Genomic DNA, 57,671 nt, shown 5'->3' with positions numbered 1-57,671 from the left:
CATTATGATGCAAGTTATAAAATAAGTTCAGAACAAATAAGTTCATTAGTTGAAAGTGCAAGCAAGTCACCTAATGGAAATAATATCCAAGCAACACGATACTTAATTATTGATAATCCAGACTTAAGAAATTTAATACTACCTATAGCATTTCATCAGCAACAAGTAATAGAAGCTTCAACTTTAATTGTCATGTTGGGTGATTATCAGGCATTTGACAAAAAGAATATTATCGACATACATGAGGAAGGCTTCCAAGCGGGGTATTACGATGAATCACTAAGGGATTATCTAGCGGATGCTGCAATCAATTATTACAAACACCAATCCAAGGAAGATTTAAAGCTTGAATTAACTAGAGATGTAAGTCTTGCGTCCATGTCATTTATTTTATTAGCAAACGAAGCGGGTTTTGACACGATTACTATGTCAGGCTATGATTCTAAAAAATTAAAAGACATCTTGCATATTTCTGACAGGTATTTAGATGTAATGCTCATAGCTGTTGGGAAAGGTACGAAAGCCGGTCATAAAACAGTAAGACACGATGTAAATAAGATCATTTATAGAAACGAAATCAGTTAATGTTTTGATAGTCTCTGATTAACAAAAGGCAAAACAATATGTTTTTCATGGAAAAAAGCTCAGGCTCAAAATTAATTGAGTACCTGAGCTTTTACATGGTTCTTGTTTACAACCTCTATTGATAAATCAGAATTACTTCGTATCGTCCATCTTCAGCACAGTCATAAATGCTTCCTATAGAAACGTTGTATTCAGGATGTATCTATTCGTATCCTTTTCCAACCGATAAACCTTTGCTGTAAAAGGGTTTGTCGGTTTTTTTTCTTCGCTTATTTATTATCATTGGTGGGGATATGATGGGGGAAATAACAAAATGACCACCCATCACAGAGTGTTCTTTTATGGATTATTCAGCTAAGCACAAGACATCGATAATCAGCCTATTCGCATGTCCACAACCATAAAAAATAGCCCCCTTATCAAATAAAATAAGAGGGCTTTATATAATTCTTAATCTATCACTTATCTCCAACTGGCTTTAATAAATTCGCTGGAAGCCATGAACTTTTTGAGTCGGATTCACTAAATACTTCTAGATAACCATTAACTTCAGTACCTTGCGATTGAAAAACACTACCCTTATCATACATTGTTTCAGATTTAGCTTCATCCAATGGTGTTCTTTTCCCACCTGCATCTTTTGTTAACTCAAAACGCTCTCCGGATTTACTATGTATAGTCTCAGCGATTTTAAGGTCTGTACCAGGATACTGATAACACGCCATCCAACTACCATCATCGCTTTGGCAATACTCCAGCAATTGTCCACTATTTGTATCCAAGAAAGAAATACCCCATCTACTTCTGAAATTAAATCCGTATGATCCGACCCTATAAATACCATCACGATTAATAATAATATAAGTTGGTTCGTTATAAAAAGAGGAACGAATTTTTATTGGTACTTCTTTGAAAACTACCAAATCCGTTGCTTGTACGCGGTATTGCCCCATTTGATAGAATATTTTGTTATCATATTTTTCAATATCATACGTTCTAAAGAAGTTATTTCGCTTTACCACTAAAGATTCAAACGTACCCTCTGAATTTTTCTTGTATACCTTAATGTCTTTTTTAAAGGTCATTTTCCCTGTTTGCCCTTTTACAACTTCCGCTCCATCATGCATCACTTTCGCTTCTGATTTCGTTGGATTTACTACTGCAAATACGAATGCTGTTAGTAACACAATAAATAATTTTTTCATTATTCTCCTCCTACTCAGTTATAAAAACATAATTTCTTAGTATTATATACCAGTAACTTAATATTCTATCAACGGTTGTTAAAAACCCTACAAAAGTATAGTATTTTTCCAAAACATTATTTCTCCCATCTACCATTCTACCCAGTTCACTTTTATATCCATAGCTATTTTGAATAGCTAGCTTTAATGAAGTCAGGTGCACTTTGAAGCTGTGTAATGGCTGCTAAAGACTTTGAACATCACGTAATTAGCTGAAAAAATGGGAACTTTACAATCAAATTTGTCAAAAATAAAAACGTGATAATTTCAGTGAAAAAGAATTATAAGAAGTAGCTGATATTTTAGGGATTAAGTTTGAAGCTCATTTTGTGTTAGAAGAAGGTACGAAGATATAAATAATCTGCGAAGGGCTAACATGTTTAAAAGTTGATTAGCAAAAAGAAGCGACAATTAAAGAAGCAAGCTAAAAAGTCAGTATATGAAGCAACTGGAATTGAGCCTATTAAGATGAAAAAGCCATTGATTAAGAAAAAGCGTAAACCATCTTTAAAACGAACAATTAATAAATTATTCTAAATAGATAACTAAATACGGCTATCTGTTTTTTTCATCTGTACTTTTTATAATTATTTTCCTAAAATGGAAATATAGAAGGAGTAATTTACAAATGAAAAAAATAGTATTTAGTGCAGCAGCAGGCTGTGGAGAGACAACTACAAAGGACGAATCAGCAAAAGAGGAAAAATCGGTTGCTGAAACATCGAATGATTCTAAACATGAAACAGTAGCACCCGTTTCTAAAGATGATGGAAAATTAACTGAGGAAAAGTTCAAACAAATTAAAGATGGCATGCCATATGAAGAAGTAGTTAAAATTATTGGTAGTGAAGGTAAAATTATGTCTGAAACCGATTCAGCTGGTGAACCTTATCATACTGTTATGTATGAATTTGAGACGGATGGTGCCCTAGCTGCTTCTAAAATGATTTTCCAAGGTGGCAAACTAATTAATAAGGCTCAATTTGGTGTTGAATCATCTGACATTGAAATCACTATTGACCAATTCAATAAATTAGAGAATGGCATGACAAAAGAACAAGTATTTGAGATCCTTGGTGGTGAAGGTGCAGTTATTTCTGAATCTGGCGATGTAGTGATGTACAGTTATAATGGTAAGACTTTAGGGGCAAATGCTTCTTTAATGTTCCAAGGTGGTAAATTGATGAACAAGACTCAATTAGGGTTAGAATAATACAAAAAGGTAAATAACGGAAAAACTAGGTACTCAATTAAAATGAGCGCCTGGTTCTTTTTAAAATATTACGCAATGGCTCTTAAAAAATATGCCCAAGCTACATACTCGTCACCTGGTATAGGTGTAACTACTAGAGCTACTACAATTGCTGAGATAGCTAAAGTTTTTATAAATGGTATATTATCTGACCATTTTTGCGCATCAGGGCTATAGACCTTTATGTACTTTCTTTTTATAACTATGTATATGATATGGTTTACCAGTTGACGAATTCTGTTTATCAATTCTGAAACAGTAATTACTTCCTAAATCATATTCACAACTTTGAGAGTTAACATTTGAAGCCAAAGGTGTTATCTCTATAGGAGAACTAGTATATTCTTCATTTTTTCTTTTTCAATTAGCTCTAAATATAACTCATATTCTTTTCACCGCTCAAGATTGATTGAATCTCTTCTGGTAAACTATTCAATACTTCTTGAGGAATATCCATTTTTTCTGTTTCAATTTCTGCTGCTTTTACTTTATTTGGAGATAAAGGAAGCATAGATATTGTAAGTACCAAAATCATTAATGTGGCTATTATCTTTTTCAAAATAATCGCTCCTTTTTTGCATTAGTCTTGATTTAAATGTAATAATTTTTGTAAAGGAATTTTGTCAAAGTCTAAGTTATATTTCTTCTGTAATAACGTCTTAAAAATATTTTCAACAATACCTGTATAAAATGTAACTACTACATCACAGTGTGCTAATGCAACATGGTCTGTAAGTTGTTTAGAAAATTGATCGATTGGTTCTATATGTTCTTTTTTGACAGGATGCTTAGAATAAACACTAACGGTAATCAAATTCCCCCTTAAATCATCTTCAAAAAAAATATCATTAGGAGATAGGTTTAAATCTTTTATTTCAGACGCTCGATTTTCATCAACTATAAATAATCGATAAACATCTTTACCAAACTTAACATCCCATACTTCCATGTCTTTAAATCTTAGTATTCTTTCAAAATAATCAATCATTTCCACACTCCTAATTTATTAAAAATTATTCGAATATTTTACATTAATGATTATAAGAGTTAATTACTCCGAGGTATATTAATACCTATCATTATTATATATTAATTTTCAATCAGAACTTCACGCCACTTTTTTGATTGATGTATAGAGTGTGTCTATTTTTATCTGACACCTTCCTTTTTGTATAATAAAAGCCCTCCACAATATCTGTGGAAGGCTCATTTTAATGACGGTGGCAAATCGGTGGCATCCTCCACCCAAAGGATATAAAATTACTAATAAACAACCTCTATAAACGTTGTTATTTCAACGTTACTTCGTATCATCCATTTTCAATACAGCCATAAATGCTTCTTGTGGCACTTCGACTGAACCGACTTGTTTCATACGCTTTTTACCTTCTTTTTGTTTATCAAGAAGTTTACGTTTACGAGAAATATCCCCACCGTAACATTTTGCTAATACGTTTTTACGCATCGCTTTAATTGTCGAACGTGCGACAATTTTTTGACCAATTGCAGCTTGAATTGGTACTTCAAATTGTTGACGAGGAATTAATTCTTTAAGTTTTTCTACGATTACTTTTCCACGCTCGTAAGCAAAGTCACGGTGCACGATAAAGCTTAGTGCATCGACTTGCTCGGCATTTAATAGGATATCCATCTTCACTAGTTTTGACGGCTGATAACCGATTAGCTCATAATCAAATGATGCATAGCCTTTGGTATTTGATTTTAAATAATCGAAGAAGTCGTAGACAATTTCAGATAATGGCATTTCATAAATAATGCTGACACGTGACGTATCAATGTAATCCATCGTCATGAAATTACCACGTTTCAATTGGCAAAGCTCCATTACCGCACCAACATAATCATTCGGTACCATAATTGTCGCTTTCACATATGGTTCTTCAACACGGTCAATTTTTTGTGGGTCTGGCATAAAGGATGGATTGTCGACTTTAATGGACGTACCATCTGTCATATAAACATCGTAAATTACCGATGGTGCTGTTGTAATTAAATCAATGTTAAATTCACGTTCAATACGTTCTTGTATAATTTCCATATGAAGAAGCCCTAAGAAACCGCAACGGAAACCAAAACCAAGCGCTTGTGATGTTTCAGGTTCATATTGTAATGCAGAGTCATTTAACTCTAATTTTTCTAATGCATCACGTAAATCGTTATACTTAGCTGTATCGATTGGATATAATCCACAGTATACCATTGGATTTAAACGGCGATAACCTGCTAATGCCTCTGCTGCTGGACGATTAGCAAATGTAACAGTATCCCCCACTCGCGTATCACCAACATTTTTAATAGATGCTGTTAAGTAACCAACATCTCCAACCGTTAATTCACTTTGTGGCACACTTTTCGGAGTATGTACGCCAACTTCAATAACATCAAATTCTGCACCTGTCGCCATCATACGAATTTTATCGCCAGGTTTAACCGTACCATTCATAATTCGAATGGAAATAATAACACCTTTATAGGCATCATATACAGAGTCAAAAATAAGTGCTTGTAATGGTGCATCTGGATCGCCTGTTGGTGCAGGAACCTTTTCAACAATTTGTTCTAAAATATCTTCAATACCGATACCAGCCTTTGCGGAAGCTAATACCGCTTCTGAAGCATCTAAACCGATAACGTCTTCAACTTCTTGACGCACACGTTCTGGATCTGCTGCTGGTAAGTCGATTTTATTGATAACTGGCAAAATTTCTAAATCGTTATCAAGTGCTAAGTAAACGTTAGCCAATGTTTGTGCTTCGATGCCTTGTGCTGCATCCACAACTAAAATAGCGCCCTCACAAGCAGCTAAACTACGTGATACCTCATATGTGAAATCGACGTGTCCTGGTGTGTCGATTAAATGGAACGTATACACTTCGCCATCTTTGGCTTCATATTTTAATTGGACTGCATTTAACTTAATTGTAATGCCTCGCTCACGCTCTAAATCCATTGAGTCGAGTAGCTGTGCTTTCATTTCACGGGATGTCAGTGATTTCGTTTGCTCTAAAATACGGTCAGCAAGCGTTGATTTCCCGTGGTCAATATGTGCAATAATAGAGAAATTTCGTATGTTCTCTTGTCTTTTTAATCGTGCTTCTCGGTTCATCTCTTCCACTCCTAATTAAACTATAATGAATTATACTATGAACCACATACAAACCACAACATTAGAACGGGATAAATGCTGTTAAATCAATGGTTACTCTTATTTATGCTTGTTATTTTCTGCAATTCAATGCATCAAAAAGCACCCAATTAAGGCAATCAGGCCCAAAAAGGTGCTTTTCAAAAAGTACATAAAATATGACAAGTGTGTGTACAGGAAGCACTAAATAATTCAATAACTAACTATATAGTTAAAAAAGCACCTGCATGTTGGCAGGCGCTTTTTTAATTCTATTATTTGCTACTCAATTAAAGTAAAATTATCTTTCGCAAGCCCATCCATCTTTGTCTCGATCATGTTTAGGTGCATAAGCAGGGTGGTCAGCTCCTACACCATTTGGGTGATCTTTACGAAGCTCCGTACAATTTTTATAGGTTTTACTGCTATTTGAATTACTAGCATTTGAAGAGCCACTTGGTTTACTCGTTGTCGCGGCAGCTGGATTTTTTGAGCTTAAGTAAGTATCTACTACATAGCCCTCGTAATCATCAGTTGTTACGAACGACCAGCCAGCAATTGTAGAATGAACGGCTACTTCTTCATTTTTAGCTAGCTCCCCTACTTGAACACCTGAAGGGCTTGCAATATTTCTAACAATAAGACTGCTTGCTAGCACATATTTAGTCGTTGGCTGTGAATTGCTCATAAAATTAGTAGCAGCATAGCCAATAACATTACCATACTGGACAAAGGACCAACCATCACCAACTGATCCGAAATCTTTGACAACCATTTTATTTTGTAATGTTGCAATCGTTTTACCTTTTAAAGATGGCGTTTCTTTTACAACCAACCCACTTTTCGAACTCGCAATTTTAATTGTGTATGGCGCATCATCAAGTGCATCTTCCATAATATAACCATCAATCATTTTATTTTCGTTATTTAAATACATTATACGAGAAAAATCATTATGTTCACTAATTGAAATAACAAATTTCCCCTTTTCCACAGTTCCAATTACTTTTGAATTAGTATCAGTTTTTTCATATACCTTTGATGAAGAGTCTGTTACTTTTACTTCTTTAAAAGTGCTAGCGTTTGCAATGTTGACATGGAATGCAATTGCTAACATTAGTGTCATTACTAATACAAGTGTTTTACTTTTCATTTTTTGAGTCTCCCTTTTTGTCATTTGCTATAAATAACCTTTTTATGTAATCCTTGAAAGTTCTTATCATAGGTGTCAATATTCTTGTACCGCTTTGGTAACTAGTGGATTCACTGTATCCATCAATCCCTCCTCCCAATAAATATTATACATAATTGGATTATAATTGGTATAAATATATTAAATTAGAATCACATTATTTTTTCTGCATAAGAAAAAATCCCTGTTCTTTCATATAAAAAGACGAGTCACTCCATTAAGTGACTCGTCTCAGGGAGACTATCTAGCGACAGCAGGATGCTTATTAAACTTCATTCATACGAGCATCAATTGCTTGCTGAATTAGACTCGATAAAGCTTCTACCCCTTTTGGCTCCAAATGTACCCCGTCAGGTGCAAAATATTCGGGATGGTTTAAGGCTGTAGAATGCCAATCAATTAGCGTAATATTCTCACGTTCTTGCGCTTTATTCGCTAAAGCATTGTTTACTTTTGCTTCCCACGGACGTGGTACACGTGTGTTCACTAAGTATATTTCTGCTTGAGAAAAAGCACCAAGAAGCGTGTCAATTTGGTCATTTGTAAAGTAACCGTTTGTGCCAAGTTGAATAATGATAGCTTTATCAGGTTGATTAAAGCGGGCGTAACTAGGGATCAGTTTGACTGCTTGCGAAACTTGTCTCCCGATTTTTCCATCTATTGTAATGTTAGGGTAAAGCGTATGTAAACTTGTAGCAATATCAATCATAACAGAATCCCCGATAGCTAGTAGTTCTTTATACGGTCCTTTCTTCGCAATGTCACTTACATCATCTTTCTCCGTTTTTGACGTTGCTTCGTTATTATCAACAGGTGATTCTACTTGTTCATCTGTGGAATCTTGCTCTACTGTATCCTGATCTTTTGCAGAAGCATGTTGCCCACCATTTATTTTAATGTTTGTTGGGTAAGACTCCTTTGTGTCCTGTGGTGCTTCTCCTACTACCCCTGTTATACCAGTAAAAAACACGAGTAAGAAAAGTGGGATAACAGCAGTTGCAATTTTTCTTGCAATTGAAAAATCACGCCATTTGTTCGGATGGATGATTAAATATTGTCGGAAATATAATCGGAATCCTTTTTTACGAATAGGCATTTCAATAAAGCGATAAGATAATTCAGCGAGCAGTAATATGAGCAATAACTGTATAGTAACACGCCAATAGACAGGGTTTCCGATTTCATGAACAGGAGTACCTAACACAATAATAGGGTAATGCCAAAGATAGATTCCGTACGATCTAGAACCAATCCAGCGAAGTGGCTTCCATGCAAGTAGTTTGCCTAAAAAACTAGCTGGATGACAAACACAGGCTATTAATAGCGCTGCATTTAGACAAAGTAAGAACATACCACCTCTATATAAAAATGCTTGGTATTCATCTACGAATAAAATACTGACAATAAAAATACTAAAGGTAATGACACCTATGCTGTTAAGTTCATAAACATGCTTAGTAGAAAGCTTTTTCGTAGAAAGTCTTTTCATCGGCCAAACGAATGCTAACCAACAGCCTATTAACAATTCGAAGGAACGTGTATCTGTCCCATAATAAATTCGGCTTGGGTCAGCTCCTGGCTGATACAGAATGGCCATAAGAATTGCTGAACAAATTGCGCCAATGAAAATAATTGTTGAAAATTTACTTTGTTTTTTAAATAGAGCTAAACCAATCATCAATACAATCGGCCAAATAACATAAAATTGTTCTTCAATCGCCAAAGACCATAAATTCTTCAATGGGGAAGGCGACCCGAAACTATCAAAATAGGAAAGTTTATGATAAATAAACCACCAATTACTAGAGTAGAAAAGGGAAGATAGCGCATCTCCACGCATAGTATTTAAAAGTTCTTTATGAAAAAACATGACCCACACAAAAGTGGTCATAATCATAACATAGGCAGCGGGCACTAGACGTCGAAAGCGACCAATCCAAAATCGTCGCAAACTGACTGTTAATTGATTCCCTTTCATCGGTAAAATGGTTGAAGTAATTAAATAACCTGATAAAACAAAAAAGATATCAACTCCGAGGAACCCTCCACTGGCCCATCGAAAGTTAAAATGGTAAGCAATGACTGCTAGTACTGCTAAAGCTCTTATCCCATCTAATCCTGGGATATAACGATGATTCAATGTCTTGCCTAACATACTGTTTCCTCCAATAAAATATAAAACGTCGTTCCCTTTATTAAGTTATTTATAAAATGTGAGTATATTGCCTAGCCTCTGCTCCTTTTCTACGCTTTATTCTTTACTTACTTATAATATTAAAGACGTATGAGCCACCTAAAAGGTTGATCATTTTCTTAAGCAAAAAAATTTTCCACGGTGGGATTTTGGTTATACCATGTTCATTCGTTTCTTAGCTACCATAGAGTATAAAAAAATACTATATTTCTTACAAATCATATGTATAAAACATCATTAAAGTCACTTTTATATTAAAAATTTGTAATGTTGCAACCAAACAACAAAAAAAGCATCTGCCCATAATGGAAGATGCTTTTGAAACGGCTTTTTTCATTGATGAACACAATCGAAAATCGCCCGATTCAATAAGGCGTATGAGCTGACTTGAAAAGTATAATGCAAGGTATCAACAATTGAAAGACCTAGTAAAAAATTTTTTTAGGTAATTCTCTCAATTGGCACCTTACATACCATTCATTACCCTTTATTGATGGCATCAAACTATTTTCTAAAGTGGACAGCGATGAAAAAATCGCTTGAACTTGAATAGGAAAAATTCAATATAGTTAATAACTGTTTAACTTTTAGATTCCGTTACAAAGGTTTTTGCAATTGCTTTTCCAATAACAGCAATTGTACGATTTAACTCATCTTCTGTATTATCGATGCCACCTAATTCAATTAAAATCATCTCTTTAGCTAAATCTTGATTGTAGCGACCATCTACATTATCACCACTTTTCGATATAACCCCTCTTGAAACCTTTGGCACAATGTCATTCATGGCAGCAGAAAGACTTTCTGCATAAGCCGTATTCCATCTGTAATTTTTATGTTCTGCGCCTACGACTATAGCAATACGTGCATATGATTGATTGTTGTGCATAGTAGTTGTCGCATTCCGTTTGGCCGAATCTCGATGCAAATCAATTATTAAATTATAGGATTGCTCTTGTAAACGATTAGATAAATAGGGACGTACTGTGTTATAAGCTTGTGGAAAAGTTTTGCCTTCCGATTTCATTACCTTCATCACATCAACATCTAATACATCCGTCTGGATACCGTTCATGCTAAAGTGCTTGGAAATAGCGCCTTGTAAGTTATAAATATTTGTTTTGTCATCATAAACGGCCACTTTTCCGCTAACTGCTTTTACTATCGGTTGATAGGCTTCTTGTGAATGTGTAAATAACAATAATACTTTAAATGGATCCTGCTCTTTTGTCGGCTCTGACGTTGATTTTGGTGTCGATTCTGGTGTCGATTCTTCCGTCTGCTCTTTTGTCTTTTCTAGTTCGCTTTCTTCTTCTAAATTAGTAGCGGCAAACACGACTTGTTTATCCTCTGGTTGTTTCATCGGAGTCGATGCTTGCTTGTTGAACGGAAGTTGCCCAGCAATGACTGGTAATACGAAAAAGAACAATAATAGACCAATTGACCATTGTAGTTTTTTTAGCAAAGTCACACCCTCCTCCCCTTATCGTATGGAGGGGATGTGTCTTTTAGAACGATGAATTTATAGGTCGTTTGCCCATTTTGTAAGCATAGTTGAAATGAGTGTTGCATAGCGATCTATCCAATAATCGGCTTCTTTCGGTGTGACCATTAACTGTGCATGTGAAGCAGCAAAAGTCTCTTCAAAAAGCTGTTGACGCTCCTCTTTTGACCATGTTGCCCATTCACCGAAAATGGGTGTAACGAGAGACATATCAAGTTCTTTATTAATATCTGGACGCCATGAAGATAATGATAATTTAGACGAAGGTTTTCCTCTCTCTGCAACTCGCGCTGCAATCGTGCGTAACATCACCTCTACTGCGTCAGCAATTAGCACGGGTGCATCAACAACTGTTGGAATCCCAATAGCCGTGACAGGGATACCAAGCATTTCTAAGGAAATTTCCTTGCGTTGATTGCCGACACCTGAACCTGGGTGAATGCCTGTATCGGTAAGTTGGATGGTTTTACATAAGCGGTCGCTTGCTCTTGTTGCGAGGGCATCTATGACGATGATGAGTTTTGGTTGTAGACGCTCAGCTAATGCTGCTACAAATTCACCTGTTTCATAGCCTGTTTGCCCTGTCACACCTGGTGCATACATGACAAATTTGTCATCGATTTTATCTAGACTATGCAAGTGATCGATAACATATGGTCCTATGGCATCCGGTGTTATCGTTCGATTGCCAAGCCCTATAATTAATATTTTGTCATCCTTCTGCCAAGAAATTGATTCATGTAACGTTTTAAAGTTTGCTAGCAAGGCTTTTTCAAGTTGTTCAAATCCATCCTCATCTTCTAATGTAAGCGTTGGTACAGAAAGGGTTATATATTTCCCTTCTTTTTTGCCTATTTGTTTCTTGCCTTCTGCGTTCACTTGGACATCGGTTATTTTCACGCGTCCTGCAGTGCGGTCTTCGATTTGAACCCCAGATGATTGTTCAAGTGTTTCTTTTTGTTCCTTCGTTTGATGTAAAACGACCTCTTCAGATTCATCAATTAAATCAGTCCGTTGCCAATTTAAATTTTGCATTCAGCTCACCTCAATTAGTAGTTTGTTCAAACTGTCAAGTAAATATTCTTTGCATTTATCTATTGCAATTTAGCCTAGCGTTTGTTAAAATGATTTTTGTTGTATTGACACAAGAAATCAATGAGAAGATATCATCTCGTACCTATTTTAGGAGGTGAAAGATATGCCAAACATTAAATCTGCGATTAAACGCGTAAAAGTTAACGAAAAAGCAAACGTTGCTAACTCTCAAGCTAAATCTGCAATGCGTACTACAGTGAAAAAAGCTGAAAACGCTGTTGCTGCTAACGCTGAAAACGCACAAGAACTTTTACAAGCAGCTTACAAATCTTTAGATAAAGCAGCTTCAAAAGGACTTATCCACAAAAACGCGGCGGCTCGTAAAAAGTCTCGCCTAGCTAAAAAAGCGTAAGTGTTTATAAAGGATCAGTTTACTCTTCTTGAGTAACTGGTCTTTTTTCGTTTTTCAACAATTATAGGATTGCCCAATAAAAAATCCGCTATGCTTCTTCAAAAAAACATGAGGCCCCTAAAGGTGCTCCATGTCTTCCCCTCGGAAAGGCACAGCGGATTTTCTTTATCAGGAAAACAATTCACACTTGCTATTATGTATGAATCTTCCTTAACTAAATCACTCTTTTTAGATATGGTATTTTCTGCATAATCCACACAACTATTGTGGAAAGCACTAAAATAATGAGTACTTGTAATGGAATAGCAAATAGCGGTTTGACAAAAAGCTCATTTTCATCAAAAAAGTACGGGCGGACTTTATCTAAGATCATTGCATGTACTAAGTACACACCAAAACTTGTTTGCCCAACTAACTTAACAATTCTACTTGTCTCATAGCTTCCACTTGCCACTTTACGATTGACCCAATATTTCACAAAAACAAAGAGAGCGATACTCATCGCAATAACATTTGGACTAGAATAGGAAAAAGCATAGCTTGTAAATTGTCCTTGCTGCTCTGTTAAAACATTTGTACGTAGAATTGTTTCAAGTGCTCCAACTATCCCTAGCATGTAAATGCCCACACGCCATTTTTTCGATAGTTCAAATGTCGCTAAATAGTAGCCCAATATAAAGAAACCGATATACTCACTTAAAGGGAAAAATAATGTAAATTCATTACTCACAATATATGAATAATAACGGAAACCCCCATAAAATAATATCCAGAGAACAACCACATAGCCTATCATTTGTTTCGAGGCATGATTAACGAAAATATTAAAGACGGGCGCTAGTAAATAAATACCGATAAGCGCATAAAAATACCACAAATGATAGTATATCTGATTATTAAAAAACATGATTAGAAACTCTTTCAAAGAATACCCAGGATTCCACATATACGTTGCCCACGCATAATAGATTATTGACCAAGCAATAAAAGGTAGTAAAATTTTATTCGCACGTTTTTTAAAAAAAGTACGCAGCGATTCTTCTTTCCGCCCAAGTAACAGTGCCCCACTAATCATTAAAAAAATGGGCACACACCAGCGCGATAATGCATTATAAACAATGCCTGTTTGCCAGTCAAATAAAGTAATTTTGTCATAAAGCACGACATAAGGAGTCGCAGCATGTAAAAGTAATACGCCTAGAATTGCAATGGCTCTAAGGCTGTCCATGTACTGAATTCGTGTATGCACGTTCAAAAACCCCCCACGACATTATACAACCATTCATGCCCAACTAGTTAATCTTTTTTACAGTTGGCGTAGTAAAAATAGTTCTAAATATCGCTCGCGGTTTCCTCCTGCTGTTTTTAACTGTAAATCGACTTCTGCCAACTGATATAAAGCTTTCAGTAAACTTTCTTCAGATGGACGGTTGCGTTGCTCAACCATTAACTTGACACGATATGGGTGAATTTTTAAGTTTTTTGCAATTTGCTGTGGATGATAGCCCTTTTTCAGCAAATAAAACACATTCGACATCGTCCGAACATTCGAAGCAAGAAGCCCGACAAGCATAATCGGCTCCTGCTTTTGGCGCAATAAATCATGGTAAATCGACAATGCCGCTACAGGGTCATGTCCAAAATATGCGTTTAACATTTTAAAGGCATCCTGTTCTAACGTTTTTGCTACTAAATCTTCTACGAGCATCGTTGTTATTTCTCCGCCCTCACCTACATAGAGCGATAGTTTTTCCATTTCCATCTGTAGCTGCAGCATATTCGGTCCAACCATTGATACAAGCTGCTCAATAGCACTTTGTGTAATCGTATTGCCCTGTGCTTTCACAAGTCCTTGAATCCATACTGCTAAATCTTGTTCTTTCGGCGTTTCGGCTTGGACAATGAGCGCATGCTCTTTCATCATTTTTGTCACTTTTTTACGTTCATCTAGCTTTTCGTATGGTGCAATAAAAACTGTTACAGAAAAATCTGAAGGATTTGCAAGCCATGCCTCCAAACGTTTCACATCATGCTCGATTTTTTCTTTTCCCTTTTCAGTTGCCTTTAAAAACGATGCGTTTTTAGCAATCACCAGTTTACGCTCTGAAAAAAATGGAATCGTATCCGCTTCATCCATTACGACATCTACCGGTAATTCCTCTAAGTCAAAAGCCGTCATTTCAATTTCTTCTTCTGTGCCGAGGGCTTCCTTTAAACGTTTCACTGTTTCATCTATAAAATAGCTTTCTTCACCAATTATTAAGTATACAGGTGCAAGCTGACCTTTTTTTATATTGTTCCAAACCGTTGATATCATATTTTTACCTCCATCTAGCAATACTATTAGTATACATGATTTAGTTTCGGTTGTGACTTTGGGCTAAATTGTGTCGATTCCTTGCCACATTGGTAATTCGTCTTTTCGATATAGCTTTTATGAAAATGATGTCTTATAATAAATAACAGAATTGGAGGGATGACAATGAATCCATTTGAAGGTAAAAATATACAATGCAAACGTAACGATGCTATTGATTCTGGCGTTGGTTTCGGCGTATCTTTTGGGGTTTTCACTATTATGTTTATCATCGCAGTAATAGTAGACTACGCAGCAATGTAAGATACCTTTTATACCAATGTAAAAGACCTTGTTCAGTTTTGGACAAGGTCTTTTTCAGTACGCACATCCCATCTATCTTTATGTGCTACCACTTCAATCGTCCCATCTGTACCCGTTATCATCGTTGCTAATTCACGCCGTCGAAAACGTTCGACTACTATTTCATGCGGATGATTGTAGCGATTATTACGTCCTGCACTAAAAATGGTTAATTTAGGCTGTAGAAGCTCTACAAATGGCTCAATGCTTGAAGTTTTACTACCATGATGCCCAGCCTTTAATAGCGTTATGTTTGCCAATTGTGGACCATATTGCTTTATTAACTGATGTTCACCAGCTTCCTCCAAATCGCCTGTTAACAATGCACGAAACGATTCCTGTTGTATAAATAACACAAGGGAATCATTATTGCCCTCATAATGTGTATCATCCGGTGATAAATAGTGAAAATTTGTCGACCCCACACGCCATGAAGTACCTTTCATTTTTTCTTTTACAGGAACTTTTTGTTTCGCCGCTTCCGCTAATAAGTCTTGCATTACTGGTGTATCGAGAGAGCTAGGTGTTACATGAATTTCACGCACCCTAATCTCCTCTAGCACTTCTTCTGCCCCCTCTACATGGTCAGCATCTGGGTGTGTCATAATCATTATATCCACCTGTCGAATACCTTTTCCTTTTAAAAACGGGACAATAACCTGCCTACCAACCTCATAGGGGCGCTTAGGAGCCTTCCAATCCTCTTCCTTGAATCGAAGTACACCTCCAGCATCTACCACGTATACGGCCCTTCTAAACGGTAATTCGATGACTGTACAATCACCCTGCCCTACATTTAAAAATGTCAGCCTCGTTTCGCTATATAATTTAGGTGCAAATTCAATACAAAGAACAGGTATTAAAAGCAATATGGCAACTTTACCATAGCGTCTCGCTTCTAAAAAATACAAGCTACTAAGCACGCTAACAAACGCTAGACACACAAGCCATAATGCAGGTTTCCCAGGCGTCCATAGTTGCATCGGCAAAGCTTGTAAATATATGATGGCTTCCGACAGCCAAGCACGCAAAGGCTCATAAAATTTGAAAAATAGCTTAGCTAAAGGCATCGAGATGAACGAGACAATGAGCAACGTCAGATTTGTCGGTAAAATAACAACCGAAAATAATGGCACAAAAACAATGTTTGCAATAAACGATGAGATTGATAGTTCATAAAAGTGATAAAGTAATAGCGGATACACAAGTAGTTGGCATACAAACGTGACTAACAAAGATTTGAACAACCAGTGCCTGCCCTGCAAGATTGCATTCGAGTATAAAAGGCTCATTGTTGCAAGGTAAGATAACTGAAAGCCCAGTTGAAATATTACCCCAGGCTCCAATAAAACAAAGCCAATAAAACTAATGGCTAGTGCGTCATCAACTGGTAACTGCCACCTCGCAAAGCGCATTAACATCACCAGTTCTACAACCGAAACAGCTCGAACTACAGAAGGTGCTCCACCGGCTAACACACCATACATAGGTAACACAACGAGCAGGACAATTGTCGCTATTTCTTTTCGTATACCCACTCGTAGTAATCCTTCATAAAACAACCATGAAACGAGTGCGACATGTAAGCCAGAGATAGCAAATAGATGCGTAATGCCTAGCTTCTGATATGCTCGCTGATGCTCTTCGTCTACATGATCCCGTAAACCAATAAGCAACGCCTGTGCCTCTGCTACAAGGGAGGCAGGAAAAGTAGTTTCAATATGCTTTTTTAGGTGGAATCTGTACTTTGCAAGCACTATGCCTAATGATTTTTCTTTTGATATCAACGACCAACCCTTGACTTCAAAAATGCCCCTTGCGCCTTTGCTCACTAAATATTTATCAAAGGACAAAGCGTAAGCATGTGCTGGTGGATTCGGTGCTACCAGTTCGCCCTGAACGACATAGGTAAAACCTGTAATCGATGTCGTTTCATAAAAATGTTTTTCTTGCTCTGAGGACAATGTATACATCACATAGAGTTTTTCACCTGTCTCTGTTTTTGCAAAACCACTAAGCCGTTGCCCATTAATTTTATAGTCGCTCGTCCATGTTAATTGAAAAGTTGACGGTAAGGGGGAAGGTTCCGTCAATCGAATGGTGGAAAAAAAGAAGAAAGAAAGCAGTCCAACACCTATCACAAGTGCTGGTATCATCATTGCCTCACCTTTTAAAATAAGCCATGATGCTAATAACAGAACACCAACAAGTAGCCAAGCTGACTTGTGTGCCGCAAGCGAAGCAACAAGTACAGCTAGTGCTACATAAATCCATTTATGCTTTATTGTATTTTGCCAAATAATGCACTCACCTTCTGTTCATAAGGGAGCAATTTTTCTGCTGGCATGCCGCTTTCACGTAATGCATGTAGCATATCTATGTACAAGGCTAATTTTTCATTTCTTAAAAAATCAATTTTGCGCTCATCAAAGGGTACATGTAATACTTCTACACCTGCTTTTTTAAATAACTCTTGAGCATATGGATTATTTTTATAATCTGTTGCATAATAGACACGTTCAATCCCTGCTTGAATAATGGACTTCGTACATGGTAAACAAGGGAAATGTGTCACATACAAATCTGCTCCTTTGGTCGGTGTACCGTACTTGGCGCATTGTAGAAGAGCATTCATCTCTGCATGCACCGTACGAACACAATGGTTATCAACAACATAGCAACCCTCTTCAATACAATGTTCATCACCTGTAATTGAGCCGTTATAGCCTCCTGCTATAATGCGTTTATCACGTACAACTGTTGCGCCTACTGCTAGTCTTGTACAAGTACTACGTAACGCGAGTAAATGGCTTTGTGCCATGAAAAATTGATCCCAAGTAATACGCTCCATATGACTACCTCCTAAATTTACTTACATTAATAACAAACTGCGCTTCCATGCCACAGTCACTTTTCTACTCTAGTGTAGCCCTTTTAGAAAAGGGTCGTCAACTTCACATTATTTGTAAAATTAGTTAACGGTAATGGCATCCTTAAACTTTTCAAATGTTTTTTCACCGATACCTGCCACCTTTTTTACATCTTCTATTGTTTGGAAACGTCCATGTTCCTCACGGTAGGCAATAATATTTTGTGCCTTAGAAGGACCTATCCCAACTAATGTTGCCAGCTCTGTATGATCTGCCTTATTGACATTGATTTTATTATTCGTTGTCAGGTTGCTTTCATTTGCTGTAGCAATGTTGAAACTGGACATTACGTCATCAAGTTTTTCTCCTTTTACAGGAATATAAATAACCATTTCATCCTGCACCTTTTGCGCATGATTAATGAACCGTGTATCAGCGTCCTCACTATAGCCGCCTGCAAGCTGTACTGCATCTATCATACGTTGATCTGGCTTAAGTGCATAGACACCTGGATGCAATACAGCACCCTTTATATCAATGAGCACCTGCTGTACGACCGCTTCTTCAACAGGTTCTTCTATTATTGCTAGCTGATCTGTCGGTTGGATTGTTTCGATGAGCTCTTCTTGGGGAGGTGAAGAGTCAAATTTCGAGAAAAAGAAGTAACAAAGTCCACTGATTACTAGTATGCTGGGGAGCAACACACTTTTCTTATACTTTTGCCATAAAGATTGGATCATGCAAACCATCCTTTCTATGCAAAGGTAATCATATGGAGTCTATTTTAATCATATACTATCGCTCTGATGGAGAAAAGTAGATAGATGCTTTCTATCCAAAACGAAATTGTTCAAGCCATATGTTATTAAAACCTTATATTTAATCAAAAAAAGTTCGGTATAATACCGAACTTTTCTAAGTATTGGCCCCCATCTTATCAAACTTTCCGGAGTACCTGTTGCAATTATCATTTCACCGCACGTATAAAAATGCGTTCACTTTCGTATTCTGGTGCTTCCTCTGTAAAATCTGCTGTTACTTCTATATCTGTAAAGCCAATCTCACGAAGCCATGTCATATAGTGTTCAACAGCAAATGTACGTTGGAAATGCTCCTCATCAAAACGTTCATACAAATCACTTCCAGCATCTCGAACATAAAACGTCATTTGATGGACAATCGAATGTTCATAGTCCCCAGGCTCTGTATGCCATACGTAACTAATATCTCCATCATCATACGTAAATGGTCCATCTAAAAAGATTTCATCCATTTTAAATAATGAATGGACATCAAAGAACAGTTGACCACCTGGTCGTAACGTATGAAAAATACGCTCTAGCGTCGAATAAACGTCTGCTTGTTCCACCACATAGTTAAGTGAATCAATGGCAATCGTGACAACATCCAGTGCCTCAAAGCCGTCCAATTCATGCATCGACATACAGAACAGCGGCACTTGTAAACCCGCCTCTGCAAAACGCTCTGCGGCTATAGTAAGCATATCTTCTGACAAATCAATACCACTTACCTGATAACCAGCCTTTGCTAGCATCAGGCCAAGCACACCAGTACCACAGCCAATATCTAAAAGCTTCGGGAATTGATTGCTCGGCGCATGTTGCTCTACCCACTTCACGTAACGATCATACGGAATATCCGTTTGGAGCTCATCGTATACATGGGCAAAACGTTCGTAGCTACTCACTTACGCCTCTGATACGTCTAATTGTGGTGCATCGCCCCATAGACGCTCTAAGTTATAGTAAGCACGCTCATCCTTATGGAATATATGTGCTACAACATCACCAAGGTCTACTAAAATCCAGCGTGCGCCATCGAAGCCTTCAACACGACGAATTTCGTGTCCCTCTTTCACTGCTACCTCTTGTAATTCACGCGCAATCGCTTGTACTTGGCGATCTGAATTCCCGTGTGCAATGATAAAATAATCTGCTAAAAGTGAAATACCTTGCATATTTAAAACGACAATATCCTCGCCATGTTTGTCGTCGATTGCTTTGTAAGCTGCTTGTAATAAAGTTGAAGTCATCCTTCACTGTCCTCTCTTTTCATCATATCGTTATAACATGCTATAGATAATGGATAGATAGCCTGTTTACTATCAATTAAAAACGCCAATGTATGACGTATGCAGGCACTCATAGCCTTATCCAAATTCTTTTGCGCTTTTTTTCGCAGACGTTCTACACCATCAAATTTTCGATTCGGTTCAATCATATCTGCAACAAAAATTATTTTTTCTAAATTACTCATCGCTACACGTCCTGTCGTATGAAAACGGATTGCATTTAATATCTCTTCATCCGTTATGCCGAATTCACTTTCAGCAATATACGCACCAACAGGCCCATGTAGTAGTTCACTGCCCCAGCCAATCAGTTGTTGATCTAACTGTTGTGTTTTAACGATTTCCTCCATCCATTCGATATCGGCATACTTTGCAATATCATGAAGAATAGCAGCTGTTTCTGCTTTGCTCTCGTTTTCACCATAGATTTTTGCTAACTGTATGGCTGTTCCCATTACACCAAGTGTATGGATATAGCGTTTCTCAGGCATGCGAGGTTTAATCGCTGCTAAATACTGTTCGCGTTCCATAAAGACCTTCCTCTCGTATAAACGTCTCTACCGCTTCTGGCAGTAAAAAGGTTACCGTTCTACCAGTAGCAAGGCGCTCACGAATCAGTGTCGACGATAAATCGATTTGCGGTACTTCCACCATTAATACAGGATACTCCGTAAGCGCCTCTGTCTTCGGACGCTTTACGCCGACAAATTGAACAAGTTCCACTAGCTCATCAATACAATACCACGTATGGAGTGAATCAATCATATCGCCACCAATGATAAAGTAAAACTTCACAGTAGGCTCCTTTTCACATAATGCAGCAAGTGTGTTATAGGAATAGGATACACCGCCCTTATCAACCTCATACGACTCAACACGAAAATGCGGATAAGGTTGAATGGCGCGCTTCACCATTTCTAGGCGTTTGTCATCACTCGCATCATGCGGAGCTTGTTTATGGGGTGGTAGAGCATTTGGCAAAAAACGTACCTCATCTAACTCCAATGCATGAAAAACTTCGTTTGCCATGATTAGATGTCCAATATGTGGTGGATTAAACGTACCTCCAAGTAAACCGACCTTCTTCATCGTTTCACCTTATTTCGCTGCTTTTGGTAACACAATTTTCTTGTTGTTACGTGATTCTTTATATAAAACAACTGTCAAGCCGATTAATTGAACAAGTTCAGCATGTGCACCTTTTGCAAGAGCCTCTGCCACTTCGTTTTTGTCATCTTCACAGTTATCTAAAATACGCACTTTAATTAATTCACGTACTTCTAATGCTTCACGAATTTGCTTTGTCATTTCTTCATTCACGCCGCCTTTTCCTACTTGGAAAATCGGTGTTAAATGATGTGCTTCTGCACGTAAAAAACGCTTTTGTTTACCTGTTAACATAAAAATTATTGTCCTCCTAATTGCGCCTTTAATCGCGCAATCATTGAATTTGTATTTGGATATTCATCGAGCCAGTAATGGAACGCAATCGCACCTTGATGTACGAACATTCCAAGACCAGTTACAACGGTCGCTCCTTTTTCCACAGCCGCTTGTAAAAAAGGCGTCATTAATGGATTATACACAATATCTGCAACAATTGCGCCTTTCGCTAGTCGATTCAATGAAAATGGCATCGAAAAGTCACCCGTTACAAGCCCAGCTGACGTCATTTGCACCAAAATGCCAAAATCAGCCAATGATTCCTCCGCTTGCGCTAAAGAAATTGCACGCCCTGTTCCGAGTTCATCGATAATTGCTTGTGCATTAGCAACTGTACGATTGGCGATTGTTAAATTCATATATCCTTGTTGTTGCATGGCAAATGCGATGCCACGAGCTGCCCCGCCCGCTCCAATTAGAAGCACAGGCTTATCTTTATGTGACTTGCCGACAGCTTCTTCTAATGAGCGTACAAAACCAAGCCCATCAGTATTGTATCCTTTTAACTTCCCCTCTTTTGTTCGTACAACGGTGTTCACCGCACCCATTTTTTCTGCTAACTCATCTAGCTCGTCTAAATAAGGAATGATTGCTGTCTTATGCGGTATGGTCACATTCCAACCACTAGCACCTAATGTTTTAAAACCAGCAATCGCTGCCTCTAACTGATGTGATGGTACGTGCACTGGAATATAGGCTGCATCGATTGCCATTTCTTCAAACCAAACATTATGCATGGCTGGTGATTTTGAATGCTCAATCGGATCACCAATTACTGCAAACCACTTCTTCATGTCCTAGTTCCTCTTCTCTTCTTTACTAATATTAAATGAGCGATGGACGAATTGATACTTGTACACCTTTTGGTGCATAAGCAGCAATGACCACATTCGCATGCTGTACCGTAATCCAGCCAAGTCCCGAAAAGACCACATCTGTTTTTGCTTCTTTGATTGAAAACTCATGACGGACTAACTCTGGAAGCTTGTCGATAAAATCTGCAGTCGGAGGTGCCAGTAATTCCCCCTTATGCTCAGCATATAGCGTATCTGCCTTTTCAAGCTTTGTACGGTGGATTGGCAAATCATTTGCCACGTGAATTGTAAATGCTGAACGTTCCCCTTGAATAAAGTCAAATCGCGCAAGTGCACCAATAAATAATGTTTGTCCTGCATTTTGCTGATACACTTTCGGCTTAATTTCTTTTTTGGGCATAATATACTTTAATTCGCTTGCATCAATATAATGTGCCATCTGATGGTGATTAATAATCCCAGGTGTGTCATATAATGCACTACCATCATCGAGTGGAATTTCAATCATGTCCAATGTAGTGCCAGGGAAATGCGAGGTAGTAATGACTTCTCCTTCACCCGTAGCCTGCTTAATAACGCGGTTAATAAACGTGGATTTCCCAACATTAGTACAACCTACTACGTACACGTTTTGGCCGTTGCGATACTGGTCTATAGCCTCCATCGCCTCAGCCATTCCTTGGCCCTTATGTGCACTAACTAACAGCACATCAATCGGTTGTAGACCAAGTGCCTTCGCTTCACGTTTGAGCCAGTTAATTACTTTTTTGGGCTTCACTGATTTTGGCAGTAAATCAGCTTTATTCGCTACTAATAGCACTGGATTTTTGCCAACGAAGCGATGAAGCCCTGGCAACCAGCTACCATTGAAGTCAAAAATATCAACGATTTTCACGATCAAGCCTTGCTGTGTTCCAAGGCCATTCAAAATACGCAGAAAATCGTCATCTGTTAATGACACAGGTTGTATTTCATTGTAATTTTTCAAACGGAAGCAACGTTGACAAATGACTACGTCTTTTTCTAATGATGATGGGGGTGCATACCCTACTGCTGTTTTATCTTCTGTTTGAATTGTCGTACCACAGCCAATACAATTTGGCATTTCGTTCATTCTTGTTCCTCCCAAGTAATTATTCCTTTACGTTTTAAATCATTGAACACACGACGCTCAACGAAACGATTAAATTTTGTTACGAGCCCATCTGATTGTGCAACTGGTTTTACTAACACAGTATGCAAGCCTAAACGTTTGGCGCCCATCACATCTGTAAGTAGCTGGTCTCCTACCATTACTACTTCATTAGGACGTAAGCCTAGTTGAATAACAGCACTATAAAAAGCATTACGAAGTGGCTTTCTTGCCTTATGAATATATGGAATGTTAAGTGGCTCAGCAAAATGCTTTACACGTGCTTCTTTATTATTTGAAGCGATAATGACACGAATGCCAGATTCCTTCATAATACGTAGCCAGATAATTAGCTCTTCCGTTGCATCTGCACGGTCCCATTCCACAAGCGTATTATCTAAATCTGTAATAATTCCTTTAATGCCTAGTTCTTGAAGCTTTTCTGGTGTTATTTCAAAAATGCTTGTCACAAATTCATCTGGTAATAAAAAATTATACAAAATAGCGACCCCTAATCTAAACGTATTATTCGACCATTATAGCATATTTGCAAAGGCTTCACCCATGCGAATTGGACTTCCTTGTACAACATTGTCCGTAAATGTAACGGTATCTTTCTCAAATAGCATGACCACTGTCGAACCAAATGAAAAATAGCCAACTTCTTCTCCCTTTTGCCACTGGGCTGTTGTATTTGTTAATACAATGGAATTGACAAAAGTAGCACCGACTTTAATAAATGCCACATGCTGGTCATTTGCCACTTTTAACTCCGTTACAAGACGATAGTTATGAGAAATTGGCTTTTTGCCGTAAGTGAGACCTAGCTGATTGACCGGGAAAGATGATTGTCCCAATGTGTATTGTCTTAACACTTCGCCATCAATCGGGCTATGGATTCGATGATAATCAGCAGGACTTAAATAAAATACGATAAAATGTCCATCGGCATATTGCGCAGCACGATCATTATTCCCTAGTAAGTCCTGTAAAGCATAAGGTTTGCCCTTTACAAGAAAAGTCATATCCCATTCAATGCGGCCAAAGGATTCCACTTTTGCATCCACTGGACTTGTAAAAACAGTAGGATTTTGGTCTACTGGTCGTGCATCTGTTAAAAGCTCTCTTGTAAAAAAATCATGCAAACTTGAAAATTGTTGTGGTTTTTTTGAAACTTCTTCAAGGTTAATATCGTATAATTTCATATAGCTTGGAATTATTCGCTTACTCCACTTCGCTTTAGCAATAGTTTGTAAAAGCTGGGAAGATTGTTTGCCATTCGTTAATTCTATTAAGCGTTGGTATAGTTTTTCTTTCATAAAGCAAAACCCCTATCCATTAAATTAGACTGTCAATTTTTTCTCATCCGAAGTATAATGGTACAATATCTTAAGTGCAAAGGAGTGATCCGCCTTGTTTTTTTATCACAAGTTGGTGGATACGACGGTTAAGAAAATGAAATCGCACGCAGCAAACTTCATCACAATTAGTAATATGTCCTTTGGTGGCGCGGCCATAATGGCCACTTTACATGAATATTATAGCTATAGTGTCTTGTTTATCTTTATTGCTGCTCTTCTCGATCGCTATGACGGGAAAGTGGCACGCGCGCTCGGACAAGTATCTGAGTTAGGTAAACAATTAGATTCTATGAGTGATATTATATCATTTGGTGTAGCACCTGCATTATTAATGTATGAAGTTGTCCTAGTTGATTTTGGTTTCGCGGGCATGATGATGACCGTTCTTTATATCGTCTGCGGTGCGATGCGATTAGCTCGCTTCAATATTAGTGAAGCAAACGGTTATTTTACTGGGCTCCCGATAACAGCTGCTGGTACGCTATTAACATTAACGTATTTTGCGTCGACTACGTTCCATCCAGCCTTTTATCTTTTCCTACTACCGATTTTAGCTTTACTAATGATTAGTACATTCACGTTAAGAAAAGTGTAACAGCGTAATTGCTGTTGCACTTTTTTTCATTGAACGACCTTTCTTAACATATACTGTCGAAAAATGGGGAAAGGATGAAATCATTCAATGAGCGGAATTTTTACTTCTATGTTGCAGTTATGGTTTGAAATCCCTGCGTTATTCGGTTATTTAAAAGGGCAAACATTCCATAAACCCTTTTCTAAAGAAGAGGAAGCTGCTTGTATTGAACGATTTTTAGGTGGTGATGAGCAAGCGCGTCTTGATTTAATTGAGCGCAATATGCGACTTGTTGCACATGTCGTAAAGAAATTCCACCCAAAACATGAACAACTCGATGATTATATTTCAATCGGAACAATCGGTCTAATGAAAGCTGTTGAAAGTTATACACCCGATAAAAAGACGCGCCTTGCAACGTACGCAGCACGCTGTATTGAAAATGAAATTTTAATGCATTTAAGGACCCAGAAAAAAGTACAAAAAGATGTATCCTTATTTGAACCAATTGGCACAGACAAAGATGGCAATGCATTACAAATTCGCGACCTGCTACAATGCGATGAAGAAAGTGCAACCGAAAAAATCGAACATAAAGAACATGTTGCCCAGTTGTACCATTATTTGCACATGCTCGATGAACGCGAGCTGGAAATTGTCACACTCCGTTATGGGCTAAATCAGCATGATGCACTGACACAAAAAGAAATTGCTGCCCGCTTAAATATTTCTCGTAGTTATGTATCTCGCATTGAAAAGCGAGCACTCATTAAACTCTATCAATTTTATAAAAGAGATCAAAAGTCTATTGAGTAATTTATTGTAATTTGTTATTGATAAAAATTCAATCTTGACATAGCAGTACTTGTTTTATTGATGCTCTTTGCATAACGATTTTCATTAGTTGCTAATACATTTTAGCGTGGCTGGTGTCCATTGAGGAGTCCGTTGGTTCCTCGAACAATAAAAAGCTCCTTTTTGACTTTAACAGCCACAAAGGAGCTTTCTATAAAGTATTAATGCGTTGCTTCTGTCAGATCTGCCGAAATAAGCGTGCCGATTAACATTGTAATTATTACGACACCTGCTGTTAAAAATAGCATAATGAATACCTCCCATCGAACTATGAAGAGAATATAATGCCATTGTAGCATTGAAGATTATTTACGACTGTGATTTTTCTCACTTTTTTCACTGCTCACTTTGTCTATTACATGTAGATTTATAGAGCCGTAATTGCTTTTAATACAATTTGTGTTGAATGTTTTGCAGCGACTGGTAAGAACTCATCAAAGCTGATGTTTGATTCTTTGCCAGCAATATCAGATAGTGCACGAATAACTACGAAAGGTGTACCGAATTGATAGCATACTTGTGCAACAGCTGCCGCTTCCATTTCAACAGCTTTCATTTGAGGAAAATGTTGACGCACTGCTTCCACACGTACCGGATCATTCATAAAGGCATCACCAGAGCAAATTAAGCCAATACCGTATTGATGTTCACCAACTGCTTTTACAGCTTCTTCGGCAACTTTTATTAATTTTTCATCTGATTGGAAAGCAGCAGGCATACCTGCCATTTGACCAATTTCATAACCGAAAATTGTAACATCTACATCATGATGACGGACTTCATCTGAAATAACAACGGCTCCAACTTCAAGGGCCTCATCATAACCCCCAGCAGAACCTGTATTAATGACTACATCTGGTTTGAATTCATGTAATAAAATTGTTGTTGACATTGCCGCATTGACTTTACCAATACCGCTTTTTAATAGCACTACTTCTTTTCCTTCATATGTCCCTGTTGTGTATTCACTACCAGCAATTGTTGTACTAGTAGCACCTTCTAAAGATGCGCGTAATAACTCTACTTCCTCTTCCATTGCACCGATAACTGCGATTTTCATGAATTCATTACTCCCCTTCTTTTATCCAACTCTATTAAACAACGATGTGTCGGCTTTGGCATCCGTATTGTAACAAGCACCCGCCGCAAACCCCAATATCCGTTGACGTGTTTCCATAACCTACGGATAATGGCTCTAGTCACCAAACATTGTACTATTGGGCTATGTTTTTACCCAATAGATTTAAAAATAATCAATACAGCAGTTTTCGTCAATAGGCACCTTCTAATGTATTCAACTGTTCTAGTTTTACAGGAAGCCAGCCTTCGTTATCAACCCATTCCATGCTGACACGATACTTTTCACTTTTATCTTTTGTCGAAACCGTTGCAATGGCTTTATTGGCACCACCATTATTTTGCAAGCGCCAAACAATCATATTGTCATTTGTAATGCCAGTAACGGCTGTCACTGTCGCAATTTTTTCTGCCCAATCTACAGATTGATCATCGTAGGATGACACATGCTCTCCAGTTTGCGTTGTTGGCGTCGGTTTCCAGCTTTTATCTGTCACCACACGGTCAACAATTGGATTGTCTGACGTCGTTTCCACTGCCGTATTTTGTTCTGGTTGCTGTTCTGCCTCTTTCGACTCGTCTGTATCTTTCGTCTGTTCTTCATCTTGTGACTGTTCGTCGTTACTCGCTATGTCTTCCTCTTTTGAAGGTTCCTTCTCACTGTCATCGTTCTTTTGCTCTTGAGCTGGTTCCTCTTTAACAGTTTCTTGTGCGTCATCTTGCCACTTAAACACATACGTTGCCACTATCACAATTAATATAATGACAATGCCAATTAAAATATTTAACATTTTATCTAGCTTTTTATTGTGAGATGGCTGCAAATGACGACTGCTTCGTGTTTGTCGTTCACCCATGAAGTCTCCCCCTCTCTAGCCAATATTTTATCAAGTTCCACACGACTTGCAAAATAAAAACAGTTAGCTCTTCTCTAGAAAGAAGAGCTAACTGCTTGTACATCTGTGATTATTTAATTGAAAGAATTTTCACTTTCATTTCACCACCAGGTGTTTGTACAACTACTTCTTCACCTTCAGCTTTTCCAAGTAAGCCTTTTGCAATTGGTGATTCATTTGAGATTCGGAATTCCATTGGATCAGCCTCAGCAGAACCAACAATCGTATAAGATTCTTCATCAGAAGATGGTTTACCGTTAATAATTTCTACGAATGTAACCGTTTTCCCAAGCGAAACTACACTGTTGTCCGTTTCATCTTCAGTAATAATTACTGCGTTACGAATCATTGATTTTAATGTAGAAATACGTCCTTCTAAAAAGGCTTGCTCTTCTTTTGCTGAGTCATACTCGGCATTTTCAGAAAGGTCTCCGAAGTCACGTGCAATTTTAATACGCTCTACAATTTCTTTACGCGTTTCTGTTTCTAATTTCACTAATTCTTCTTCTAATTTTCTTTTACCCTCTGCAGTCATTGGGTACTGTTTTTCGTTTGACAAAGTACTTCACTCCTTATTTCATCAATATAAAAACATAAAACTCGACCAAATGCTTTGAAAAATGCATTTAATCGAATTTTATTATTTTTAATCCATTTCAAAATACGCTTTGACCTAATAGTATGCATGCCTTACAAAAATATGCTTCATAAAGCATGTAAATATTGTCAATACCACTCTATCTTATTACAATACGTTGTCAGTTTCAAGAATAGTTTTAATTTTCGTTACCATCAAATCAATCGCTACGCCATTCTCTCCACCTTCAGGAATAATAATATCAGCATAACGTTTAGTCGGTTCAATAAACATATTATGCATCGGTCGTACTGCAGATAGGTACTGGTCAATTACAGAATCTGTTGTACGTCCACGCTCTTTAATATCACGTAAAATACGACGAATAATACGTAAATCTGGATCCGTATCAACAAATAATTTGATGTCCATTAAACCACGTAAGTCTGCATCCTCTAATACTAAAATTCCTTCTAGTATAATAACATCTACTGGCTCTACATGGATAACTTCCTTGGCACGCGTATGCTGTACATAGTCATAAACCGGCTTATCGATTGGCTGACGCTTTAATAATTTTTTTATATGCTCAATCAATAAATCATTATCAAACGCTAGTGGATGGTCATAATTCGTTCCTAGTCGTTCTTCAAATGTTAAATGACTTTGATCTTTATAGTAGTAATCTTGTTCAATTACTACGACAGAATGCTCACGGAAAACATCATAAATAGCACGGGTCACACTCGTTTTACCTGAGCATGAGCCACCAGCGATTCCGATGACAACTGGACGCTTGATTGCCATTAATTATTCTCCTTTCGCATCATGTTGTGCGGTTGAAGTGGTGTCTCACATTTAAACTTAACAATTTGCAATGGATGACGTGCCGCATCTAAGCTATTGCCATCCTCATCCCAAATTTCCCCCATTGTAATGCGGAAATTTTCGATTTCTGGCCCAAAAAATTCTACTTCATCACCTGGTTTAAAATAGTTACGTTGTTGCATCGTTACAATTTTTGTTTCAGGATCATGCTCTAAAATAAGCCCTGCAAATTCATAGGTTGTTTTACGACCATGAACGCCAAACATTTGCTCTTCATGACCTGGTGCATCATGGAAGAACGCCTCAGCAGTGTCACGATTTGCACATTTATCTAACTCTTCTAGCCATTCCCGTTTAATTTTAAAATTGTCAGGGTCTGCACAATACGCATCAATGACTTTACGATAGACAGAAACTACTGTTGCCACATAGTGAATCGATTTCATACGGCCTTCGACTTTTAATGAGTCAATGCCAAGCTCTATCATATGTGGAATCGCTTCAATTAACTTTAAATCTTTCGGACTCATCGCAAAAGGTGCATGATTGTCATCGAAGAGCGCTTTTTCCTCGCCGTCTTCCAGCTCATATAAATCATAATCCCAACGACAAGATTGGCAGCAGCCACCACGATTGGAGTCACGTGCTGTCATATGATTTGATAACACACAACGGCCTGAATAGGCGATACACATTGCGCCATGAACGAATGCTTCAATTTCGATATCGACTTTTTCTTTCATTAGCTTCATTTCTTCGCCGCCAACTTCACGTGCTAAAACAACGCGGTGTAAGCCTTCTTCTTTCCAATACTGTACTGCTTTCCAGTTTGATAAAGATTGTTGTGTAGAAAGATGGATTTCTAGCTTCGGCGCAGCACTACGACATGTTTCGATAATAAGTGGGTCCGCTACAATAATGCCAGTAACGCCTGCTGATTCAATATCCTTTAAATATTGCTCTAAACCATCCATATTTTCATTATGAGCGAAAATATTCGTTGTCACGTAAATTTTTGCTCCATATTTATTTGCAAACTCTACACCTTCACGCATATCTTCGATAGAAAAATTATCTGCGTTTGAGCGAAGACCGAATTCTCGACCTCCGATAAATACTGCGTCCGCACCATAATGGACAGCTACTTTTAGTTTTTCTAAGCTACCTGCAGGGGCAAGTAGTTCAGGTTTTTTTGTAATGACGCGTTTACCGTTTATCATTTCACGGATTTTGTCATTTTGTTCTAATGCCAATGCCATGTTCTTGCCACCTCCTAGTAAACTGTTTCCTTGAAGATAAAGCCCGTATCGAGTGGTCGAATAGCAGGTTGAATTTCTTCAATTTTAGCCAGTAAATCATCTTTAATATCGTCATATGCATCTTCTGATTCGTCAAAATATGTGTCAATTGCTCGACGATATGCTTCTGTAACTGTCACTACATATTCCGGCGTTTGTAAAACACCTTCAATTTTTAGCGCATCGATGCCTGCTTCAAATAACTCGCCTAGCTCATCAATAATGCACATATCATTTGGACTGAAAATATGTGTACCATTTGCATCCTCATAAATTGGATATTTGTTGTTACGCTCATCATCATGAAGGAACATATTACGGTTTTCTTGACGATTTTCAATTGTCATTACTTTATCTTGATATAAGAAATAATGACCTAGTAATGGACGCTTCGATTGGAACATACAAGTCATGCCGTGTACTTGTACTTCCACTTCTACTTCTGCGTTTTCTTTAATTTCTATTACTTCATCTAATGAAAGCTCACGCGCTAGCACAGCACGTGTTGCACCACGTTTACCCCAATAATTCGCAGTAAACCAGTTGGTAGCCGTCGTTTCCGGATTCCAGTGCAACGGAATGGTTACACCTTGCTCGCGACGCACTATAATAACCGCAGGGTCGCCGTAAATTAAACGATCTACACCTATGCGTTGCATTTCTTTTAAATAGTCACCTAATGCATCTAGTTTTTCGTTATGGAAAAGCGCATTCACTGCAACATACACCTTTTTGCCTGCTGCGTGTATTAGCTTCGTTGCTTCTTCTACTTCGCTCACTGAAAATTCACCTGCAAGACGAAGACCAAATTGTTGTTCCCCAATGACAAAAGCATCAGCTCCAGCTGTTAACAGTGCTTTTACATGGTCTACTGATTGCGGTGTAACAAGCAATTCAGGTTTTTTCATAGTCGTCACCTCTTCAAACATAATAATAAGCCATCCCCCACTGGTAAAAATGCACTTGTATAGTCAGGATGGTGCATAATCCAATCGGTAAAGTTTTTTAAATTCCGAATCATTGTGCGCTTGCGACGTGGTACGTCTTTTAAGTCCAAATCGGACAAGCCATGCATATACATATTATCGATATACAAGACGCCTCCCGAGTTGACAAGAGGGGCATATTTTTCGAAAAATCGTTGGTATTGTCCTTTTGCTGCATCTATAAAAACCGCATCAAAAGTTGTGTGGATTGCCTTATCGTCTACCTCTAAAGCATCTCCCTCAATAACCGTAATACGATTGGACACGGTCGATCTTGCAATATAAGCTTTTGCACGAGAAACACGTTCTTCATCACGTTCGATCGTAACAATCTGCACATTTGGCAAAGCCTCTGCCATCCGTATTGCTGAGTAACCAATTGCCGTGCCAATTTCTAAAATTTTTGCCGGATTTTGAATACGTAGCAACTGATTCAGTGCGTCTATTCCAGCTAACTGCATAATCGGTACATGATTTTCTTCCGCATATGCTTCCATTTCTAAAAGCAAGTCATTACGTGGTTGAATAAATGATTGTATATATGCATCCGATAATTCCATTGTAAAATTCACCCTCATTTAAAAGGAAACGAGCACTCCCGTTATCCAAACTTCATCATCACTTTGCTACAAAAAGAAAAAGACCAAACGTGATGTCTTGGTACTTTGCCATACAAAAATGAGCAATTGTTAGTCGATATGCACGAAACAATTGCCACCACGTATAATTGATTAAAAATCACAATTTATAATAGCACGAAAATAGAAGGAAAGCTATTTTTCTTTCCTTCTATCTATTTTATTGTGCTATTTATTTGCCTCAAATTACTGAGATTTACTTAATATATTGTTCTTTCTTTTGCAAATGCTCATCATATGTTTTTGAGAAGTGGTTAACTCCTTCTTTATCTGCTAAGAAATAAAGATAATCAGTTTTGCTCGGATTTAACGTTGCTTCAATCGAAGTTTTCCCAGCACCAGCAATTGGCCCTGGCGGTAATCCTTTATTTTTGTAAGTATTATAAGCGTTTTCTACTTCTAAATCTTCATACAATACGCGATCTTTATGTGAACCAAGGGCATATAAAACAGTTGGGTCTGTTTGTAGTGGCATGCCTTTCTCTATACGATTATAGAATACACTCGCTATCGTTTCACGATCTGTTTGTGCTGTTGCCTCTTCCTCTAATAACGATGCAAACGTTAAAAGTTGATGGACTGACATTTGTTTTTCAACTAACACTTCACTATAATTTTTCACTACATTATTCATCGCTGCAATCATTTCTTCAACAATTGACTCTAACGAAGGTTTTTCTTCAAAATAAGAATATGTTGCTGGGAATAAATACCCTTCTAAGTCATAGCGAATATTATCAGCTAAAACCGCATCTGTAATAAGTTCTGGATAGTTAGCCATCATTTTTTGAACAAATGCTTCACTTGTTACTAAATCCATAAACTCTTTTTGAGTATAAGGTGTTTTCTTTTCTACGATTTTACCTATCTGATCAAGTGTTAGACCTTCTGGAATCGTCATCGTAAAGATTGGCTCACGATACACCTTGCCTGTTTTTAAACTCTCAATCAGCTCGTCCAATGTCATCGCTTGGGTTAAATCATAATTTCCTGCTTGGAATTGAGATTCATTTTTAAACTTGGCGTAATATTTAAAGACTTTCGCATCTTTAATAATGCCCTTTTTCTCTAACAAAGCCGAAATCGAACTTAAACTAGAGCCAATTGGTACTTCAACAGCAATGGTTTTCGTCGCATCCGGATTCACCGGTTTAAGCGCACTTTTAACGTAGTTGTACCCAATTAAACCGATAATGCCAAATAATAATAAAAACGTAATGGCTATAATAGCTACGATTTTTCTCACGATTTTTACCTCAGATTTTTTTTCTTCCATTTTTGAAAACATTTCTTGTTTTTTAGAACCGTTATCCACGGGTTTCCCCCCTATCACTATCCAATATCATACTAGAAATCAACTTTTTCGACAAACAGAAATGACAATTCAGGAGAAATTGCACACATAAAAAAATCTGCTAATACATTCTTTAGCAGATTTGTACCTTTATAATTGCAACGCTCCTTGCTTTTTCTCTTCTACTAACAAACCTTGCGCTAGTTGAGCAATAACAACATCATCAGCTGGTGGATTAAAGCGGCTACACTGAACATCTCGAAAAAGTCGTTGCAATTTATTAGACTTCGACAAACTTCGGCCTCCAACAACTTGCATTGCTTTCGTCACAATGTCTATGGCATGTTGACAAATCACATATTTTGCAATACTAACATCCTGCGCTAAATCCTGTTTACCTGTCGGGTGCTGTTCTGCTTGTGCAGCAATACTGTAAAGCGTACGACGTGCTGTTTGATACAACACCTCCATTTCTCCAATCTTTTGTTGCACATGGCTAGCGTGTGCAATTGTATTTTCCAAGCTATAAGAATACGTATTTTTCGCAAACTCGACTACATAATCCCTCGCCGCACCTGCAATTCCTAAATAGACCGCGGGAATTTCTAAAGAATAGACACGTCCATCTGCTAAAAATCGATTCACTTCATTCGGACGGTGACGATATAATAATGCCTCATCTGGCACAAAAGTATCGTGGAAAATGATATCATGACTACCTGTTGCTCGCATGCCCATTGCATCCCACGTATTCACCACTTCAACCTGCTCATTTTTTGTCATAAGAAACTCGGCAGTTACATTTTCATCTTTTAAATATGCAATAATCGTGAATTGCTTTAAAATTGGTGCTAGTGAAGCAAAAGCTTTCTCGCCGGTAATGATATAACCACCTGGAACTTTTTTGGCAGTCGTGCCAGGCAAACTACCCCGTGAAATATTGCCCTTTCCTCGTTCACTATTAATAATATTTAACAGGGAACCTTCCTCCACAGCTTTACGACTTAGTTCTGCAAAAATATGCTGCGGCCACAACTTCGCTTCTCTTACATTTAAAAACGTTAATAAGTGCCAGCCAACCGCTAAAGCAGTTGACCCATCTCCTTTAGCAAGCTGCTCTTGCACTAATAGCATTTCATAGAGAGAGATTTCCTCGCCGCCGTATTTTTTCGGTACAGTCAATCGAAAATACCCTGCCTCCTCCAACAATTTAAAATGGTCAAAAGGAAACGCACCACTTTCATCATAAATAGCAGCTGTTTCTTCAATTTGCCCAGCAAGTTTACGAGCATATTGAACGAGCTGTTGTTCTCGCTCATTCCGGATAAAAACATCACGCATTAATCGATCACCTTACTTTTCGTAAATCGGTTTTGAGGTTTCTTTAGCCCTAAATGTTCACGCAATGTTGTCCCTGTATAATCTTCACGATAGATGCCACGCTCTTGTAATATTGGTACAACCTTCTCTACAAAGTTTTCTAAATCACGTGGTAACAACGGAAATTGCAGCATAAATCCATCAGCTGCCCCCTCCTTCAACCATCGTTCCATTTCGTCAGCAATTTGTACCGCTGTTCCAACAAAGGCATCACGTCTAGCAGGTCCAAACAGGCGGGCATACAACTCACCGACCTTTAAATTTTCTTTTTTAATAATCTCTAAATGCTCGTCAAAATGGCTTTGAATACTGTTGACAGCAGGAAACTCAACTTCAATAGCTGGCGTATCTAGCGAATACTTTGAAAAATCAACATTGCCCATATAACCTGAAACAAACTTCAAGCTCTCATATGGGTCTATCAATGATTGCAATTCATTGTATTGACGAATGGCTTCTTCCTCAGTATCACCTACTATGGGCGAGATTCCTTGTAAAACAAGCAACTCCTCCTCCGTTCGACCGAACGACGCTAGCTGTGCCTTTAAAGTGCGATAATGTGCTTTGGCTTTTTCGATATCATCCCAATGGACAAAAACAACTTCCGCTGTTCGTGCAGCCAATTTTTGCCCTGGCTTAGATGCTCCGGCCTCAACAATAACGGGTTGCCCTTGTATCGAACGCGCAATGTTTAGCGGACCTTTCACAGATAAATATTTACCTTTAAATGCTGTTTCATGTACTTTCTCTTGGTCATAAAAAATATTATTTTCACGATCATAGACAAAGGCATCATCTTCCCAAGAATCCCATAATGATTGCACGACATCAATAAATTCTTCTGCTCGTTCGTAGCGATGGTCATGCTCCCAATGCTGATCACGACTAAAGTTTAAAGCTGTTTGGCCGGTTGCATCTGCCGTTGTCACTAAATTCCATGCAACACGTCCATTGCTGATATGATCAATGGACATTAATTGTCTTGCTAATACATACGGTTCACTGTAAGTAGTCGAAGCTGTTGCACCAAGCCCTATTTTGGATGTCGCTGCAGCTAGCGCTGTAATTTGAATCAGTGGGTCAAAACGATTTAAAATATGTGGATGGGATTCGTGATTAATGGCTAAACTATCCGCCACAAAGGCCATGTCGAATTTACCTTTTTCGGCAAGTTGTGCTACTTTTTGTAATGCTTTTATATCAATGCTTGCATCGACCTGCGCTAAAGGATGCTTCCATGCCGCAACATGCATGCCTGCCCCGATTAAATATAAAGCTAACTTTAATTGTTTGTTCTCCGCCATTTTTCATTATCTCTCCTTTTAATATGAATAAAACGTCTTCCATGTTGCTAGTTCATCCAATGGCATGTTGACAGGAATATAGTTCCCCTTTGAAATGTTAGAGACAAAATCTGCTGTTTCTTTACGCTGATATATCTCCACAATTTTTTTCAATTTTGCGTTGTCCTTATCTTCAGGCTTTGCCACTATGACATTAATAAAAGGCTTCGCTGTTTCATTTTCATGAATAAGCGCATCCTTTAAAAGCAAGCCTGCTTCAACAGCTACTCCATTATTAATAACCGCAAAATCAGTATCCTCCATGACACGAGGTGTCGTCGCCCCATCTACGGGCACAATCGTTAAATTTTTAGGATTGTCTTGTATACGATCTTTGCCTCCATTGCCATCAAAATTATCGGTAACCGTTAACAGGTCATATTCTTGCAGCAGTAACAATGCTCGCCCCCAATTAGAAGGATCATTTGGCACTGCAATTTTGGCCCCATCCTTTATCTCTTCTATCCGTTTGTATTTGTTCGAATACAAGCCGATGGGCGCCATAATCGTTGTGCCAATCGCTTGTAAATCTGTGCCGTTATTCTTATTAAATAAATTTAAATATGCGACATGTTGGAAAGCATTTATATCGACTTCACCTTCTGCTAATGCTTGATTGGGATCATACTGTGCCGAAAATGTCACTAATTCTAAATGTATATGTTCCTTTGTTGCTTGTTCTTTTATATATTCCCACGTTTTGATTTCCGAGCTGCGAATGCCAACCTTCACAACATCGTTTTCCTCAGCTTTTGTACATGCTACAAGTAAAAATAATAATGACAAGAGTCCGATAATATACTGTATTTTCTTCATTGCTAGCTCTCCTTTTAAGCTACTCTTCGCAGCTTTCTTTCAATGGTATTGCCGATACTTTGAATAATTTGAACAACAACGACTAATAGTACAACTGTCACGAGAATGGTTACATTATCAAAGCGTTGGTAGCCATAAGTTATGGCAACATCCCCAAGACCTCCTCCACCAACTGCTCCTGCCATTGCTGTTGCCCCGATAAGTCCAATCGTTGCTGTTGTGACGCTTAAAATTAAAGATGGGAAGGCTTCAGGAAGTAAAAACTTATGAATAATTTGAAATGGAGAAGCTCCCATTGCTTTTGCCGCTTCAATGATGCCTTCATCTACCTCAAGCAGAGAATTTTCAATTAATCTTGAAATATACGGTCCAATATGCAAGACAAGTGGTACGATAGCAGCAGTTGTGCCAATCGCTGTCCCAACAAGTAGACGTGTAAATGGAATGATAGCTACTAATAAAATAATGAACGGAATAGATCGTAATGTATTGACAACTGGATTGACAATCGAGAAAATAATTTTATTTTCAAGTATGTGCCCTTTGCGCGTAACAACTAAAACGATGCCTAATATAAACCCTAAAATAGCGCCAAAAATTAATGAAATGCTAACCATGTACAGCGTATCCAACAGTGCGTCGATGATAATCTGTGTGCTCACCTTCATGTGCAACGACCTCCTCCATATGAATATTTTTACTTTGAATATATAAAAACGCCTTTTGAATCTCTGGAGCTGAACCCACTAGCTCTACAATTAAATGACCGAATGGAATGCCCTGTAGCTCCGTAATATTGCCAAATAGGACATTGACATCGACCGCGAATTTCTTGGCTACTTGTGATACAACAGGCTGACCGACATCCACCCCAATAAATTTCATATTGTAAATTCGTTTCGAACCATCGATGACATTCAATTGCTCATAAACAGATTGCGGTATTTCATTTCGAACAACTGATTGCACAAAGTTTTTCGTTGTGTCTTGCTTTGGTGCAGAAAAAATGTGTAGGACATTGTCTTCTTCTATTATTTGCCCGTTCTCCATTACCGCCACACGATTACATATATCTCGAATCACTTCCATTTCATGTGTAATCATCAAAATGGTAATGCCATATTCACTATTGACACGCTTGAGCAACGCTAAAATAGATTTTGTCGTTTGGGGATCCAGAGCAGATGTCGCTTCATCGCATAATAAAATTGTCGGCTTTGTAATTAATGCTCTTGCAATCCCTACACGTTGCTTTTGACCACCTGATAATTCATCAATAAAGCGATGCGCCTTATCTTGCAAGCCGACAAATGTTAAGACTTCTTGCACTTGAGCTGCTATTTTCGATTTGTTAGCACCACTTAACACTAAAGGCATTGCCACATTATCAAAAACCGTTTTAGAGTGGAGGAGATTAAAGTGTTGAAAAATCATTCCAATATTTTTCTTTTCCTCCCGCAATTGTTTTTTGCTTAGTTTGGTTAAATTTTTACCATTGACAAGCACTTCACCAGATGTTGGCTCTTCTAATAAATTCACTGTGCGAAGTAAAGTACTTTTCCCAGCACCGCTAAAGCCAATTACGCCAAATATATCGCCTTTCTGAATAGTTAAATTAATGTGATTTAACGCCTTCACAGTCGCTTGCCCAACATGAAATTCCTTCGTCGTATTTATAAATTCAATCATTCAGATTTCCCTCCTATGCACTTGAATCCGTATAATCTGTTCAACATGCTAAAATACTGGAACGACAGCCCCTTTATATTGATCTTCAAAAAATTTTCTCGCCTTTTCACTTGTCAGCCATTTCACTACTTTTTGAATGGCAGCATCTTGCTGTTTTTCTTTCGTCGTTGCAATAATATTGACATAAGGTGACTCCGGCCCTTCCATAATAAGTGCATCCTCAAGTGGATTATAACCTCCTTCTAATGCGTAATTCGTATTGATAGCAGACGCGTCTACATCATCTAATGAGCGCACTAATAACAATGGATCAACACCTATAAACTGAATGTTCTTTTCATTTTTTGTAATATCCTCAACTGTGAAATCACTGTCCTTTGCATCATCTAATTGGATAAGGTCATTATGTTCAAACAGTAGTAATGCGCGTGAAAAATTGACAATGTCATTTGGCACAGCTACTTTTGCATTTTGTGGTAAATCCTTTATATCGTGAATTGTTTTTGAATAGACTCCGAATGGCTCAATGTGAATACCTTTGACACTTACCAAATCTAGATTACTTTCTTTATTCGTCTGTTCTAAAAACGGAATGTGCTGAAAATAGTTGAAATCAAGTTCACCGTCCGCTGTTTGTTGATTGGTTTGAACAGCATCTTTTAATATGGAAATATTTAACTTCACACCATCTTGTGCAAGATCTTCCGCTAAATATTCTAATACTTCAGCATGAGGAACACTTGCAGCCCCTACATTTAATGTAACAACGTCGTCTTGTTTTACCTGCTTCGAATCTGTACAGCCAGCAACTACAATGATTAACACGCTAGCAAACCATAACCATAATTTTTTCATATTATATCCTCCTATTTTTATTAATTTACTTGGTTTAATTGCAAATAAATATAGAGCATTTCATGTACAGTTGAATAATTCTCTTAAAATAAACTATTTGAAATTTTCTATTTTTATTACAACAAATCTTATCCGTTTACTTGTAATTGGTCAATGCTATTTTTTCTTGTTTTTCCCATGTATCAATCTTTATGTAATCTTGCAGGGGAAGATTCCCTTGTTTTCTGTATGTTACACACGTTTTTCTCTCTACTAAACACCATATTCGTTGGACGATAGAATCCTTTTTAGCTTCAGATAGAAATTTTCTATTAGACATCGTAGCAAATTGTTTGAGTGACTGGCACTCATATATAAAAAAACATACTCAAAGTTATACTTTGAGTATGTTTTTTTATAAATCATTTAAGATATCTTCTACGAATTCCCATTCTGCATCTGTTTCAATCGGTAGTAAGTCCTCAATCGTTCCATCTGGTCCAGGTACATATTGGGCAGCGAAAATATCACGTTCCTCCATTGGTTCGTCTGAAACAGCAACATATAGTACATATGATTTGCCAAATTGTTCAGAAGCAAATGTATGAATAACCTCGCACACCTGATCTGTGCCATCTTCATTCGTCACGGTTATAAGCTGTGGTTCCTCCTGAAATTCATCTAACAATGTTAATACAACTTCATTAATCATTTCCCATTCAGCATCCGTTTCCACAGGTTGCAAATTAATCATTTCCCCACTGTTATCATCATAATCGAATGTCATGGCTGAAATATCACCAGGAATTTCTTGCCCCTTTTCATCTATCAGTGAGAACAATACATATGATTTTTCCTCGGCATCAAATGTAAATACAACTCGGCATGTTTGCTCTTGACCATTTTCTCCGATAATAATAAATTCTTGTGTTTCCTCGTTCATTTAACTTCCTCCTTACAAATGAGCTGATTGTTTTAGTTCTTGCCCTTGTACGTCCAAGTTGATTGGCGTAAAAAAAGAACAAGGACCGCTTTTGCCATCCTTGTTCTTTACACTTTAAAATGAAAACAATTATTCTTCGTCTTCGTCCTCTAAAGCGTTTAAAACGTCTTCTACCATGTCCCACTCTGCTTCTGTTTCAATCGGTGTTAATTCGCCATCTTCACCGTTTTCAGAAGGTACAAATGATGATACGAAGATTTCTACAGAGCCGTCTTCATCTTCTTCTGCTCCTACCATTGAGTAAAATACATAAGATTTACCGAATTCAGGAGACTCGTGTACGTGAATTACTTCGCAAAGTTGCTCGTTTCCGTTTTCGTCAATCACTGTAATGTGTTGTACGTGTAATTCTTCTTCATGGTTATGCTCGTGAGCCATGTTTGCCACCTCATTAATTAGTTTTTGCTATCTAAATAGCCTTGTAAAATCATCACAGCAGCCATTTTATCAATGACTTGCTTGCGTTTTTTGCGACTTACGTCCGCTTCGATTAGCATGCGCTCGGCAGCCATCGTCGTTAAACGCTCATCCCAAAGTTTAACCGGCAGTGAAAATGTCTCTTCTAATAACTTTTTATAGTTTTCAGAAGCTTCACCACGTGGTCCTACCGTATTATTCATGTTTTTCGGGAATCCTACAACAAATTCAGTGATAGTATATTCCTTCACTAGCTCAGCAATACGGTCGATGCCGAATTCGCCATTTGCTTCATCAATTTTTACGGTTTCAATACCTTGAGCCGTCCAGCCAAGTGCATCACTAATGGCAACACCGACTGTTTTCGACCCAACGTCTAATCCCATAATTCTCATTTCTAGCCCTCGTTATTCTTTTTAATATAAAATTTAACAAGCTCTTCTAGAATTTCGTCACGCTCTAGCTTGCGAATTAAATTACGAGCATCCTGATGGCGAGGAATATACGCCGGATCACCAGAAAGTAAGTAACCGACAATCTGATTGATAGGATTATATCCCTTTTCCTCTAATGAAGAATGTACTTTCAACATTACCTGCTTGACTTCCTGTTCCATTGATTCTTCTGGAAAATTAAATTTCATCGTTTGATCAAATGAACTCATGACCAGCACCTCGCTTTCAGAAATAAGGAGATGTGCAAAGAAGCTCATCTCCGATTTCTCTTTATTATAACCGATTTGACGTATTAATTAAATGGATTTAACGTAATCATACACAGAAAGTAGCGCTTCATCAAGTTTTGAAGCATCTTTAGCACCTGCCATCGCCATATCTGGACGACCGCCGCCTTTACCGCCACAAGCTTCTGCCACCATTTTCACAATATTTCCTGCATGGTAATTGCCACCCACTAAATCTTTCGTTACACCTGCGCATAACATGACTTTATCGCCATCAATAGCACCTAGGACAACAACAGCTTTTGTCATTTTACCTTTTAGGTCATCCATCATTTGACGCAGTTGGTTATTGTCTTTCGCTTCAACTTTCGTTGAAAGTACTGTCACATCACCAAATGTTTGGGCTGCATCTACAATAGCACCTGCTTGTGCATTGGCAATTTTTTGTGATAATCCTTCATTTTCACGTTGTAATTCTTTGTAGTCTGCTTGTAGCGCATGAACTTTAGTGACAATATCTTTCGGATTTGCTTTTAATAATGCTGCTGCATCATTTAATAGCGCCTCTTCTTCTTTAACCGCCTCATATGCCACTTTTCCAGTCACAGCCTCGATACGACGCGTTCCTGCGCCAATACCACCTTCTGATACAATTTTAAAGAAGCCAATTTCAGAAGAACGTTTTACATGGATACCACCACAAAGTTCGATTGAATAATCGCCAATGGAAACGACGCGCACAATATCACCGTATTTTTCGCCGAATAATGCCATTGCCCCCATTGCTCTCGCTTCATCAATCGCCTTTTCTTCAATCACGACTTCAATATCTTCCCACACTTTTTCATTTACAATACGTTCAATTTGTTGTAACTCTTCTTTAGTTACTTGACCGAAGTGAGAGAAGTCGAATCGTAATCGATCAGGACCAACATAAGAACCTGCTTGGTTAACATGGTCACCTAATACGTCTTTTAACGCACGTTGCATAATGTGCGTTGCTGTATGGTTTTTAATGATGAGATTACGTTCACTGCGATTAACTACCGCTTTTACTGCATCTTCAACATGCATTTCACCTGATTCAACAAGAACTGTGTGTAACGGTTGTCCATTTGGTGCTTTTTGAACATCCTTAACGATTGCTGTAAAGCCGTCATTGGAAATTACACCACTATCAGCAATCTGTCCACCCATTTCAGCGTAGAATGGTGTTTTTGCTAAGACAACTAAAGCTTCTTGACCTTCTGAAGCGACCTTCGCGACTTGTCCGTTGACAATCATTGCTGCAACTTCCGTTTCTACTGATAATGTATCATAGCCAACGAATTCACTTGCAATGGTTAAGTTTGCTAGCACTTCATTTTGTACTTGCATTGAATCCACATCTTGACGAGCTGCACGCGCACGTTCACGTTGTTCATTCATTGACACTTCGAATCCTTCATGATCCACTTTCATGCCTACTTCTTCTGCATATTCTTCTGTTAACTCGATTGGGAAGCCATATGTGTCGTAAAGACGGAATGCATCTGCTCCAGGAATATAATCATGACCCGCTGCTTTTTGTGCTTCTACAACTTCATTAAAAATAGCAAGACCACCATCTAATGTTTCATGGAAACGAATTTCCTCGTTTTTAATCACACGTTGGATAAATTCACATTTTTCCGTAACTTCTGGGTAGAAATCCACCATAATTTGTCCAACTGTTGGTACTAATTCAAACATAAATGGTTTTTCGATACCAATTTGTTTAGCGTAACGTACTGCACGACGTAGTAAACGACGCAATACATAACCACGACCTTCATTTGAAGGAAGAGCGCCATCACCGATAGCAAATGCCACAGTACGGATATGGTCTGCAATCACTTTGAATGGTGTATTAATGTCTTCTTCCGAACCGAAGATTTCACTTAACGCGACTTCACCAGGACGCTTGTATTTGCGATTGGCAAATTGTTCAATTTTTTCAATGATTGGCATAAATAAATCCGTATCAAAGTTTGTTGGAACATTTTGTACAACTGATACAATACGTTCTAGTCCCATCCCTGTATCAATGTTTTGCTTTGGTAATGGTGTATAAGTACCATCAGGATTATGGTTAAATTGAGAGAACACTAAGTTCCAAACTTCTAAATAACGTTCGTTTTCTCCGCCAGGATACATTTCTGGATCATTTTCATCTGCACCATATTCTTCTCCACGATCGTAGAAAATTTCAGAGTTTGGACCAGATGGACCTTCCCCGATATCCCAGAAATTCCCTTCTAATCGAATTAAACGTTCTTCTGGAATGCCAATTTCGTTATGCCATACGTCATATGCTTCTTGGTCTTCTGGGTGGATGGTAATCGATAAAAGTTCAGGATCAAAGCCCATCCACTTTTTATCCGTTAAAAATTCCCAAGCGTAATGAATTGCTTCTTTTTTGAAGTAATCACCAATAGAAAAGTTACCTAACATTTCAAAGAATGTATGGTGACGTGCTGTTTTCCCTACGTTTTCAATATCGTTCGTACGAATCGATTTTTGTGCATTCGTAATACGCGGATTATCAGGAATAATACGACCATCAAAATAAGGTTTTAATGTTGCTACACCCGAGTTAATCCAAAGTAATGAAGGGTCATTAATTGGCACAAGAGGTGCTGATGGTTCATGGTGATGTCCTTTTTCTTTAAAGAATTCTAAATACATACGGCGAATTTCTACTGCTTTCATGTGAAAAGTTCCTCCTCTAATAGTGTAAAATTACGATATGAAGCCGCTTATACGCATAAAAAAGCCCTCATCCCCAAAAAGGGACGAGGACTTTGTATATTGTCTCGCGGTACCACCCTAGTTGTAAGTATTGTGTATACTTACCTCTTTAGCACTTGTAACGTAAGTGAACGGCAGGTATTAGCTGCACTCTGGAGTAGCTTTCGGCACTTGTTGACGTGAGGATTTTTTCAGCCTAGAAATCCCTTTCTTCTACACGCACAAATACGTACTTGTTCCATCATCGTTTTTTCTATTTTCTAACGCACATTATAAAAAAATTATGACCTTCTGTCAATCATTGCATTTCTATTTGATATGAAATGATGGCAGTCAGCTAAAAAATATATTAGCTATCTAAGATTAACCAAAGTACAACATTTCGAATAGCGCTTAATCTTTATTTTTTAAGAAATTTTCTACTCTTTGTATAAATGGCTCCCGATTATACGATTGGTAGAGTAAGCTCGATAAACGTACTGGGTCTCCAAAGAAATATCGCTCATATAGCGTTTGTCTCGTGCCAAAACTACTCATCGTTAAATCCCATGCTAAACGGAATTTTTTGACACGCTCCTCTCCACCATCCCTAAATGATTGTAAATAATGCTGCAAATCCCCATCATCTGCGCCAAATGCTTTTTCACTCGGGATTGACATTAAGCCACTTGCACCTAATAATTGAATGATTTCTGTAAAGGTTGGATAGACTTTAGGGAAAATTTGAATGGCTACCTGTAATGTTGGATGGTCAGGTCTTATATAACCAAAGTCGTCTCTTTTAGCTTCTAGTTCGGATTTGAGCAATAAAGCTTTCATCGTTTCTAATGTTACAATGATTTCCACTACTTTTTGCTGTACATGTTGGTATTCGCCAATATTGATTGTATTAACAATTGATTGGACAACACCTAAAACAAATTCTGTTTTAGCAATTTGTCGGGACAATACTTGATGTAAAGTATACGCTTGGAAGCCACTCACATTCATGAAGTTATTGGCAACCTCATTATTTTCATAATAAAAAACGCGCTCCCACGGTACCACGACATCATCAAAGACAACAATCGCATCCATTTCCTCAAAGCGTGCGCTTAAAGGATGATCGAATGTTGATTCCCCTCCGACAAATGACTGTCTACATAAAAATTTCAATCCTTTCGTATCACTTGGTATGGAAAAACCAAACCCTTTTTCCTTATCAAAGCCATTTGTTGATAAAACAAGTAGTTCGTCTGTAATGCCACCTTGTGTGGCAAGCAATCTTGCCCCTTTAATTACCAGTCCTTGAGTTGTTTTCCCTACAATTTTAGCCGCAATGATGACCTCTTCATCTTCATAATGATATCGTTGACGGTTTACTTGTGGCTCAATAAACGTATGTGTCATCGTCAAATCATTTTCACGTGCATATTCATAAAAATTTAGCAGATGATCTGGAAAGCAATTTGGCTTATCTTTTAAATATTCAGCGGCAGATGCTAATGCCATTAAAGTAGTATTCATATAATCAGGACTTCTTCCCATTAAGCCATGATTAGATAAAGCCCACTCTCGCGCAGCTTGACGTCTTGTTACTAAATCTTCAACCTTTGTCACTTGTAGAAAAGACATACCTACTCGTTCATTACTCTTTGGTGATACATAGGTCAAGCTATCATGTAACGACTCATCATGCTGCAAATCAAAAAGCTTTGCTTGACTTTGCATTACGCCTTTAAATGCTGGATGTTCTGAAACCTTTCCCGTAACGACTGCGCCATCTATTGAGATATGCGTTTGCAATGCATCGATGCGCTTAATATACTGCTGGCCTGTTATTATTGGCATACATTCACCCCTAAAAAAGTTACCTATGTTTTCATTCCATGTAGTATATGAACTTTTACGTTTTTTCGTTCCACAACTACTTATCTGTACTATATCAATCGTTATTTCACAGCAAACTGTACTAGTTTAATAATACACAACAAAATTGACGATAAAGCTTGAATTATCAGTGATTTTAGATAAAAACGGTTTCAAAAAGCACTTTTCAAACAAGTTCATTTTTGTGTCACATTCATCAAAATACCTCATTTCATTAGTACAACTTTCTAGATTTCTTTTGACTAACTGGAGTAAGATATAGACATCAAGAAAAGAAAAACATCATTTGTCCAATAAAGGAGAAAATAAAAATGAATACACAAATTATTTCCTATGTAGCTCAAATGGAAGCAGCTTTAATGAACCAAATGGAAGATCATAATGAAGAAAATTTATTGTTCTCTATTGCTTCTGATATGATTGCAAAAGAACAAGATCAATACGAAAATGTTTGCCAAGCATATGAAGTGGTAAAACATCACTTAATCGGCTTGCATTAATCCCATCCTTTTGAAATAACATCTACTACAAAACAAACCCGCATCTTCCCTGAAGATGCGGGTTTGTTTTTTGACCATATAGTTTTTCGTCGAAAAGCAGTTAGTCCAGTCCACGCTCTTTTATTGCGCAAAAGGTGATACCATTTTTTTGAACTGCGCTAAGCTCGTTTGTTGATCGCTGTAAAGGCGTTTAATTTGGTAGATATCATCATATGGATTGTTGTAGCCAGGCTTTGTTGAAAATGCCATTGTAAACCCAGCTTCTTTCACCGCATAAATAATATTGGCATTATATTGACCAAATGGATAGGCAAAGGCTTTTGCATTCGGTATAAACGTTAAACTGCGCTTTAAATCTTCTACGACCTCATGGTAAGGAATCAACAACATTTTCCCTTTATTTCCAATCATATCGTGTAAATTATAGGTGTGCGATTCAAACGTAAAGACATCTTGCATATAATCCATATCTTGTTTTGACAGTGCTTGCAAATCATTATAATTAAACAGTTGTTCTGCAGGTGAATATTCATTACGATACGTAATTAAAAATTGAGTTGCTTGAAATCCATAATTTTTTAATATTGGATAGGCATATTCTCTTGTAGATAATAAACCATCATCAAATGTCAAAACAATGGAATAAGCAGGCAATGTAATTTCATTGCGCATAAAGCGCACTAAATCATCCGTACTAACCGTTTCATATTTTTTATCTTTCAAATACTTCATTTCATGAGCAAATTGGGTATCTGTAATCGTTGTACTTACATTTTTAAAGCGTCCTAATTCATTCTCTTTTAAGAAATGATGGTACATCATAACAGGTACGCCACGATCTAATGCTACCTTAGAACTGTGAATATAACCTTCACGTCCACCTATTGTCGTAACATACCAATTCTGCTCTTTTCGTAAAATGGGGTAGCGTCGATTTACATCCAACTTTGCAAATGGCTGTAATTTTTTCGCTGTTCGATCGTAAATTTCATTATTCCCTGATATTGGGATGAAATATTGATTTTTTACTGCATTATCATTACCGCTATTTTTAAAAGACGGCGTATTGACAAATTTTATTTTTGATTTTTCCACATAAAGGAACGTTTTGCCCCACCGGACTTGAACATACATTTCATCTATAACATTGGCAATTTCTAACTGTTGCCCTTTTAACAGTGTCGCAATCGACATTGGTTGTTCTCGACGAAGATCATAGAGAACAGCATTTTCCAACGCTTCAATATAGCCATTTTGTTTACTTGGCGGGGTTGTTGGTGATGTTGGTGGTGTCGGCGTAGGTTTTTCAACCGGCTTTGTTGATGGATCAGTGGTGTCCTGCCCTTTTTCTTCTGTAACAAAATTACTATGTACAAAACCCAGTCGTCCGTTCACAGCAATTCCGTACCAACTGCCCATTTTACTATATAAGGGGAAACGAACACCTTCCGATAATGTTGCAAATTGCACTAGTTTGTTACCGGTATTATCATAAACAGGCGTTACCTTTGTTGCTACAATGTAATCTTTTACTTTGACAACAGAAGGTACGTTATTTTGATATGTCTTGGATGGAACAACAGTCGTGTATCGTTTATCTACATAACCGTAGTTACCTCCCCAACGAATTTGCCACCAGTTAGGCCCATAATCTTTTGTCACTTCAAATGTTTGTCCTGCTGATAATGTTCCTACTTGTTCAAGTGAGCCTGAACGATTATCAAAGACAGTTGCTTCCTCATTCACTTGAATAACTATACTACTGGCATGTACCTTGTGCACGAATGGTAATAGCAGCATGAATAGGAGCAAGTACACAATGCGTTTCAATTTCTTCACCTCATAAAACTAATTTTTCTTATGATTCATCCATAAAATCATATGGAGATATGCCATCCATTCCAATCATTGGATGGATGGATGGTAAGGTTTCGACCGTTAGCTGTAGCACAGTCGTAGCATCCTCTTGTTGATTGTTCTCTTTATTTTGTTGCGTTTGCGTCTCCTCCACTAATATAACCTCATTAGATGCTTCCATTGGGTTAAGTCGTGCGCGCAGAGACGTGAAGCGTTGTAAATCGTCTGTTCGTTGTAAACCGCTAGCTAGCACATCTGGTTCACCACATAAAATTAAGAAATTTTTCGCACGTGTAATACCAGTATATAATAAATTACGACGTAGCATTTTCGAATAGCCACGCACCACTGGCATAATCACCGTTTGAAATTCTGAACCTTGTGATTTATGAATGGAGCAACAATAAGCCAATGTTAATTGATTAAGATCGCTGCGCTGATAAGTTACTTCAATTCCATCAAAAGACACGACAAGTAAATCCTGCTTCTCCACCGTTTCCTTTGCTTTAATAATACTAATGACTTCACCCATATCCCCATTAAAAACATTGCTTTCTGGCTGGTTTACAAGCTGTAACACTTTATCTTTTATGCGATACGTTACATCACCAAAGACAAGTTCCTTTCTTGTACCAGTATCATTCGGATTGACAAGCGCTTGAATCAATTTATTTAAGTTATCGATTCCGGCTGGTCCTTTATACATCGGTGCTAAAACTTGGATATTTCGGATTTCTTGCCCTTTTGCTACTGCACTTTTCACAACTTGTGTTACAACATTTGCCACTTGCTCTGAAGAAGCTTTAATAAAGGAACGATCCGATGTTTTCATCGTTAGATCATTTGGAATTGTACCACGTTTAATCTGATGGGCGAGTTCAATAATGGTTGAACCTTCCGCCTGACGATAAACATCTGTCAGTTCAACAGTCGGTATTTGTTGCGAAGCAAGTAAATCTTTGAGCACTTGTCCTGGACCTACTGGCGGTAGCTGATCTTGATCGCCAACAAAAACAACTTGCACATCCTCATGTAATGATTTTAATAATTGATGGGCAAGCCATGTATCTACCATGGACATTTCATCGACAATGATCAGTTTTCCAGTAACCTCTCGCTCCGTTTCTTCCTCTTTCTCCTGACCTGTAAAGCCTAATAAGCGGTGGATAGTCATCGCAGGTAGTTCCGTAGACTCAGCTAGACGTTTAGCTGCACGACCTGTTGGTGCACATAAAATAATAGGGAATGGCTCTTCTTTTTGCGCATATTCCTTTGGATTTAGTGAAAGCCCGTGAAGTTTGGCATATACTTCAACAATGCCCCTAACAACCGTCGTTTTTCCTGTACCAGGACCACCTGTTAAGATCATGACAGCTGAATTAAGTGCTTGTTCAATTGCAAAAGCTTGTGTTTCTGCATATGTGACACTTAACAATGCTTCTGTTTCGCCGATTGCCTTGCGAATTTCATCTTTACTAAAATGCTTCGCTTGACTATTGCGTTCCGTTAGCGCAATTATTTTTGAGGCAATACCAATCTCCGAAAAATATAGAGATGGCAAATATAGTCTCGTTTCTTCACCATAGATTTTATTTTCCTCACGCAAATCGATACATGCCTTGGAAATTGCTTCGTATGGTATTTCTTGGCGTTGACTTTGCTCCAGCATATCTTTCACTTGTGGTAATACATGTTCCGCATCTAAAAATACATGACCATCCGATAACGCTGCTGTATTTAGAATATGTAAAATAGCCGCCTTAATACGGTCAGGATGATTGCCTGTAATACCTAATTTTGCACCAAGCTCATCTGCCCGAAAGAAACCGACACCGTCCACATCTTCAATGAGTCGATAAGGGTTTTCAGTTAAAAAATCAATCGTCTCTGTACGATATGTTTGATATATTTTCATACCGAGCTGCGGGCCAAATCCCCATTCATTTAACTGAATCATAACCCGTTCCAATCCAAGATTTTGCTCAATGGTACGATGAATAACTTCCTTTTTTTCAGCAGATAGTCGTGGTACACCATCAAGGACATTCGGGTCTTCTAATATAAGACGGATTGTATTGGGTCCAAGTTTCTCTACAATTGTTTCAGCCGTTTTTTTTCCAATACCAACAAATAAATCACTCGATAAGTAATGAACGATACCTTGCTCAGTTGCGGGCACTTCTTTTGTAAAGGTTTCAACTTGAAATTGTACACCATATTTTGGATGCTGTCTCATCGTTCCTGTAAAACGATATTGTTCGTCCATTTGCAATTGTGGGAAATAACCAACGACAATAATTTCCTTATCTTCATATTGCAAATTTGTTTCTTGAATTTTCACGCGCACAATAGAATACATATTTTGAACATTATGGAAAATAGAGACAATCGGACGTCCAAGAATAAATAGCTTATTCAGTTCAAATAAATCTAGATTTTCTGTCATTATCGATTCGTCTCCTTGCTTGTATATTTCAATCCTATTATTTTACCACAGCGCATGAAGAAAAATCGTTTTATCTAGAAAATCCTCAAATTTTTTAACATTATTTTGACAAATGATGAATTACGGCTATTTTAACACTAAGCATGCTATGATATACAGTAAGAATTTGTTGTTTGGAAGGATTGTGAAGCTAGTGGAATTTAGACCTTGCATCGATTTACACGATGGCAAAGTAAAACAAATTGTTGGAAGCACGCTAGGATATGCAGATCAAGAAGTTATCGAAAACTTCATTTCAGAATATGAGCCTAGTTATTATGCCAACATGTTTGCAAAAGATCAATTAGTAGGCGGGCATGTTATTATGCTTGGTAGTGGCAATGAACAAGCCGCACTAGCAGCCTTAACAGCTTACCCAGGAGGTTTACAAGTTGGCGGTGGCATAACGACTGAAAACGCTAAAAAGTACATAGATGCAGGTGCTTCGCATGTAATCGTGACATCGTTTATCTTTCATGATGGACAACTCGATGTCAATCGCTTAGAGCAACTCGTTAAGCTAATCGGTAAAAAACATCTTGTAATCGATTTAAGTTGCCGGATGCGTGATGGAAAGTGGTTTGTAGTCACAGATAAATGGACAAAATTTAGTGATTTTGAAGTCAACCCACAAAACATTTCCTACATTGAAGAATTTTGTGATGAACTATTGATTCATGCAGTGGATGTTGAAGGAAAAAAAGGTGGGATGCAGGAAAGCTTAGTGCGAGATTTAGCAGCTTGGACATCTATTCCAACAACCTATGCAGGTGGCGTTCGTTCTTTAGAGGACTTAGAAAAATTCAAAGCCATTTCAAATGGAAAGCTACATGTCACAATCGGTAGCTCACTTTCTATTTTTGGTGGAGATTTACCTTATACGGAAGTTGTGAACTATTGTAAAAAAGGCGGGATACTGTGAAACTTATCTATAAAGATTATGTTTTTCCATTTAGAGAAACCAATTTAGAACGGATTATTGATGGCAAATATTTCAAAGTTAACACGTTAGATGATTCCTTATCATTACAGATTCAACTTGATAATGAACAAATGCTACTTGAGTTTTCAAAATCATTAAAAGCAACTTGTAGTTTCCTACGCGATCAAGAAAATGAGCCATATATTGGCACTTATATCGACTTGCAAATTTTTGTTGAAGAATTCAATAAGCGTTACAATTTAAATGCAAAAATTATTGTATAATAACCCAAACTATAGACAACATACTTGAGTGTTTTCTCTTAAAGTATGTTGTCTTTTTTTTGAAGAAAATGCATCTTGCACAGCAATGAGTGGAAACAGGACATACTAACAAGAAATTACAACTTTTCGTAGAGTGTAAATTTCTAATTTCCCGTCCTTTTTGTTAAGCTAAGAAAGAGAAATACATATGTTGTAGCCAATTAACCAATACGTGTCCTACCTCGCACTAAAAGAAAGGATTTTTTAAGATGACAAATGAACTTGAAGCCACAACTATTAAAACACTCCAAACAGAACTTACTCGCTTCTTCCTAGCTTATAAATTTGCGTTAAACGAAGTGGAAACAAAAATCAATATTTTGCAAGAAGAATTTAAGCTTATGCACGAATATAATCCAATTGAACATGTCTCCACTCGAGTGAAGTCACCAAAAAGCATCTTATTAAAGATGAAGAAAAAAGAGCTGACACCTGCCATCGATAGTATTCGCGAAAATATTCGGGATATAGCAGGCGTCCGTATTACGTGCTCCTTTGTAGAAGATATTTATAAAGTAAGTGCGATGTTGCAAGCACAAAATGATATTGAAATAGTGGACGTAAAAGACTATATCGCGTATCCAAAAGAGAATGGCTATCAAAGCCTACATCTTATTATTAAAATTCCAATTTTCATGTCCGATCGAATGGAAAAAGTCTATACGGAAATTCAAATACGAACGATTGCAATGGATTTTTGGGCAAGTCTCGAGCATAAAATTTACTATAAATACAATAAGGAAGTGCCTGCACATATTCGTAAGGAACTAAAAGAAGCGGCATTACAAGCTGCTGAATTAGATCGTAAAATGGAACGTCTCAATAAAGAAATCAATATTTTAAAGGCTAATGATACTGAATCGTCCCTGTTAGACACAACACCTATTGCGCATTTAGCACAATACTTATCACAACTGACATTTGACAGTGCAGTTAAAGACAACAAATAATGACTCAAGCAAATAAAAAGTGATAGATTGACGGCCGTCAATCTATCACTTTTTTGTTACCATTGATGCCCGCTTCGACGGCGCTTTCCGCTCAGTACAGTAAGCCGCAACCCTCGCTAGTGCGCGGAATGCCCGAGCAGGAGTCTGCCTTCGCTACCATCAACTAGCGTTCTATTCTTGCAAAAGAAAGAATGGCTGACAACTTTGTCCTTGTTTCATCTCTTCAAGTTTTGTCTCGCCCGCTTTAATTAAATCGTTGTGCAATCATATCGTAAATATAACGAGCTTGATCGTATTCAGGTTGAATGGTAAATGCCTGCTTTAAATGATACATCGCATCTTCTGTTTGTTCAGTGGATACAGCATACAGCACACCTAAGTTATAATGAGCATCTGCATTATTCCAATCCTGTTCGATTAAATAATCTAACTCCTTCTTACCTTCCTCGAACATTTCTAATGCACAGAGCACGATTGCATATGCTAGGCGAATTTGTGTATCCTCTGGTGCAATTTCTGCCGCACGTTGTAAGTATGGCAAAGCAAGCTTCGGATTTTCCATTCGTTCAAAGCACTTGCCCATCATATAATAAACATCCGCACCTGCAATTTTATGCTTCACAGCTTGCTCATAAAGTTTTAACGCCTCGGCATAACGTTCCGCATTATAATATAAATTAGCTAAACCATAATAAGCTGTAGCTGCCGTTTCATCTACAGTAATTGCTTTTTGAAAAAAACGCTCTGCTCGTTCTGTATCTTCTAGGACCGCCAATAAATTCCCAAAATTCACATAGCCAATTGCATTTTCAGGCTCTGCTTCAATTGCTTTGGTAAAAAGCTGTGCAGCATCCTCATAACGTTTCTCTTGAAACGCTAGTATTCCTTGCTCGTTAAAATCCAAATCATTTCACCTCTATGTAGCGAAAAGACTGCACATCTGATCGCTCTTTCGTGTACACCAAGATTATTTGCTCGATGCACTTTAAAGTTTAGCGTCGCAGTCTTTTTCGCGAGTTATCCAACGTATGTTAGTTTTTCATTGTTTTTAAAAACTTCATCAATTGTACCGCCACCTAAGCAAACTTCACCGTCATATAAAACAACAGCCTGTCCAGGTGTTATAGCACGTACAGGTTCTGCAAACACAATATGTGTACGACCATCTTCTAAAATTTCTACCTCTACAGGAGTATCTGTTTGACGATAGCGGAATTTCGCAGTACAAGAAAATTTCCCGGGCAATTTTTTTGTCGAAGTATAGCCCATTTTCACTGCTGTTAGCGATGTTGAGTATAAAGCATCATGGTGGAATCCTTGACCGACAAGCAACACATTACGTTCTAAATCTTTTCCAAGGACAAACCATGGCTCACCGTCTCCACCTATGCCAAGACCATGACGTTGACCTAATGTATAGTACATTAACCCATCATGTTGCCCCATTACTACGCCATCCATCGTTTCCATTTTGCCAGGTTGAGCAGGTAAATATTGACTTAAAAACTCTTTGAAATTACGCTCTCCGATAAAGCAAATACCTGTTGAATCCTTTTTCTTAGCTGTAGCAAGCCCTGCTTCTTCTGCAATTTTACGCACTTCTTTTTTCTCGATATCCCCAATTGGGAACATAACATGCGCTAATTGCTCCTGTGATAGTTGGTTAAGGAAATACGTTTGGTCCTTATTATCATCTACACCACGAAGCATACGTACTTCGCCATCCCCACTGCGATCAATACGTGCATAGTGACCTGTTGCTAGATAATCTGCACCAAGATTCATGGCATGCTCTAGGAATGCTTTAAATTTAATTTCTTTATTGCACATTACATCCGGGTTTGGTGTGCGTCCCGCTTTATATTCTTCTAAAAAGTATGTGAAAACTTTATCCCAATATTGCTTTTCAAAATTGACAGCATAATAAGGAATACCGATTTGATTACATACTTTAATTACATCTTCGTAATCTTCTGTCGCGGTACAAACGCCATTTTCGTCTGTATCATCCCAGTTTTTCATAAAAATACCAATTACTTCATACCCTTGTTGCTTTAACAAATAGGCAGCAACGGAAGAGTCTACCCCACCTGACATGCCGACGACGACACGGATTTGTGATGGGTCACGTGTTTCGATCATTGTGGTCACCTTTTCTTTTATTCAATTCATTTAAACCTTACTTTTTGGCTTTATTTATAGTAAAAGCTTCTTTGATAAGGGTTTAAAGTTATCTTTTGTAGCAAATTATTTTGCCAATTTTTTCACAATCGTAGCTGTTTTTTCTGCTGCTTGACGTACATCTTCTTCAGTTAGTCCTTGGCCAAAGCTAAAGCGAATAGAGTTTCGCAACTCATCTGCCCCTTTTCCATACATCGCTACTAACACATGTGAAGGATCAATAGTACCTGCTGTGCAGGCAGAGCCACTGGATGCGTAAATGCCAGCCATATCTAGGTTCACTAAAAATGACTCTACCTCCATATTAGCAAAACTAATATTTAATACGTGCGGCAGGACATTTTGAGGATCACCATTGACATGAAATGCTAACTTTTCATGTGAAAAAACATCCAACATAATTTGTTTAAAGCGATTGTACAGTGCTCGCTTACTTTCGCGCAACTCACTTGCATTTTGAGCAGCTGTAGCAAAGCCAATAGCAGCAGGAATATTTTCCGTACCTGCACGACGTTTTTTCTCTTGTGAACCGCCAAATGCATAGCTTGCAAGTGGTGTACCTGTCTTTTGATAAAGGAAACCAATTCCTTTTGGTCCATTAATTTTGTGCGCTGAGACACTTAATAAATCAACCTGCAAAGCAGTTACATCAATGTTTTCTAAGCCGTAAGCCTGTACGGCATCCGTATGGAACGTCGCTTTATGTTCCCGTAACAACTGACCAATTTCAGCAATTGGTTGAATTGAACCCACTTCGTTATTCCCGTACATAATTGTTACTAAAATTGTATCTTCACGTAGCGCTTGTCGCACCGCTTCTACAGTTATGCGCCCGTTGGCATCTACTGGTAAATAGGTCACTTCAAAGCCATCTTTCTCCAACTTCTCACAAGTATGTAACACCGCATGATGCTCAATCTGAGTTGTAATAATATGCTTACCTTCATGAGCACGAGCATTAGCTGTGCCAATAATTGCCGTATTATCCGCTTCCGTACCGCCACTTGTTAAAATAATTTCCGTTGGCTTTGCTCCAATGGATTGTGCCAATATATCACGTGCCTGATCTAAATATTTTCGCGCCTCACGCCCAGCGCCGTGAATACTCGATGCATTGCCAAATACATTACGCATCGCTAAAGTCATGGCGTCTATTACCTTGTCATTCATCGGAGATGTAGCCGCATGATCAAGATAGATGTTTGCATTCATGTTGAAAACTCCTTTATACAAAAACACTAAAGTACTGTCTATTCCCAAGAGGCGAAAACGCTGCATGTTAAATGGTCCATCTTTGCACAACATGCAGAGTGGCGAAAACATGGCAGCATATAAACCGTTGGAGGTACTTTAGCCTAATAAAATTAAATATAGAACATATAGCCGTCTACTACATTTTCCTCTGTATACTGAGCTAGATCTTCAATAGTCGTAGTATCTAATACATTTTTTACTGCATCACGAATTCGTAGCCATAGCTCTCGTTGAGGTGCTTCCTCATTTTCAATACCTTCTACAGGCTGGATTGGCCCTTCTAATACACTGATAACGTTTGCTGCTGAAATCTCACTAGGTGGATTCGCTAGCATATAACCGCCATACGCTCCACGTACACTTTTTACCAATCCTGAATTACGTAATGGAGACACAAGTTGCTCTAGGTACGCTTCCGAAAGCTCTTTTTCAGCAGCAA

At 37.9% G+C, this 57,671-nt stretch carries 58 protein-coding genes and 1 other annotated feature (2 of these 59 cut by a window edge); of the genes, 10 read left to right on the top strand and 48 right to left on the bottom strand.

Features of this window, described 5'->3' with window-relative positions; translation table 11 throughout:
• Positions 1–585, top strand: the 3' portion of a protein-coding gene (locus FC748_RS02215; RefSeq protein WP_108029816.1) for a nitroreductase family protein. Its footprint begins 42 nt before the window's first position; only the last 585 of its 627 coding nucleotides appear in the window; the start codon falls outside the window, past its left edge; its stop codon occupies positions 583–585.
• A gap of 458 nt (positions 586–1,043) precedes the next feature.
• On the opposite strand, the gene FC748_RS02210 is transcribed toward FC748_RS02215, so the two are convergent.
• On the bottom strand, positions 1,044–1,790 hold the full coding sequence (locus tag FC748_RS02210; protein WP_108029817.1) for a hypothetical protein: 747 nt from the start codon (positions 1,788–1,790) through the stop codon (positions 1,044–1,046).
• 667 nt (positions 1,791–2,457) lie between these two features.
• Between FC748_RS02210 and FC748_RS02205 the strand changes: the two genes are divergently transcribed.
• Positions 2,458–3,042 (top strand): hypothetical protein, encoded by a 585-nt coding sequence (locus FC748_RS02205; protein ID WP_108029818.1) that lies wholly within the window; start codon positions 2,458–2,460, stop codon positions 3,040–3,042.
• A gap of 409 nt (positions 3,043–3,451) precedes the next feature.
• Here the strand turns inward: FC748_RS02205 and FC748_RS02200 are convergent, their stop codons facing one another.
• From FC748_RS02200 to gpr, 7 genes are all read right to left on the bottom strand, one after another.
• Positions 3,452–3,640, bottom strand: coding sequence for a hypothetical protein (locus FC748_RS02200; RefSeq protein ID WP_025220057.1), 189 nt, complete (start codon positions 3,638–3,640; stop codon positions 3,452–3,454).
• Between the two features lie 21 nt (positions 3,641–3,661).
• Positions 3,662–4,069, bottom strand: coding sequence for a hypothetical protein (locus FC748_RS02195; RefSeq protein WP_108029820.1), 408 nt, complete (start codon positions 4,067–4,069; stop codon positions 3,662–3,664).
• A 312-nt stretch (positions 4,070–4,381) separates the two neighbouring features.
• Entirely contained in the window at positions 4,382–6,208 is a 1,827-nt protein-coding gene (gene lepA, locus FC748_RS02190; RefSeq protein WP_103976185.1) for a translation elongation factor 4, read from the bottom strand.
• Positions 6,209–6,527: 319 nt separating this feature from the next.
• Complete coding sequence (locus tag FC748_RS02185) at positions 6,528–7,379, bottom strand: excalibur calcium-binding domain-containing protein (protein WP_024363077.1); 852 nt, start codon at positions 7,377–7,379, stop codon at positions 6,528–6,530.
• Positions 7,380–7,683: 304 nt separating this feature from the next.
• Entirely contained in the window at positions 7,684–9,573 is a 1,890-nt protein-coding gene (locus FC748_RS02180) for an acyltransferase family protein (protein WP_108029821.1), read from the bottom strand.
• Positions 9,574–10,192: 619 nt separating this feature from the next.
• The gene (gene spoIIP / locus FC748_RS02175; RefSeq protein ID WP_227665364.1) at positions 10,193–11,083 is read right to left on the bottom strand and encodes a stage II sporulation protein P; all 891 of its coding nucleotides are present in this window, start codon (positions 11,081–11,083) and stop codon (positions 10,193–10,195) included.
• A 51-nt stretch (positions 11,084–11,134) separates the two neighbouring features.
• Positions 11,135–12,151 carry a GPR endopeptidase gene (gene gpr / locus FC748_RS02170; RefSeq protein WP_108029822.1) on the bottom strand — a complete coding sequence of 339 codons (1,017 nt, stop codon included), beginning with the start codon at positions 12,149–12,151 and terminating at the stop codon, positions 11,135–11,137.
• A 163-nt stretch (positions 12,152–12,314) separates the two neighbouring features.
• On the opposite strand from gpr, the gene rpsT reads away from it, so the two are divergent.
• Entirely contained in the window at positions 12,315–12,563 is a 249-nt protein-coding gene (gene rpsT, locus FC748_RS02165; RefSeq protein ID WP_024363081.1) for a 30S ribosomal protein S20, read from the top strand.
• A 214-nt stretch (positions 12,564–12,777) separates the two neighbouring features.
• Here rpsT and FC748_RS02160 read toward each other — a convergent pair whose 3' ends face one another.
• Together FC748_RS02160 and holA are read right to left on the bottom strand one after the other, a co-directional pair.
• Entirely contained in the window at positions 12,778–13,812 is a 1,035-nt protein-coding gene (locus tag FC748_RS02160) for an acyltransferase (protein ID WP_024363082.1), read from the bottom strand.
• 57 nt (positions 13,813–13,869) lie between these two features.
• Positions 13,870–14,880 (bottom strand): DNA polymerase III subunit delta, encoded by a 1,011-nt coding sequence (holA, locus tag FC748_RS02155; RefSeq protein WP_025220064.1) that lies wholly within the window; start codon positions 14,878–14,880, stop codon positions 13,870–13,872.
• A 165-nt stretch (positions 14,881–15,045) separates the two neighbouring features.
• Between holA and FC748_RS02150 the strand changes: the two genes are divergently transcribed.
• Positions 15,046–15,183, top strand: coding sequence for a YqzM family protein (locus FC748_RS02150; RefSeq protein WP_024363084.1), 138 nt, complete (start codon positions 15,046–15,048; stop codon positions 15,181–15,183).
• A gap of 32 nt (positions 15,184–15,215) precedes the next feature.
• Here FC748_RS02150 and FC748_RS02145 read toward each other — a convergent pair whose 3' ends face one another.
• The 12 genes from FC748_RS02145 to FC748_RS02090 all read right to left on the bottom strand — a co-directional run bounded on the left by FC748_RS02145 (position 15,216) and on the right by FC748_RS02090 (position 24,893).
• Positions 15,216–17,381: a DNA internalization-related competence protein ComEC/Rec2 gene (locus tag FC748_RS02145; protein WP_244311188.1), complete on the bottom strand. Its 2,166-nt coding sequence runs from the start codon at positions 17,379–17,381 to the stop codon at positions 15,216–15,218.
• Between the two features lie 122 nt (positions 17,382–17,503).
• Positions 17,504–18,073 carry a ComE operon protein 2 gene (locus FC748_RS02140; RefSeq protein ID WP_024363086.1) on the bottom strand — a complete coding sequence of 190 codons (570 nt, stop codon included), beginning with the start codon at positions 18,071–18,073 and terminating at the stop codon, positions 17,504–17,506.
• A 120-nt stretch (positions 18,074–18,193) separates the two neighbouring features.
• Entirely contained in the window at positions 18,194–18,832 is a 639-nt protein-coding gene (locus FC748_RS02135) for a helix-hairpin-helix domain-containing protein (protein ID WP_108029824.1), read from the bottom strand.
• 227 nt (positions 18,833–19,059) lie between these two features.
• Positions 19,060–19,800: a class I SAM-dependent DNA methyltransferase gene (locus tag FC748_RS02130; protein WP_108029825.1), complete on the bottom strand. Its 741-nt coding sequence runs from the start codon at positions 19,798–19,800 to the stop codon at positions 19,060–19,062.
• Entirely contained in the window at positions 19,801–20,145 is a 345-nt protein-coding gene (gene rsfS / locus FC748_RS02125; protein WP_024363089.1) for a ribosome silencing factor, read from the bottom strand. It abuts the gene before it with no gap.
• The gene (gene yqeK, locus FC748_RS02120) at positions 20,142–20,714 is read right to left on the bottom strand and encodes a bis(5'-nucleosyl)-tetraphosphatase (symmetrical) YqeK (protein ID WP_108029826.1); all 573 of its coding nucleotides are present in this window, start codon (positions 20,712–20,714) and stop codon (positions 20,142–20,144) included. The genes rsfS and yqeK overlap by 4 nt, the downstream gene beginning before the upstream one ends.
• A complete protein-coding gene (locus FC748_RS02115; RefSeq protein WP_024363091.1) occupies positions 20,683–21,273 on the bottom strand; it encodes a nicotinate-nucleotide adenylyltransferase in 591 nt (196 codons plus the stop codon). Before FC748_RS02115 ends, yqeK begins: the two co-directional genes overlap by 32 nt.
• 9 nt (positions 21,274–21,282) lie before the next feature.
• Positions 21,283–21,585: a ribosome assembly RNA-binding protein YhbY gene (yhbY, locus tag FC748_RS02110; RefSeq protein ID WP_108029827.1), complete on the bottom strand. Its 303-nt coding sequence runs from the start codon at positions 21,583–21,585 to the stop codon at positions 21,283–21,285.
• A gap of 5 nt (positions 21,586–21,590) precedes the next feature.
• Positions 21,591–22,421 carry a shikimate dehydrogenase gene (aroE, locus tag FC748_RS02105; protein ID WP_024363093.1) on the bottom strand — a complete coding sequence of 277 codons (831 nt, stop codon included), beginning with the start codon at positions 22,419–22,421 and terminating at the stop codon, positions 21,591–21,593.
• Positions 22,422–22,452: 31 nt separating this feature from the next.
• A complete protein-coding gene (gene yqeH / locus FC748_RS02100; RefSeq protein ID WP_024363094.1) occupies positions 22,453–23,556 on the bottom strand; it encodes a ribosome biogenesis GTPase YqeH in 1,104 nt (367 codons plus the stop codon).
• Positions 23,553–24,077, bottom strand: a complete 525-nt coding sequence (locus FC748_RS02095) for a YqeG family HAD IIIA-type phosphatase (protein WP_231786343.1) — start codon at positions 24,075–24,077, stop codon at positions 23,553–23,555. The genes yqeH and FC748_RS02095 overlap by 4 nt, the downstream gene beginning before the upstream one ends.
• A 33-nt stretch (positions 24,078–24,110) precedes the next feature.
• Positions 24,111–24,893, bottom strand: a complete 783-nt coding sequence (locus FC748_RS02090) for a phosphatidylserine decarboxylase (RefSeq protein ID WP_024363096.1) — start codon at positions 24,891–24,893, stop codon at positions 24,111–24,113.
• Positions 24,894–25,029: 136 nt separating this feature from the next.
• Between FC748_RS02090 and pssA the strand changes: the two genes are divergently transcribed.
• Positions 25,030–25,530, top strand: coding sequence for a CDP-diacylglycerol--serine O-phosphatidyltransferase (gene pssA, locus FC748_RS02085; protein ID WP_051147750.1), 501 nt, complete (start codon positions 25,030–25,032; stop codon positions 25,528–25,530).
• Between the two features lie 87 nt (positions 25,531–25,617).
• A complete protein-coding gene (sigK, locus tag FC748_RS02080) occupies positions 25,618–26,325 on the top strand; it encodes an RNA polymerase sporulation sigma factor SigK (RefSeq protein WP_024363098.1) in 708 nt (235 codons plus the stop codon).
• A 406-nt stretch (positions 26,326–26,731) separates the two neighbouring features.
• Here the strand turns inward: sigK and mtnN are convergent, their stop codons facing one another.
• The 20 genes from mtnN to hpaB form a co-directional block, all read right to left on the bottom strand.
• Positions 26,732–27,424: a 5'-methylthioadenosine/S-adenosylhomocysteine nucleosidase gene (gene mtnN / locus FC748_RS02070; protein WP_024363100.1), complete on the bottom strand. Its 693-nt coding sequence runs from the start codon at positions 27,422–27,424 to the stop codon at positions 26,732–26,734.
• Between the two features lie 211 nt (positions 27,425–27,635).
• Positions 27,636–28,298, bottom strand: a complete 663-nt coding sequence (locus FC748_RS02065) for a YrrS family protein (RefSeq protein WP_024363101.1) — start codon at positions 28,296–28,298, stop codon at positions 27,636–27,638.
• A 109-nt stretch (positions 28,299–28,407) separates the two neighbouring features.
• Positions 28,408–28,896, bottom strand: coding sequence for a transcription elongation factor GreA (gene greA, locus FC748_RS02060; RefSeq protein WP_024363102.1), 489 nt, complete (start codon positions 28,894–28,896; stop codon positions 28,408–28,410).
• 186 nt (positions 28,897–29,082) lie between these two features.
• Positions 29,083–29,721 carry a uridine kinase gene (gene udk, locus FC748_RS02055; protein ID WP_024363103.1) on the bottom strand — a complete coding sequence of 213 codons (639 nt, stop codon included), beginning with the start codon at positions 29,719–29,721 and terminating at the stop codon, positions 29,083–29,085.
• On the bottom strand, positions 29,721–31,001 hold the full coding sequence (locus FC748_RS02050; RefSeq protein WP_029747273.1) for a peptidase U32 family protein: 1,281 nt from the start codon (positions 30,999–31,001) through the stop codon (positions 29,721–29,723). Before FC748_RS02050 ends, udk begins: the two co-directional genes overlap by 1 nt.
• Positions 31,002–31,015: 14 nt before the next feature.
• A complete protein-coding gene (locus FC748_RS02045) occupies positions 31,016–31,948 on the bottom strand; it encodes a peptidase U32 family protein (protein ID WP_024363105.1) in 933 nt (310 codons plus the stop codon).
• 5 nt (positions 31,949–31,953) lie between these two features.
• Positions 31,954–32,586: an O-methyltransferase gene (locus FC748_RS02040; RefSeq protein ID WP_108029828.1), complete on the bottom strand. Its 633-nt coding sequence runs from the start codon at positions 32,584–32,586 to the stop codon at positions 31,954–31,956.
• A 274-nt stretch (positions 32,587–32,860) separates the two neighbouring features.
• Positions 32,861–33,979: an endolytic transglycosylase MltG gene (mltG, locus tag FC748_RS02035; protein WP_024363107.1), complete on the bottom strand. Its 1,119-nt coding sequence runs from the start codon at positions 33,977–33,979 to the stop codon at positions 32,861–32,863.
• A gap of 129 nt (positions 33,980–34,108) precedes the next feature.
• Positions 34,109–35,299 (bottom strand): acyl-CoA dehydrogenase family protein, encoded by a 1,191-nt coding sequence (locus FC748_RS02030; protein ID WP_108029829.1) that lies wholly within the window; start codon positions 35,297–35,299, stop codon positions 34,109–34,111.
• Positions 35,299–36,642 (bottom strand): LLM class flavin-dependent oxidoreductase, encoded by a 1,344-nt coding sequence (locus FC748_RS02025; RefSeq protein ID WP_108029830.1) that lies wholly within the window; start codon positions 36,640–36,642, stop codon positions 35,299–35,301. Before FC748_RS02025 ends, FC748_RS02030 begins: the two co-directional genes overlap by 1 nt.
• 18 nt (positions 36,643–36,660) lie before the next feature.
• Positions 36,661–37,497 (bottom strand): MetQ/NlpA family ABC transporter substrate-binding protein, encoded by an 837-nt coding sequence (locus tag FC748_RS02020; protein WP_108029831.1) that lies wholly within the window; start codon positions 37,495–37,497, stop codon positions 36,661–36,663.
• Between the two features lie 14 nt (positions 37,498–37,511).
• Positions 37,512–38,165 (bottom strand): methionine ABC transporter permease, encoded by a 654-nt coding sequence (locus FC748_RS02015; RefSeq protein WP_025220077.1) that lies wholly within the window; start codon positions 38,163–38,165, stop codon positions 37,512–37,514.
• A complete protein-coding gene (locus FC748_RS02010; RefSeq protein ID WP_025220078.1) occupies positions 38,107–39,186 on the bottom strand; it encodes a methionine ABC transporter ATP-binding protein in 1,080 nt (359 codons plus the stop codon). The genes FC748_RS02015 and FC748_RS02010 overlap by 59 nt, the downstream gene beginning before the upstream one ends.
• A gap of 48 nt (positions 39,187–39,234) precedes the next feature.
• Positions 39,235–40,041: a MetQ/NlpA family ABC transporter substrate-binding protein gene (locus FC748_RS02005; protein WP_108029832.1), complete on the bottom strand. Its 807-nt coding sequence runs from the start codon at positions 40,039–40,041 to the stop codon at positions 39,235–39,237.
• 394 nt (positions 40,042–40,435) lie between these two features.
• Positions 40,436–40,963: a DUF1292 domain-containing protein gene (locus FC748_RS02000; protein WP_108029833.1), complete on the bottom strand. Its 528-nt coding sequence runs from the start codon at positions 40,961–40,963 to the stop codon at positions 40,436–40,438.
• 129 nt (positions 40,964–41,092) lie between these two features.
• Positions 41,093–41,401, bottom strand: a complete 309-nt coding sequence (locus tag FC748_RS01995; protein WP_024363115.1) for a DUF1292 domain-containing protein — start codon at positions 41,399–41,401, stop codon at positions 41,093–41,095.
• 17 nt (positions 41,402–41,418) lie between these two features.
• A complete protein-coding gene (gene ruvX, locus FC748_RS01990; RefSeq protein ID WP_024363116.1) occupies positions 41,419–41,835 on the bottom strand; it encodes a Holliday junction resolvase RuvX in 417 nt (138 codons plus the stop codon).
• A 2-nt stretch (positions 41,836–41,837) separates the two neighbouring features.
• Positions 41,838–42,104 (bottom strand): IreB family regulatory phosphoprotein, encoded by a 267-nt coding sequence (locus FC748_RS01985; protein WP_024363117.1) that lies wholly within the window; start codon positions 42,102–42,104, stop codon positions 41,838–41,840.
• 87 nt (positions 42,105–42,191) lie between these two features.
• Positions 42,192–44,852, bottom strand: a complete 2,661-nt coding sequence (gene alaS / locus FC748_RS01980; RefSeq protein WP_108029834.1) for an alanine--tRNA ligase — start codon at positions 44,850–44,852, stop codon at positions 42,192–42,194.
• Positions 44,853–44,928: 76 nt separating this feature from the next.
• Positions 44,929–45,145: a binding site (T-box leader), on the bottom strand.
• A gap of 139 nt (positions 45,146–45,284) precedes the next feature.
• Positions 45,285–46,721, bottom strand: coding sequence for a 4-hydroxyphenylacetate 3-monooxygenase, oxygenase component (gene hpaB / locus FC748_RS01975; RefSeq protein ID WP_108029835.1), 1,437 nt, complete (start codon positions 46,719–46,721; stop codon positions 45,285–45,287).
• 350 nt (positions 46,722–47,071) lie between these two features.
• On the opposite strand from hpaB, the gene FC748_RS01970 reads away from it, so the two are divergent.
• Positions 47,072–47,260, top strand: a complete 189-nt coding sequence (locus FC748_RS01970; RefSeq protein WP_024363120.1) for a hypothetical protein — start codon at positions 47,072–47,074, stop codon at positions 47,258–47,260.
• Between the two features lie 120 nt (positions 47,261–47,380).
• On the opposite strand, the gene FC748_RS01965 is transcribed toward FC748_RS01970, so the two are convergent.
• Complete coding sequence (locus FC748_RS01965) at positions 47,381–49,090, bottom strand: polysaccharide deacetylase family protein (protein WP_024363121.1); 1,710 nt, start codon at positions 49,088–49,090, stop codon at positions 47,381–47,383.
• A 28-nt stretch (positions 49,091–49,118) separates the two neighbouring features.
• Entirely contained in the window at positions 49,119–51,563 is a 2,445-nt protein-coding gene (recD2, locus tag FC748_RS01960) for an SF1B family DNA helicase RecD2 (RefSeq protein ID WP_108029836.1), read from the bottom strand.
• Positions 51,564–51,756: 193 nt separating this feature from the next.
• On the opposite strand from recD2, the gene hisA reads away from it, so the two are divergent.
• From hisA to FC748_RS01945, 3 genes are all read left to right on the top strand, one after another.
• The gene (gene hisA, locus FC748_RS01955; RefSeq protein ID WP_024363123.1) at positions 51,757–52,524 is read left to right on the top strand and encodes a phosphoribosylformimino-5-aminoimidazole carboxamide ribotide isomerase; all 768 of its coding nucleotides are present in this window, start codon (positions 51,757–51,759) and stop codon (positions 52,522–52,524) included.
• Entirely contained in the window at positions 52,521–52,808 is a 288-nt protein-coding gene (locus tag FC748_RS01950; protein ID WP_024363124.1) for a hypothetical protein, read from the top strand. Before hisA ends, FC748_RS01950 begins: the two co-directional genes overlap by 4 nt.
• 248 nt (positions 52,809–53,056) lie before the next feature.
• Positions 53,057–53,797, top strand: coding sequence for a GTP pyrophosphokinase (locus FC748_RS01945; protein ID WP_024363125.1), 741 nt, complete (start codon positions 53,057–53,059; stop codon positions 53,795–53,797).
• Positions 53,798–54,041: 244 nt separating this feature from the next.
• On the opposite strand, the gene FC748_RS01940 is transcribed toward FC748_RS01945, so the two are convergent.
• The 4 genes from FC748_RS01940 to cymR form a co-directional block, all read right to left on the bottom strand.
• A complete protein-coding gene (locus FC748_RS01940) occupies positions 54,042–54,701 on the bottom strand; it encodes a tetratricopeptide repeat protein (RefSeq protein ID WP_024363126.1) in 660 nt (219 codons plus the stop codon).
• 113 nt (positions 54,702–54,814) lie between these two features.
• Positions 54,815–55,939, bottom strand: coding sequence for a tRNA 2-thiouridine(34) synthase MnmA (gene mnmA / locus FC748_RS01935; RefSeq protein ID WP_024363127.1), 1,125 nt, complete (start codon positions 55,937–55,939; stop codon positions 54,815–54,817).
• Between the two features lie 105 nt (positions 55,940–56,044).
• Entirely contained in the window at positions 56,045–57,190 is a 1,146-nt protein-coding gene (locus FC748_RS01930; RefSeq protein ID WP_024363128.1) for a cysteine desulfurase family protein, read from the bottom strand.
• A 152-nt stretch (positions 57,191–57,342) separates the two neighbouring features.
• Positions 57,343–57,671: the 3' portion of a cysteine metabolism transcriptional regulator CymR gene (cymR, locus tag FC748_RS01925; protein WP_024363129.1), read on the bottom strand. The gene runs 91 nt beyond the window's last position; 329 of the gene's 420 nt are visible here — the last part of the coding sequence; the start codon falls outside the window, past its right edge; it ends in the stop codon at positions 57,343–57,345.

Source organism: Lysinibacillus sphaericus (assembly GCF_005217585.1).
In the GTDB taxonomy this organism is placed as follows: Bacteria; Bacillota; Bacilli; order Bacillales_A; family Planococcaceae; genus Lysinibacillus; species Lysinibacillus sphaericus.
This window is presented reverse-complemented; position numbering and strand designations above follow the sequence as displayed.

Coding starts and splice junctions, on each gene's coding strand:
- FC748_RS02210 (WP_108029817.1), bottom strand. CDS start 1,790: ATGAAAAAATTATTTATTGTGTTACTAACAGCATTCGTATTTGCAGTA.
- FC748_RS02205 (WP_108029818.1), top strand. CDS start 2,458: ATGAAAAAAATAGTATTTAGTGCAGCAGCAGGCTGTGGAGAGACAACT.
- FC748_RS02195 (WP_108029820.1), bottom strand. CDS start 4,069: ATGATTGATTATTTTGAAAGAATACTAAGATTTAAAGACATGGAAGTA.
- lepA (WP_103976185.1), bottom strand. CDS start 6,208: ATGAACCGAGAAGCACGATTAAAAAGACAAGAGAACATACGAAATTTC.
- FC748_RS02185 (WP_024363077.1), bottom strand. CDS start 7,379: ATGAAAAGTAAAACACTTGTATTAGTAATGACACTAATGTTAGCAATT.
- FC748_RS02180 (WP_108029821.1), bottom strand. CDS start 9,573: ATGTTAGGCAAGACATTGAATCATCGTTATATCCCAGGATTAGATGGG.
- gpr (WP_108029822.1), bottom strand. CDS start 12,151: ATGCAAAATTTAAATTGGCAACGGACTGATTTAATTGATGAATCTGAA.
- rpsT (WP_024363081.1), top strand. CDS start 12,315: ATGCCAAACATTAAATCTGCGATTAAACGCGTAAAAGTTAACGAAAAA.
- holA (WP_025220064.1), bottom strand. CDS start 14,880: ATGATATCAACGGTTTGGAACAATATAAAAAAAGGTCAGCTTGCACCT.
- FC748_RS02150 (WP_024363084.1), top strand. CDS start 15,046: ATGAATCCATTTGAAGGTAAAAATATACAATGCAAACGTAACGATGCT.
- FC748_RS02145 (WP_244311188.1), bottom strand. CDS start 17,381: ATGATGATACCAGCACTTGTGATAGGTGTTGGACTGCTTTCTTTCTTC.
- FC748_RS02140 (WP_024363086.1), bottom strand. CDS start 18,073: ATGGAGCGTATTACTTGGGATCAATTTTTCATGGCACAAAGCCATTTA.
- FC748_RS02135 (WP_108029824.1), bottom strand. CDS start 18,832: ATGATCCAATCTTTATGGCAAAAGTATAAGAAAAGTGTGTTGCTCCCC.
- rsfS (WP_024363089.1), bottom strand. CDS start 20,145: ATGACTTCAACTTTATTACAAGCAGCTTACAAAGCAATCGACGACAAA.
- yqeK (WP_108029826.1), bottom strand. CDS start 20,714: ATGGAACGCGAACAGTATTTAGCAGCGATTAAACCTCGCATGCCTGAG.
- FC748_RS02115 (WP_024363091.1), bottom strand. CDS start 21,273: ATGAAGAAGGTCGGTTTACTTGGAGGTACGTTTAATCCACCACATATT.
- yhbY (WP_108029827.1), bottom strand. CDS start 21,585: ATGTTAACAGGTAAACAAAAGCGTTTTTTACGTGCAGAAGCACATCAT.
- aroE (WP_024363093.1), bottom strand. CDS start 22,421: ATGAAGAAGTGGTTTGCAGTAATTGGTGATCCGATTGAGCATTCAAAA.
- yqeH (WP_024363094.1), bottom strand. CDS start 23,556: ATGAACGAAATGCCAAATTGTATTGGCTGTGGTACGACAATTCAAACA.
- FC748_RS02090 (WP_024363096.1), bottom strand. CDS start 24,893: ATGAAAGAAAAACTATACCAACGCTTAATAGAATTAACGAATGGCAAA.
- pssA (WP_051147750.1), top strand. CDS start 25,030: ATGAAATCGCACGCAGCAAACTTCATCACAATTAGTAATATGTCCTTT.
- sigK (WP_024363098.1), top strand. CDS start 25,618: ATGAGCGGAATTTTTACTTCTATGTTGCAGTTATGGTTTGAAATCCCT.
- mtnN (WP_024363100.1), bottom strand. CDS start 27,424: ATGAAAATCGCAGTTATCGGTGCAATGGAAGAGGAAGTAGAGTTATTA.
- FC748_RS02065 (WP_024363101.1), bottom strand. CDS start 28,298: ATGGGTGAACGACAAACACGAAGCAGTCGTCATTTGCAGCCATCTCAC.
- udk (WP_024363103.1), bottom strand. CDS start 29,721: ATGGCAATCAAGCGTCCAGTTGTCATCGGAATCGCTGGTGGCTCATGC.
- FC748_RS02050 (WP_029747273.1), bottom strand. CDS start 31,001: ATGGCATTGGCATTAGAACAAAATGACAAAATCCGTGAAATGATAAAC.
- FC748_RS02045 (WP_024363105.1), bottom strand. CDS start 31,948: ATGAAAAAACCTGAATTGCTTGTTACACCGCAATCAGTAGACCATGTA.
- FC748_RS02040 (WP_108029828.1), bottom strand. CDS start 32,586: ATGGAATTATCGGATGCATATATACAATCATTTATTCAACCACGTAAT.
- FC748_RS02030 (WP_108029829.1), bottom strand. CDS start 35,299: ATGCGTGATGTTTTTATCCGGAATGAGCGAGAACAACAGCTCGTTCAA.
- FC748_RS02025 (WP_108029830.1), bottom strand. CDS start 36,642: ATGGCGGAGAACAAACAATTAAAGTTAGCTTTATATTTAATCGGGGCA.
- FC748_RS02020 (WP_108029831.1), bottom strand. CDS start 37,497: ATGAAGAAAATACAGTATATTATCGGACTCTTGTCATTATTATTTTTA.
- FC748_RS02015 (WP_025220077.1), bottom strand. CDS start 38,165: ATGAAGGTGAGCACACAGATTATCATCGACGCACTGTTGGATACGCTG.
- FC748_RS02010 (WP_025220078.1), bottom strand. CDS start 39,186: ATGATTGAATTTATAAATACGACGAAGGAATTTCATGTTGGGCAAGCG.
- FC748_RS02005 (WP_108029832.1), bottom strand. CDS start 40,041: ATGAAAAAATTATGGTTATGGTTTGCTAGCGTGTTAATCATTGTAGTT.
- FC748_RS02000 (WP_108029833.1), bottom strand. CDS start 40,963: ATGAACGAGGAAACACAAGAATTTATTATTATCGGAGAAAATGGTCAA.
- FC748_RS01995 (WP_024363115.1), bottom strand. CDS start 41,401: ATGGCTCACGAGCATAACCATGAAGAAGAATTACACGTACAACACATT.
- ruvX (WP_024363116.1), bottom strand. CDS start 41,835: ATGAGAATTATGGGATTAGACGTTGGGTCGAAAACAGTCGGTGTTGCC.
- FC748_RS01985 (WP_024363117.1), bottom strand. CDS start 42,104: ATGAGTTCATTTGATCAAACGATGAAATTTAATTTTCCAGAAGAATCA.
- alaS (WP_108029834.1), bottom strand. CDS start 44,852: ATGAAAGCAGTAGAAATTCGCCGTATGTATTTAGAATTCTTTAAAGAA.
- hpaB (WP_108029835.1), bottom strand. CDS start 46,721: ATGCCAATAATAACAGGCCAGCAGTATATTAAGCGCATCGATGCATTG.
- FC748_RS01970 (WP_024363120.1), top strand. CDS start 47,072: ATGAATACACAAATTATTTCCTATGTAGCTCAAATGGAAGCAGCTTTA.
- recD2 (WP_108029836.1), bottom strand. CDS start 51,563: ATGACAGAAAATCTAGATTTATTTGAACTGAATAAGCTATTTATTCTT.
- FC748_RS01945 (WP_024363125.1), top strand. CDS start 53,057: ATGACAAATGAACTTGAAGCCACAACTATTAAAACACTCCAAACAGAA.
- mnmA (WP_024363127.1), bottom strand. CDS start 55,939: ATGATCGAAACACGTGACCCATCACAAATCCGTGTCGTCGTCGGCATG.
- FC748_RS01930 (WP_024363128.1), bottom strand. CDS start 57,190: ATGAATGCAAACATCTATCTTGATCATGCGGCTACATCTCCGATGAAT.